Genomic DNA, 56,079 nt, shown 5'->3' on the forward strand with positions numbered 1-56,079 from the left:
ATCAATGGAAAAAACTAATCGATATCAATCTGGTGAGTGTTTTCGAAGTAACACGGCAGATTTTACCATTTATGATTAGCCAAAATTACGGTCGCATTGTAAACATGGCATCTTTGGCTGGCAAAGAAGGCACGCCCAATCTCTCCGCATATTCAGCCGCAAAAGCCGGGGTAATTGCTCTGACTAAGTCACTCGGGAAAGAACTCGCGCTGACCGGCATCCGCGTTAACTGCATCGCACCGGGTCCAATCGAGACCGAGCTTTTGAAACAATTGGATAGCAAGGACCTCGAAGCGATGCTTGCCAAGTCACCGATGAAAAGGGCCGGGACTGTCGAGGAACTTGTGCGCATCGTTCTTTTTCTCGCAGCGGATGACAATACCCTCAACACCGGTGCGGTCTTCGATGCATCTGGGGGACGAGCGGTCTATTAGGTGGAATTTAACGGATCGCATGGAACTTGAATTGCGGCTTTGTCCGCAAAGCAGTCGTCCACGCCGAGTGCAGCGAACGGCTGCTCTGAGCCCTTAGCGACCAATGCTGCACGTTGCATCAAGAACGCCAAAAAGCAGAAGCTGATCATTGGGGGCCGATGGGTCGGCCCTTCGCGGATCTTGAAAACGGTGCTTGATTGCTGCTGTCGCAGCCCGCATTGCAGACATTCCCTGAGCCTACTCAATTCTGTAGGCGGAATACACTTTGATGTGTGTCGCAATAGGGCATCCTGCTGGAATCCCACCAAAACGGGTGCCCCTGAATCCCACTTAGTTCCCTGACACCTCGGCCATCCCTTCGATTGACCGGCGGCGATTGGGAGAAATAGCGAGCGCTGCTTGGTAAGATGCTTTCGCAGCATCAGCTTCATTGAGCATGCGCTGCATGTCACCAAGTTGCTCGCGAACTGGCAGAACATGGCTTGGCGTGACAGGGGCTTTTCCTACGGAATCTTCAACATCAGCAGCGACCTCCATCATTGCGAGCGCATTCGCGTCGCCAGCCTCATAGGCCCGCCATGCTTCAATGGCGCCCTTCTGTGCGTCTGCAAGAGTGACCCAGTACTGCATTCCACGTTCCTTCATGATTTCAGTCAGGTCGGTTAGGCGTGCCAGTGCAGCCTCGACACCCTCGGCATCCTCTATCCGCGCGGCACCGACACCCTGCGCAAAAGCGACAATGGCCAGCGCATGCGGGTAGCGCCCCCATTCAAGACCTTCATAGGGAATATCGGGCAAGGCGGCTGCAGTGCTCCAGTCTTCCTGTTCCAAAGCTAGTCGGGCCGGGGCTGCGGCAACAGCATAGGCCGTACCAAACACATCCTGCATGCCAATGGTGACAAGAAGAGTTGTGACGGTCTCTGTTGCTTCTCCAACCTGATCCATTTGCAACAGGGCATAGGTCAGATAATCAAGCGCGTGTGGATAGTGGTTCGATATGGTCCCGTCGATCCTAGGCTGTGCCAGTACGGCAGCGGCAGACCGGCGGTTGAGGTCCGCAGCCTCTTCCCACCGACCAAGCCGCGTCATGATGTGCGACGGCATATGCAGGGCATGCGGGTTTTCTGGCGCAAGCTCAAGGTAAGCCTCCACGAACGGCAAGGCCGCCTCCGCCAGCGGCGGATGGTCATAGGCATGGATCACATAATGCAAAGCTCCAGGGTGCTGAGGCGCTCTTTCGTGCAAACTCTCCAAAAGCGCGCCAGCCTCCCGCTGTTGTGCAAGGGATCTGTCGCCTGGCGATGCAATCGCCAGCATGGCCAAAGCTGCGAAGGCCGCGGCATCATCGTTGTCAGGATAGTCTGCGTAAATCTGGCGTTGGGCTTCAGCCCAGGCGGCCTTTCTTTCCGGCCAGGTGGTTAGGTTTGGGTCATAAAAGGCCGCCGCTGCAGCGAAGAATGCACCCTCAAGAGCTGTACCTGCCTTAAGCCCAACGGCCCGCTCTATTGCTGCAAGCCCTTTCTCACGCTCGGGAGGCGATTGAATGCCGGGCCAAAGCGGATGAAAGTTACTCATTGCAATGCCCCAGTTTGCCATTACACAACTCGGATCGGCTTCGGCGACCGCCTCAAACTGGGCGCTGGCCATTTGATACATCATGTGGTGCAGCAGCAGCAGACCTTTGTCGAAACCTTCCTGACTTACTGGTGTGCATGACGTTTCAAATTCCACTTCACCCAAGGATGAAGTTTCCATTTCATGAATTGCTTGAGAAACTGCTGCCTGGGGAAACATGAGCTGGCATGCAAATAGCGCGATCGCTTGCGTCTTTTTTCGGACCATTGCGGGCTCCCTGTACGGAAATGTTCGCCATCAATTTCCTGATGGCTGTAGGTGTGATAATCTCTACATGAGGGGGGCGAGCGATGCGTTTTCTCAAGCCAAATGTTTTGAAATCTTTTGAAATTCAAGTGGGCGCAATGCGGTTCGATCCCCGTTTGGAACGCCTCTACGATCAACAGGGACAAGAGATAAACCTCAGATACTTGTCGCGCAGGGTGCTTGGTCATCTGCTACGTCATCGCGGTGAAGTGGTGAGCCGTGAGTCTTTGGTACGATCCGTTTGGCAATGCGATGTGGTTTCCGATGCCACGATTGCGCAGTGTATATCGGACATTCGAAAAGCGATTGGCGACCGTAAAAAGCGGATCGTCGAGACCATTCCACGCAAGGGCTATCGGCTGGCGCCGGATCCCGTCAGCCCCGGGCCGACGCGGCCGCGTATGTCAGTGGATCTTTCTACTGAGGGCGAGCGGAAAACGACCATCGCGGTCTTGCCGTTCGAAGACTTCCAGATCACCGATATCAATTCCGAGACGTTGCGTGCCGCGATTGCCGAAGCGATCACAACCGATCTAGCGCTTCAGCCAGAGCTGACTGTTATCTCGCGGGCGTCCAGTTTTCAGTTGTCGCCGAACGCACCTCTCACCTCGGTCTTCGCCAGACTGCAGGCGAACTTTGTCGTGACGGGCTCTTTGCGTTCCGACGGCAACAATGCAACGGCGACGATCAATCTCATTGAGGCAAAAGACGAGAGCTGCGTCTGGGTTGGCACCATTGATTTCCACATTCGGGAAGTGCTCTCTATGACCCGTGCGATAAGTCGCCGCGTCGCCAACTTGGTTGGTGCAAAGGCTATTGATCTGGCCCAAAACCGGATCGACCTCGGAGAGGTTAGCGCCGTTCTGATCGAAAATGCCGCCCGAAGTCGGATGATGCGTTTTCAATCCAAGGACGCATGGCTGGTAAACCTCTATGAGCAGGATATCGCCCTGGAGCGCTATAGCGACTCTGCTTGGGGACATTTCGGTCAGGCTCTGGCCCTGCGGGTTGGGCTCGACGAGGGCTGGATTTTGGAAGGCCGTGCCGCTGTGGCGGCGAAAGCCGAGCAGTTCGTCGCGACGGCGCTTAAGTTGGCCCCCGACAACTACCTGACCCAGTACGCCCTTGCTCGAACGCTTGCCGGCAAGGGGGAAATGATCGCTGCGAAGGAGGTTTTTGAAAAAGCTGCACGGCTAAACCCCGCTTCAACGCTGGTTCTGTCGGGCCTGATCGGCCAACACCTTTACCTTGGCGAAACCGGTATGGCCCTGAAGATAATTGAGGATTCCGAGCGCATTAATCCATTGCACAACTATGATCTCAGTCACAAGAAAGCTTGGGCCTACTGGCTTTCGGGGGACGTCGACGCTGCCCGCGACGTCCTGATGACATGTCCGGCCTTGAATGAAGGGCAATCCAAACTCCATGCAGTAGTGCTTATGGATCTCGGCGAAAAGGACAAAGCCAGACAGGTCCTAAAACCGTTTCTTGAAGAAAACCCCGACTGGACCACGGGCATGGAAGAACAACTTCAGTCTGAGTTGTGGGCACCGGAAGAGGCGAGGCCAAGATGGCTATCCAGACTGTCTGGAGCGGGCATGCCCAGTTGACCAAGTCGTACCGCAGATACGGTGCAGCATCTGCGTGCAAGGAATTGCTTGAATACTGAAACCGGCCCAAGGACGATACCGCTCGCGCGGTACTGGCGCTTAATGCTAGCGTTCTTCCACCCACCAGATTTGGGCTCATTTTGGGAAGTGAGCATCCCCCCTGACGATTTAGGTTTCTGAATCGAACAGGGGGCTTCCATGACACGACCGAAGATGAGCCCGCTGCGCGGGCGGATGATGGCGGAAACGAGAACGCGCAATGCAGCGTTTCAAGCGGATGCAAAGTTTGCAGAAGTTCGCCGCTGTCCATTCCTCTGTCTACAACCACTTCAACCAGAAAAGATCGCTCACCAGCCGAGACACATTCAAGCTGACACGCACCGCTGCTCTCGCCGAGTGGCGCGAACTCGGTGCGGCATAAAAGGCAGCAATACAGGCCTAGCTGAGACTGGTTCGAATTCGTCTGACAGTACCTAAACCCTACTTGTGAAGGCCGACGGAGAAAGGCCTTCCCACCTTGAGAATGCCTCTGAAAAACTCTGCCGATGCTCGAAGCCAAGTATTTCGGCAGTTTCAACTATGTCTTTTCCAGCCACTAGGAGGCGCTTTGATGCAAGGTGCCGCTCAGTCTGAACGATTTCACGAAAAGAAGTTCCTTCAGACTTCAAACGAAGTTGAAGCGTCCGCTCGTGTAATTGCAGTGCTCCACAGGTGTTGACTAGAGACCATGGCGCAACTCCGAATGAAGCACGAACTAGGCCTGCGACAATGTCCTTCGTCAGTGGTTTTTCGCAAGCCTTTATGGATTCATCGGCCAAATAGCGCGAAAACACTTCGGCTCTCAGTGCATCCATTTTGGACATCTGCGACTTGAGTGCTTCTTCGTCGAACGAAATGTACCCTTGGGTGGAAGCCCTAACGCGACTGATAGCGGAGTTGAACAGAACGTGCGTCGAACAGCCATTAGGGTAGGAAACATCAATGTCCGGATCGGTGCGATTGTTTGCAAGGCAGACAACGTTGGCCAATAGAGTTATTGTGTATTGAACATCTTTGGCGCCTTCAAAAGCTTCAAAAGGATTGAAATACCAGATATGGCAACGCTTTTTGTAGGTTCTGATTACTAACTCTGAATCGCTCTGATAGTACAACAGCGCAGACTTGGCGATCTGCAAAGCGTCCCACAAGGTATCAGCGGAAACGATTGCGCGACCAAATACGCCCAAATCTTCCACTTTCTGAACATAGCCTGCTCGGGCAAAGAAATCATCATCGCCAGCGAACCGAGTTATTTCCTTCATGCCCTCTAGGTAGTTGGAAACGTCAACAATCTCCTCTGGCTCCGTTGGCAGGTTGAAAGAATGCAGCGTTTTTTGAAACATCCGAGCGTTGTCAGTAAGCAAGGAGATTGGACCATGGAATGAGCCCGCTCTAATCGTGAATTCGTTGACCTTTTCACTCATACACTGTGCTCGGACAGTGATTCATTATGTGCTTCGGCGTGTTTAGCGAATCTCTTCATATAACTTCTTATATATGAATGCTTCCCGTCGTTGACAGGCTAACACACGTTTTTCGTGAATATGAATGTTGCTTTTGCAGCCTTGATTCGTATTTGCCGACAGATTGTAGGGCAAACACGGCTAACCAATGGGGTCATCGTGGGAATGAACTTTGATCGCGATGTCACCAGTCTGTCGATTGATGCGTTGGTTTCGAATTTTTCAGGAGAGCACATGAAACATAATTTGGGCATAACAAAGTCAGCGATATTGGGTGCATTGTCGGTCGCTGTCCTCGTGGTTGGCACACCAGTTTCTGCACAAGACAAACCAAACATTCTAGTGATTTGGGGAGACGATATTGGGCAATCCAACATATCCGCTTACACTAGGGGATTAATGGGCTACGAAACGCCCAATATCGACCGGGTTGCTGATGAAGGCATGATGTTCACCGACTACTATGGTGAGCAGTCCTGTACAGCTGGTCGGGCTTCTTACATTATGGGACAGTCTGTCTATAGAACCGGCTTGTCCAAGGTAGGCCTCCCGGGCGCAGACTTGGGTATGAAGGAAGAAGATCCCACGATTGCTGGCCTTCTGAAGCCTTTAGGATACATGACCGGTCAGTTTGGGAAAAATCACCTTGGTGATCAGGACAGCATGCTTCCCACAAACCACGGTTTTGATGAGTTTTTCGGAAACCTGTACCATTTGAATGCGGAAGAAGAGCCAGAAAATCGCGACTATCCCGGCGACGCGGTTTTGGCGGACGGCCAGACCTTCCGTGAGGCATTTGGCCCTCGTGGCGTTATCAAGTCTTCGGCTGATGGGCATGTTGAAGACACGGGACCGTTGACCAAAAAACGGATGGAGACAGTCGACGATGAAACCGTTGCAGCTGCCGTCGACTTTATCAAAAATGCGCACGAACAAGGCAAACCTTTCTACGTTTGGTGGAACGGCACACGGATGCACTTCCGTACACATGTGAAAGACGAATTGTTCGGGATCTCGGGGCAAGATGAGTATGGCGATGGCATGGTGGAACATGACATGCATGTCGGTCAGCTATTGGATGTGCTTGACGAACTGGGCATTGCTGACAACACCATTGTTCATTATTCGACTGATAATGGCCCCCACAAGAATACATGGCCAGATGCTGGCACCAACCCGTTCTACAGTGAAAAGAACACCAACTGGGAAGGTGGATGGCGCGTGCCCTCGCTCGTGCGTTGGCCTGGGAAAATAGAACCTGACTCTGTCTCAAACGAAATCATGCACCACATGGATTGGTTGCCGACGTTGTTGGCAGCAGCGGGCAATGAGACCATCAAGGAAGATTTGAAAGCAGGTGGCGTTCAAGCCATTGGTCGCGAATATAAAGTGCATCTGGATGGCTACAACTTCTTGCCCGTTCTTACTGGTGAAACAAAAGACGGCCCGCGACATGAGATTTTCTATTTCGCGGATACCGGAGAATTAACAGCCTTGCGCTATGACGATTGGAAACTGATTTTCCTTGAGCAAAAAGCTGTTTCGACATTGCGTGCCTGGATCGAACCTTGGACCCCACTTCGCGTCCCTTTGATCACCAACCTTCGGCGTGATCCATTCGAACAGGCGCATCTAACATCCAATACTTACTACGACTGGATGATTGATCGGATCTATTTCCTGGTGCCCGCACAAAAGTATGTAGGCCAGTTCCTGGCTACATTCCAGGAGTTCCCACCGCGTCAGAAGCCAGCCAGCTTTTCAATCGATCAGGTCATGGAGCTGATGACGGCAAACAACGGAAGTAAGTAGTTTCGAGCTCGGTAAACTTAATTCATGCGCGGTGTTGAGAGAGAACCGCGCATGGAGTTCAAAAATGAAACATCGTCAGGGTATCGCGTCAGGACGTACATTCTTTTGTGTGTCATTGCGCTGCAAAAAACAATTTTCAACTAGGGAGAGATACGATGAGTGATTTGGTCATTATTGTCTTCGAGGGCCGTCATACAGCAGACGAAGCACTTTTGCGTCTGCAAAAAATGAGCCTGGATTGGGAAGTCGATCTCGACGAGGTCGTGGTAATGACCCGCGATAAGAACGGCGTAGTGCGGACCCGGAATTCCGATACTCTTACAGCAACGGGTTTCGTCGGAGGCACTTCTCTTGGAGCACTGACCGGCACGTTGATCGGTGCCATGGTCGGTAACCCTGCTGCCGGGTTTATTGCAGGTTCGGCTGTTGGTGCTGGCTCTGGGACACTCGCAGGAATGCTGGATCAAGCAGACGAAGAGGACGCATTGGCAGCTCGCGTCGGCTCAAAGATGGGCCCTGACTCATCGGCTCTGGCCGTTATCGGGTGGTCAAACCGACCTACGAAGTTGTTGGGCGAATTGGAGGGCATGAAGGGCGAGGTTATCGAGACATCATTGTCTGTCAGTGATGAAAAAGAGCTTCGTGCCGCTTTGTCCGGAAACTGACCAGTTTGTTTTGGGGGCGGGCTGCTTGATCACCCGGCGACCTGAATTCAATTTTCACATTGTCGAGACGGGATCAGTAATATGAAAAAAGTTCTGAGAACAACGGCTCTCTTGTGTGCTTTGGCAATTGGAGACCCAATGTATGCGCTCGCACAGTCCACACCTCATGTGGCTGGCGGTGTTGTTGTCGAGTACAACAATCTTGATGTCGCCTTAGTCGCTTCCGGTTGGAGCGTAGTCGAGCTTTTACGCGGTGATGTTTACAATGCTGGTGGCGACTTTGTGGGATATGTCCATGATGCGCTCGTCTTGCCGGATGGTGATACGACCTTTGTGATCGTCAACGTCGCCGGCTTCCTGAACATCGGTGAAAAGTTGATCGCGCTGCCAGCGGTCGCCTTCGAGATCAACGCGGATGGCGATCTGGTTTTGCCCAATGCGACCAAGGAAAATCTGAAAAGCCTGCCGCGCTTTCACTACGCTCGAAACTAAACGGAAGGTCGCACTCGACAGGCTTTGACCTGCTTGAGGGCGCCTAAACGCAAAAGCAGTCGCCAGTGTTTGAAAATGCAATCGACCAAGGGAAAGATACAATGAGCATGGGAAACTCAGACAACGATCTGCAAAAATACTGGGGCTGGTTTCTTGGACTCGGGATTGTGTTGGCTATCGGGGGTGTATTCGCATTTTTTGCACCTTTTTTGGTATCATTGGCCATTGAATTTGCTGTGGGATTTGTTTTCGCAGTAGGTGGCTTCGTGGTGCTAGTGCAGGTTTTCACAACCAAAGATGGCTGGAATGCAAGGCTCATCTATTCCATCTTGGGGGGCTTCAATCTGATTGCCGGGTTGTTGCTGATATTTCGCCCTCTTGAAGGGCTCATGGCGCTTACATTGGTCTTGATTGTTGCAATTTTTGTGAATGGCTTGATGCGGATTGCAGTGGGCGTGATGGCGCGACCGGATCAAGGTTCTGGCTGGGTCATTTCCGTTGGTTGTGTGTCCGTGCTGGCATCGGGATATCTGTTAGCGAAGTACCCCGAGGTGAGCGTGATGCTGTTGGGGATCGTTGCAGGCGTATCGCTGATCGGTGAGGGCGCAGGATATATCCGCTTTGCCAATGGCCTAAGGAACGACGTGTCGGTCGCGGTCTGAAAAAACGACCCAAAACTGCGGCAAACGTTGGGTAAACACAAATTCTACTGTTATAAAAAGGACGAAATACGTGATCGAGCCGAAAACTTTTCCCCTGCTAATCAAATGGTTGGTTGTTGGAGGCAGCTTGGTCGTTCCGTCTGTCTCAAGCGCTCAAGGCAAGCCTCGACTGGTTCTTCAAATAACTGTTGATCAGTTGCGTGGAGACCTAATCGACAGATTCAGTATCCACATAGGAGAGGGCGGCTTTCGCTATTTGTTGGATCATGGCGTCAATTTTACAAATGCTCATCACCGCCATGCCAACACTGAAACAATTGTCGGGCACACGACGCTCGCGACCGGCACGGACCCTGCTATCCATGGTATGGTAGCCAACCTGTGGTTTGATCGAAAAACTGGCAAGCCTTTCTATAACGTGCAGGATCCGGACTTTCCTTTGGTCGGGGCTACCGGAGTCGATGCGGAGAACGAAATCGATCCGACCCAACGAGCAGCCACAACTGACGGTCGGTCTCCCCGCAATATCATCAGTTCAACTATCTCCGATGAAATTGGCCTGCACTTTGGGCCGACTTCAAAAGTGTTTGGTGTGTCCGTCAAGGATCGCGGTGCAATTGCAATGGCAGGTCACGCTGGTGACGCCTACTGGTTCTCAAAGTCAGAAGGCCGGTTTGTTACAAGCACGTTCTATCGCGACGCCTATCCCGGTTGGATTGAGGATTGGAACTCAAAAGGCCTTGTCGCATCATATGCCAATCGATCTTGGACTCTTCTGGGAGACGTTGGGAAGTATGCCTTTGCAGACCGCGACGACCAACCGTGGGAAGCCGATATACTTGGGTTTGGCCGAACATTTCCGCATAACTGGGGGGCGGCAGACGGGAAATACTTCACAACGCTTTTAACCCTCAGCCCGGCTGGGGATGAAATAGCTGTAGATTTTGCCAAGGCCCTGTTGGACGCAGAACAACTAGGGCAAGATGACGTTACTGATTATCTGTCAGTCAGCTTGTCATCTACAGATTATGTCGGCCATATATTCGGCCCTTCAAGCTTAGAAGCCGAAGACAATTTCGCGCATCTCGACAGGCAAATCGCTGACCTTTTCACACATTTGGATGCCGTAGTTGGTCTGGAAAATACATTGATCGTTTTGTCGGCAGATCACGGCGCACCGGAACACCCGGAGTTTCTGGCGACCCTAGGCATTGAAGCTGGTTTGTTCAGCTTTGAACGCGTCGATACAGAACCAGGATTTGTGCGTCTTCAAATGGATTTTGGTGAATCCGCTGATCTGGTTCAGAACTTTTCCAACCCCTACGTCTATTTGAACCAAGATCTTATTTCCAAACGTTCTTTAGATCCTTTGGTCGTCGAGCGAGCTGTTGCTGAGGAACTTCAAAAGCTCCCCGGCATTGCCTATGCGGTTGGGAGTTCAGATTTGCGACGCGGGTCGTTTGCAAAAAGCAAGATTAGCGATGCCGTCTTGGCTAACTTTAATCCAGATAGGTCGGGAGATATCTATGTGGTGTTCGAACCGCATTGGTTTGTGGCTGATTTTGACGGGTTGCACGTTGCGTCTGCTCATGGCTCTCCCTGGACATACGACACACACGTTCCCCTGATTTTTACAGGTTCAAATATTGTTCCACAAACCGTCGCACGACGCGTCGAAACTGTGGATGTCGCGCCTACGATTGCGTCTCTTCTGGGCACTAAGCCCCCTTCCGGAGCGGTGGGTGTACCTTTGCCAGAAGCGATGCCCGAGACAAAGGCAGCCCCATGAAATCCTTCTTTAAGCGCTTAGCCCAACTTTCCATTCTGTGCGTCGCCAGCACTCCGGCCTATGCGCAATCTGATGCAGCGCAAGCCAACAATCCTCTGGCTGATATCACAGCGTTCAATATCCAAAACTACTATATCGGTGACTTTACAGGACCAGCTAATGCGACCGGAAATCAATTTGTTCTGCGCTATGCAAAGCCGGTCACTTTAGGCAGCTCAAATTGGCTGATCCGAGCCTCGTTGCCATTCAACTCGTTACCGGTGGGAACAGATGGCCAAACTTTGAGTGGCGTCGGAGATTTTGATGTTTTTGCGGCCTATCAGTTTAATACGGGTAACCCCGGAATTAGTTTTGCGCTTGGTCCGCAAGTGGTCGTGCCAACAGCCTCCGACGACCGCTTGGGAGCCGATCAATGGCAGCTTGGGTTAGCCAACGTTTATTTCAATGCAACTTCGCCCGTCTTTCAGTATGGATATCTTCTGACATGGCGTGGAGGCGTTGGGGATACAAATGGGCGCCCACGTGCCAATTTGGGTGCCTTTCAACCCTTTGTTTTTTACCAACTGGGCAGTGGGTACTACACGGGCGGCGCCCCGATCTGGACCTACAATTTTGTTAATGACAGCTATTCTGTCCCATTGGGCATTCGCCTAGGCAAGGTCACCAAACGCGGCAATACCGTTTACAACTTTTTTGTCGAACCGCAGTACTCGGTTTTCGACAAAGGAATCGGCCTGCCCAAATGGCAAATTTACGCGGCACTTAACATGCAGTTTCAATGAGCATTTAGTGTTTAGAAAAGTTCCTGTCCACTAAGAAATTCCCGCCTAAAATCAACCATCAGGAGTACCAACATGGAAAAATTTATTGCCGTCGTTTTCGAGGATGATGCTGCTGCATTCAAGGGTGAAACCGCACTGCGCGCGCTACATTCCCAAGGAGATCTCGCGGTGTATGCCGCTGCAGTCATCGGGAAAGATCTCGAAGGCAAAGTTGAAGTTAAGAAGGTGGAAGATGAAGGGCCGTTGGGAACGGCACTGGGCCTCGTTCTCGGCGGAATGGTTGGTGTTTTGGCCGGCCCGGTGGCAGTCGCATCCGGAGCTGCAGTCGCCGGATCTGCGGCTGCAGCATCAGTGGCCGCCTCAGGAATAGCTGTCGGATCGATGACAGGTGGATTGTTTGGTGTCTACAGAGATCTTTGGGTTGCGGGAATAGATTCTACGATGCTTGACGAAATCAGCATCGAACTTATTCCTGGTAAATCTTGCTTGGTGGCCTCAGTTGACGAAGTTTGGACATCGCCATTGGATGTCAAAATGAGCGAGGCTGGAGGAGTGGTTTTCCGCAAGCCACGCGCCGATGCAATCGATGAACAATACGCTGCTGAAATGGCGGAACTTAATCGGGAAATTGCAGAGCTAAAAGACGAGTGGAAGCAATCTAACGAAGAAACCAAACAAGCAATCCACGACAAAATCGACGTAACCAAGGCAAAGGCAAGTATAGCCAAAGAAAAAATCTCGCAACGTATCACCGAACTGAACAGCCAAACAGCTGCAAGGCTCGAGGCGATTGACGAGCAAATTGCGGTGGCCAAAGAAAATACAAGGAACAAGTTTGAAAAGCGTAAAGCTGAAATTCAGGCAGACTACAAAAAACGAAAGGCCAAGCTAGATGCGTCAATGTCACTGGCCAAAGAAGCGTTGACCTAATTCTTTTTAGTAAGATGTTTAAACATCCAACCAGCACCGTTTAAAATTGGCGTTGCAGGTAAACCCGAGAGCCGTCTCTCGGCAATTACGTGATACAAAGGGTGAAAGAAATGCCAGATCTGAAGGCCATGATGGCCGAGCTACAACAAAAGAGAGATGAAATTAAACTTCAGTTGAACCTTGGAACAATGGAGGCGGAAGACGAGTGGGATTCACTTGTTTCGGAGTGGGATAGGTTCCTGTCTACATCACAATTTAATCAGTCGGCGGATGAAGTCGGCGAAGCTGCGCGGGAACTTGGTTTGAAAATGAAAGCAGTTTATGACAAGGTTCGGAAATCCGTAGGGTAATAGACAGGAAGTAGCCCAGCCGGTGCCAGATCAACAGCAAACACACGTTTTTAGTCTGGCGTTTTGGCACCGGGTTGTCGTGATCGCCTTTTTTACTATCGCAGGACTGGTCCTGGCGGCTGATGTTCTAGTTCCATTGTCGATTGCTTCCTTGGTTTTCATTCTTCTGACTTCCGCAGTCGACAGGTTATGTCAGATTGAAATTCTCGGGACACGGATCCCTAGATGGTTGGCCCATGTCATTAGCGCTGCTCTTTTAGTGTTGGGATTGCTCGGATTACTGTCAATTCTGACCAGTCAAGCGGGCGCGGTTGCCGATGCGTTGCCTAGATATGAAGCAAGGTTCTCTGAAATCTTGGCCCGAGTGGTCACTCTTGTTGGAGACAAGAACTATCAGGCAGCGCAACAAGCGATCTTAGAGATGGACTTCACCGGCTTCGCTGGCGGAGCAATCGGTTCGGCCGGAAGCTTTTTGAGCGCCTTCTTTCTGATCCTTCTTTATATTCCTTTCATGATGCTGGAACAGGGGCCCATGAGGTTGAAAGTCGCACTGGCAGCGCCAGATGCGGAATCCGCACAAAACTTACACCGCGTGCTGACACGCATTTCAGAAAGCGTGCAGCGATATGTAGGAATCAAAACACTCGTTAGTTTCCTAACGGGTGTCGGTAGCTACGCGATCATGAAGCCCGTGGGATTGGATTTTGCCGAAACCTGGGCCATCCTGGCATTCGTACTGAACTTCATTCCAACGATTGGTTCAATCATCGGGGTAGCGTTGCCCTCGCTCGTTGCTCTTGTGCAGTTTGATACTAACACGCCTTTTCTAATTATTTTGGTGGGCTGTGGGGCGGTTCAGTTCATCATCGGGAATATTCTGGAACCCTCGCTAACCGGAAAATCACTAAACTTGTCGCCTTTGATGGTCATCCTCGCACTGACGTTCTGGACCGCAATCTGGGGTATCCCCGGGGCTCTACTAAGCGTGCCGATTACCGTCTGTACTATGATCGTGTTAGCCAACATCCCATCGACGAAGTCACTCGCAATATTGATGTCGGGCGATGGTAACTTGTTCGACGGTAGTCAAAAAGACAATCCAGTAAGGGAAGTAGCACAGGGCGAAGCCTCTGAAGCTGCACGTCGAAAATCTAAGCTGACGGTATCCAAATCCGAACTAGATACCGAAACAGAAGCAATCCGTCAGGAATTTGAGCAAAACTTAGATAACCGGAGCTAGACGCTTGGGAAATACTGATCGGTATCATCAGGAGGTCACGGAATTGCTGACCCGCGCAGATTGATCGATTGTGTTGGATAGGCCAGTTCTGTTCCTGCCGCGCGCACCGTCTCAAGGATTTTGAGCGAAAGACTTTCATTCACACGGAGGAAATTGTCGTATTCAGGGGTAGTCGTCCACGCGTAAAAAATGATGGTTACGGCGCTTTCTGACAACCCTTCGACATAGACATGTTTCGGTGCCTCCTCAGACAATTCGAAATCTCCACAGGCCGACAAATGTTCCCGTAACGTATCACGCACCTGAAGGACCTGAGCCTCGGTACTGTCTAGAAGCAACGGTATGCTAAGCATGACCCTTCGATGTCGGCGGTGTGAATAGTTTAGGACAACTGCGTTGGATAACTCGGAGTTCGGAACATGCCGTGGGATCTGATCGAACCCACGGATTAGGGTGGAACGCAGGTCAATGGATTCGACTGTCCCGACAAACGAACCGTCGATTTGGATCGAGTCCCCAATAGCGAAACGCTTTTCACTCATGTTATTCATGCCTGCCACAAGATTGCGGATCAGGTCCTGCGTCGCGATAGCCAATCCTGCGCCCAGTACTCCAACACCGGTCAGCGCACCGCTGATGTCGACCCTCCAAACTTCTAGCAGTGACGTAATGGCAAACAGCAAGATGCCAAAACGGGCAACGCGCTCCATCCATCCGGCCTCCATCCTGACTTCTCCAAACCGGTCGCTCTGAAGAAGGGATACAAAAGACCCGCTCAGGTTGTACCACCCTGAGAATACTGCGATCACAGCGATTGAGGCCATAACGCGCCTAAAAATGTCACCAGGCATGTTTGGAACATTCAATGTTTCCAGAACCACAAAAACAGCAAAGGTCACAATCAAAACAGATGTGGTCCGCATCAGTTCGTCAGCTACCTTTTCCGAAAGTTCAATGGACAAGCGTCTGAGAAGTGCCCGAAACATTGCCATAAGCCATCGTGCAAGTGGCCGCCTGCCGATGACAACGGCCAAGAGAAAGATCAAAGAGAGAATTACGCTGCTTTGATTTAGTTCGGCCTGCCAGTGGCTGAAACGTTCCTGCATTTCGACAACTGCGCTCATCGACGGAGATTGAGTTTCTTCCAATTGCTGAACTGGCCTCTCTTTTGGATCATGTAGGTCGTAAACTTCTCAAACGACACCCGAAGTTTGCAGGAGGACAGCATCGGAAACTCTGGGAGAATCTTCCAGCTTTTTCTGAAGTATCGGGATAAATTGCTCCTAATTTGTCAAAGCGGCATACGAATGAGAATTCTCTATCGAATTGCAACCCGAGCTCAACAAGAACTGCGTTTCTACGCGCTTGCCCTAGGCGATCCTTTCCTGCGAGTATCGGTTAATCTGGTGGATCTCCACCTGGTGTTGGAACGCCCTTTCAGCAACCGTGAACCAAAGAGGCCCACATGGTGTCCACAATTCTGGTCTTGCTCCTGATCGCCCTCGAAGCCACTGCCATTTGGTTTGCATGGAGAGCGATCTCATCGGCGCGAACCTCTCAGGGTGCAGTGGGTTGGGTCGTTTTTCTGATTACTGCCCCGTATCTTGGCGTTCCGCTTTACCTTTTTTTGGGGCATCACAAGTTCGACCGATACTTAACTGCGCGCCGCGATAGCGAGGAGGTAATTGACGGAATCAAGACGTTTCGCGAGGTCAATGCGCCCGACGTGCCTACGGAGTTTCCGTCCGAAGCGTTGGAAAGGATATCTGAACTCCCCGTGGTCCGGGGCAACAACATGCGAATCCTATTAAACGGGCAGGAAACGTTCGATGCAATCTTTGCCGCTATTGACGCAGCCCAAGATTACATTCTGGTGCAGTTTTATATTGTTCATGATGATGATCTGGGTCGGAAACTGCGGGACCATCTGATCACCGCAGCAAAACGTGCAGTTGCAGTTCGGTTCATGTGCGATCCAGTTGGGAGCGTTAAACTTCCAAACTCCTATCTTAATGATCTCCGTTCAGCCGGTGTACAAGTAGTTGAACCCGCGCAGATGCGCGGAGCTAAAAACCGATTTCAACTCAATTTACGCAATCACCGCAAGACGGTGATCGTCGACGGTACGGTCGGCTTTACCGGCGGATTGAATGTTGGAGACGAATATATGGGGCGCGATCCAAAATTCGGTGATTGGCGCGACACACATGTCGAAATCCGTGGCCCGATCGCCTCGCAATTGCAACTGGTGTTTGTAGAGGATTGGCATTGGGCAACTGAAGAAATCCTGATTTCGGAGATGAACTGGGAGGCTGGTCACATGGAAGAGAACATGTCCGGATTAATCGTCCCAACCGGTCCCGGGGACGAAATGGAAACCGGTGCCTTGTTCTTTTTCACGGCAATCGCGAATGCCAAACGTCGGATTTGGATCGCTTCGCCGTACTTCGTACCCGATACCGATGTGCTCACAGCCTTAAAACACGCTGCGTTGCAAGGGGTGGATGTCCGCATCCTGGTTCCGGACGTCATTGACCATAAGATTCCTTGGCTTGCCGCTTTTGCCTTTTTTGATGAAATCCGCGAAGCCGGAGTACAGGTCTTGAGATATAGTTCCGGTTTCATGCATCAAAAAGTATTGGTTGTTGATGATACTTTGGCCGCGATAGGGACAACGAACATGGATAACCGCTCATTCCGGCTAAATTTTGAAGCAATGGCCGTTTTCTTCGATGCACGCGCCGCCGGGGCTACGGCCGCGATGCTGGAAAAGGATTTCGAACGGTCGTTTAGGCTAGACAAATTGCTTGCTGAACAGCCCCCGCATATCCGGATTGGCGCCCCGATTGCCCGCCTGTTCGCTCCAATTCTTTAGAGATCAAGACCCAGTTGAAGGTAGCGCAAAGCTTAATCTACCCGGTAGAACCGAAATTTCGAACCTCGTGTCCACCATCGGTTCACCGTCAAGGTTTAAGTGGAACGGTGTTTCTGTTTCCAACACCGCATGTTTGAAACGGCTACGTTTTACGAGCCCGGCAATCGGGTCACTCAGGTCGGGGAAATGCCCAAAAGACAGGTTTGCAGGTGGCCACTCGTCCGTGGTCAAAACACCCAGATCGAGCAACCCGTCGAACATGTCAGCCTCTGGAGTTACTTCGAACCCACCACCGGCGAAGCGATTGTTGCCAATTACCAGCGCAGAAACCGACGCCCAGTTATGCTCTGACCCATCCAAAGCAATCATGGCCTGCGTTGGTTTCAGCTCAGAAACTCGCGCCAATCCGGTAAGGGTGTAGGCTAACCCTCCTAGCCGCCTCTTAACTTCTTTGGGAGTTGTCGCGGTAATCATGGCCCCAAAACCGCCACTGGCGACATTCACGAATGGGCGACCGTTGATGGAACCAATATCTATCGACCGGGCTCTTCCGGTTGCGGCCTGCACCAATGATGCAGAAAGATCCGATCCGTCATCACCATAAGACCTGGCAAAGTCGTTAGCAGTGCCCAAAGGCATAAGCCCCAAAACAATGGTTGGTCCCGCATCGCATCGCAATAGGGCGCTGGTAACTGCGTTGAGTGTCCCGTCACCACCTCCTGCAACAAAGCGCGTCACCCCCTTGGCCAAGTGCTTGTGTATCGTTTTTCGCAACTGTTTACCTGACCATGGGATAGCAATCTCCAGACCAAGCTCCTTTTCCAGAGGTCTGACAGCCGAACGTACGTCAGGTCGGGCCGCAGATTTTCGATTGAGGATGAGGAGTGTTTTACAATCCATGTAGCCGGCCTTTTCCTCTCATTTATTCAGGTTCTTGATCACTGCCTTGGCAACCGTTGTGGCCAACCCAGGGTCAAACGCACCTAAAGGATCACGCGCCATTTTCTTTAGTGCGTCCGTGGCAGCTCTGGCTTATGCTGCTGCCATACAAAATTCGGCTTTGGTTGCCATTGTTTTTAGCCCTCCAAATCTGACCAAACATGTGATCGACGGTATGTTTTGCCATCCCACTAGGCCAATATTACTCAAGTAATTCACATTGGCCCTGAGCGGTGTCTACGCGGTGCTTCCTGAGAGCAAAAAAACTCAATGCCAAATTATGCCCCGAATTCAATAAGATTGCTACTCCCGTAGCGCCGCGCAAATAAAACCAGTGGATTTCACTCCACAGAAACCGTGTTGGGTCTTGTCAGAAGAACTTGGGTTGAGGCAGAGCAGGGTGCTCTCGTAGCCTTCGCGCATGATCAAACAGTCGCCATTCAAGTACTTCAAGACCAGTCCAGAGGTCATTCGTCTGGCAGTCATGCTTTACGTTGGGTTCCCATTGTCGCTTCGAAACGTGGAAGACCTATTGCACGAACGGGGAATTGAGGTGAGCCACGAAACCGTCCGATATTGGTGGGGTCTTGTCAGAAGAACTTTGCTTGAGAGGGGTAGGGCGGTTGCGTAGCTTTTGTTCATTACCAGACCTGCCTCATTCAAATACTTCAAAACCAGCCCTGAGATTATCCGCCTTGCGGTGATGCTGTATATTCGGTTTGCACTCTCGCTTCGGAATGTCGAAGATTTACTGCACGAGCGAGGCATCGACGTGAGCCACGAATCTGTCCGATACTGGTGGAATAGGTTCGGCCCGATGTTTGCTGCTGAGATCAGGCGGAAGCGGGTGCAGCAGCTGTGCGCGTTCTCGAAATGGAAGTGGCACGTGGACGAAGTCTTTGTGAAGGTGAATGGCAAGCGACACTATCTGTGGCGGGCAGTTGATCACGAGGGCGAGGTGCTGGAAGCCGTTGTCACCAAACGCCGAAACAAAGCTGCAGCACTGAAATTCCTCAGGAAATTGATGAGGCGGCACGGCAATGCTGAAAAGATCGTCACCGACCGCTTCGCTTCCTACAAGGCTGCTCTAAGAGAATTGGGTGCTCTCGAAAAACAAAGGACGGGCAGGTGGCTCAACAACCGCGTTGAGAATTCGCACCTGCCGTTCCGACGAAGAGAACGCGCCATGCAGCGTTTCAGGCGTATGCGAAGTTTGCAGAAATTCGCCTCCGTCCATTCTTCCGTCTACAACCACTTCAATCAGGAAAGATCGCTAGCCAGCCGAGACACTTTCAAGCTGACGCGCACCGCCGCTCTTGCCGAGTGGCGCGAACTTGGTGCGGCATAAAGGGCAGCTATGCTGGCCTAGCTGAGACTGGTTCGAATTAGTCTGACAGCACCTTTACACCTTCACTACCACCTAAATCACTACGGTTTATGGTGTGTAGAAGGTCCCGCCGATTTTCCAGCCCGTATCCTGCCTTTCAAACTGCACACCTCCAAGGGAGTCTGTGTAGGTGGTGTAGCCAGCCTGAACCCCTTCAGGAGCAACAACGCTGCACGCGGCGTTGCCCGGATTCATTTCGGAAACCGCTGCTACTATGGCTTCAAGTGACACGTTCGAAGAGAGCGCAGAGGCCAACTGGCCTGCCTTCCGAAACGATACCTGCTCGTTCTCAGCAAATTCGATGTCCGGGTCGTTCGACACTTGTTCCCAGCGGACAAATGGATAAGAGAACTCCGCAGCTATGGCCGCGTGATCGTTTTGTGCAATAGATGACTGCAATGCCGTTAACCAAGGTGCAAAACCGTCCTCCGGACCGCAAAGCGCCTTTGGATCGGTCACGCCTAACCAAAGAAACAATTGATAGTCCGCGCCGCAGCATGGCTCGGCCATGCCTATCGTCAAACGACGTTTCCCGTCATCAGAATCCCAGCTGTAGCGCGGCAACCACTTATTCGACAAATCTTCTGCCGGGGTGCCCCGAAGCCGCATTGCGCTGGCCAGAACCTCGTCGAGGGACTGGGAGGAGTCGTCATAGAAAACGATATTGGTAACTGCCCCGTTCGCAGATGTGATGGCTTCTGCATAGCCTTGCATTCCATCGATTGTTGCCTCGGCAAAGGTATCGTTCTCCGAAAGGATTTCGCCAATCCGAAATGGTCCCAAACTCTCGGGAAAAGCATTGTCCGGATGCTGGCCCAACTTGGCTTCTGCAAGAGCCCGGTAAATCGGGCAGTCGGCGTAATATTCGGCAAAAGCACGCAGAACTTTCGCTGACTTCGTGGATTTGACATCGCTCCAGGTTTCACGGGCGGATTGGCAATGTCCCTTTTTCTCACCGACAGTCTCTTCGATTTTTCCGGCATCAGGATCAAGCGCCTGCGCCAAAATCGCATCGCAGGTCTCGGGCGCATTTGTCAGTTTGGCCATTGCGCCGAGAAACCGGTCATCCGCAATATCTGAACGATCTGACCCAAGTAGGCGTTCCACGCAAGTCACGCCCTCGGCCAGCACGGGGGCGGCAGCGAGCAGAAAACTGCAGGCAATCAAAACATTTCTTAACACCAAGACACTCCAGATTTGCGGGCTCTTTCCGGATAAGCGTGCCATGACGCTTTCTTCGGAAGAAACTTGTTGATGCACCGTAACGCGCTGACTAATTTTGGGTAAATCAGGTTTTGAGGCAAGAAGAATGAGCAGAAATCGAACCCGTCTCTTTATTGCCCCGTTGATGGCGATCTTTTGCGCGGCGGGCACGAATGGCGCAAAATCGCAAGAATATGACTTCTCCCTCCACGGATACTTCAACCCGTCTTGCGGTGGTGGCTTTTTTGAAAGTCCCGAGAAGGAAGGGATGCCGTTTCAATTCGATGTGGACCTGTCCATTGATTTGCTTTTGGGAGAACCGGTTGTGCGATCCTCTGCCAACTGGAAGCCTTACGGGTTTGGCGTTTCCTGTATCGAACCTTACAACCAAGACGGATTGGTCCGACTGACAAACCTGCGCCAATACGATCCAGATGGAAAATCCCACCCCTACAACATGACTTTGGTGGGCGAGATTTCCGGCCCCGACGTGCAAGACCAGACATTCCTGGGCTTCAACCCCGGTGCCCTCAGCGCAAAGGCGGGTGAAACCGGATACAACACCTCTGGATCGCCCAATTGGGACCGCTTGTTTTTCAGAATGCCCAATGGAAGCTATGATTTCTGGAACGAAGATTTGTATCATTATCTCGATGCGGAGGCCGCGCAGGAAATCTTCAAGAGCGGGTTTGCCGTCACCGACCTGACCGTCGCAGAAGTTGATTTTGATCTGTCCGAGGCAAAGTCAAACTTTGGTGCACGCGGGACACAAGCCAACACCCTCAAAGCTGTGGCCAACAGATTGGCCAGTTGGGGACAGGACAGGTTTACACCCTATCCCAAAGAGGTTGCGCAACGCATTGAGAATGCTGCCGCGCTTCCCATTCCCAAAAACGTGGCTGCTTTGCGCGGAACCATTGACGATATCAAAGCTCTGCATCGCCATTTGGTGCGCGGGTCGGGTCAGGAAAATGTGCAAGTCGCCATGAAAGCCGTGCACGCAGATCTGGATACGATCTTGGATGCCGTGGATGACCCCGCCTTGAAAGAAGAGTTCTGGCAGGTTCTCCTTGATCCCGTCACGCAGGCAGCCAATGCCGAGCGTGCTGCCATTGCCGCCGCGATCCAAGTCAGAGCACAGGAGACCACAGAAAAGTCGGAAACAACAACGGTTGTAGAAAACACACCGACCCCGTCGATAGAAACCGAGATCGACTATAAGTATGAAGCTGAGAGCCTGGCCACGGCTCTGGAAACCGTTGCGAAAGACGGAATTTTTGAAACCAGTTGCGGCAAGGCCGGGTACAAAGTTCACGAGTCTGCGGTCGATGGGACGACGGGTGAAAACATGTTTTCCGTTGGCCATACCGCTCCTGTGTGCGAAAGCGGTCAGTATACCGAACGGATGTCGAAGTTTAGCTTCCTTGTTTCGGATATCACGGCCTACGACATTTCGGGTTATGAGCTGAAGATCGAATTCGCCGGATCAGGTGTCACCGAGCAATACTATGCCACTGATTACCGTAAAACCCGAGCAGTGCAGCGCTCTGATTTTGTCGTGCTCCTGAATCTGAAACACAAGCGCGGCATGGAGCGTTTGGTTAAAACACTGGACGAATTGATTGCCTATCGGGCGGAATAGACAATCAAGCGCAGCATTACGTTCTCACCCCGATTATTTTCGAGAGGGTGACGTGTAAATTGTCGTAAGATTGCCCGCCGTCAATCGCCCAGAATCTTCGCGAGCAGTTTTTCGGCGACTTCATCCCCTTTGCTCGCTGCGCGCTGATACCAGTGTATCGCCTGCGCGGGATCGCCACCTTCGTGCAACAAGCGCCCGTATTTGCGCATTGATTTTACATGCCCTTGCTCGGCAGCCAAGCTGAAATAATGGGTGGCTCTGTCAGTGTCGGGGTAAGTGCCTTTCCCGTGGAGATACATCGAGGCCACATTGTGTTGCGCCCATTTGTCTCCTGCGTCTGCCGCGCGCTCGTAGAGCTCCAGCGCTCGTTCATAGTCAGCCGGATAGTCGCCGTAGTCCCCCGAGAGTATCAGGGCAGACCAATACATCGCGTCGGTGTTCTGACTGTATTCGATGGCTTGCCCATACCAGAACAGTGCGGCGGCCAAATCCTGTGGAGCAATTTTCCCCTCACGATAGATATCGCCCAACGCGTCCTGAGAAGACCCATAGCCTGCTTCCGCACTGTGTGTGAAAAGTTCCACAGCACGTTCGGGATCGTCGTCGATAATCGTATAGGCAAGGTTCAACTGCGCCATCGGAAATCCGGTATCGGCTGCTTTTTCCAACCAAAGGAGAGACAAGTCCTGGTCCTTTTTGACACCCTGACCATTTTCGTAAGCTGCAGACAAAGTGGTAGCCCCGAGGGCGCTGCCGTTTTCGGCGGCCATTCGGGCATGTTTGGCGGCAGCCTCATAGTTCTTGGCTTTCCGAAGAACGCGGGCGTATGCCGCTCGGACCTCTGGATTTGGCCGCCCAACAGATTGCACGGCCCGACCGCATACTTCCAAGGCGGGCTCGACCATGATGTCGCCAAAGCGCACGCCCAGAAAATCCTCATGCTGTAGTGGCACGCTCGCCATGGTCAGGCATGTTTCATCATCCAGCGTCAGCTCACCTTGCGCAGTTTCCTCCGAGCCTGCTTCAGGGTTGGACCCGCCTGGGGCAAGCCGGTTGATTTTTTCCTGAGCAAGCCCCGCATAGATCGGACACCCCGAAAAGATCTTTGCAAAACTTCTGAGCGCGTCGACCGAACCGCTGTCCTTTATGTCAGGCCAAATAGAGCGTGCTTCTGAGCAATCGTCCTGTGCCACCGCTGTGCTCGAAAGAAAGGTACAAGACAAAACCAGAATCAAATGAAATCGCAAAGCAGGCCTACCCCTATCGTCAAAGCTCGGTTGCTCCATTTTTGAAACTGTACGCAAGTTTCGACAGGCTTCAAAAAGGAACTGAGATTTTTCTTGCACATTATGTCCGACGCGCTTCAGTCGCAAGTTTTTGCACTGAACCGGAAATCTTGCGCATTCAATCGCAATATCTCAACTTCACCAAACTCGTCGTGTTTGTGTGACGGTCTTGTCAGAAGCCGTCTCCGAGCCAATGCGAACCAAAGGCTGCATTGTCCGCACAGCGGTCTTTCAGGCCGAGCGCGGCGAAAGACAGCTCAGAGCCCAATGCAGTCTTTGTTTAGTGTTGGCCAATTCTATAATTGCGCAGGGTTCCACATTTCACTGTTGAATTAGGTCCATCCGACTGCGACAGTTTCTTATGCAACGCCGACTTACCACCATCGTAGCCGCCGATTTGGCGGAATACTCTCGTTTGATGGCTATCGATGAAGAAGGCGTCATCCAGCGATTGCGCGCAACACGGAGTGACGTGATTGACCCGGCGGTGGCCGAAGCCAATGGGCGGATCATCAAGACTATGGGTGATGGCATCTTGGTCGAATATCCCTCGCCGGTCGAAGCGGTCCGCTCGGTGATTTCAGTCCAAGAACAGATGGTGGAGCGTGAAACCGGCTCCGCTGACCAGCGCCTGCGCTTTCGCGTAGGCATAAATGTCGGTGACGTTGTCGAAGACGGTGATGACATCCTCGGTGACGGCGTCAACGTGGCGGCACGGTTAGAAAGCCTCGCTCCGCCGGGCGGTATTTGCATCTCGCGCAGCGTCCATGACCAACTTCGTGGCAAGATTGATGTCCCGATGACAGAGCTTGGCCAGCAAATGGTCAAGAACATCCCCGAACCGGTCGAGGTTTGGCGGGTCGAAATCAATGGCGTCAATGCGCCGGTGCAGGAAGAAAAAACCGAACGCCCCTCGATCGCCGTTCTGCCATTCGACAACATGTCTTCGGATCCCGAACAGGAGTTTTTTGCCGACGGGATCGTCGAGGACGTGATTACCGAACTCAGCCGGTTCCGAAACCTATTTGTTATCGCCCGCAACTCGACCTTTGTTTACAAGGGCACCGCGACCGATATCAGGCAGGTCGCGCGCGAATTGGGCGTGCGCTATGTCGTCGAAGGCTCCGTACGGCGTGGCGGCGACCGGGTGCGCCTGACCGCCCAGTTGATCGAGGCGGAAACTGGATCCCATGTCTGGGCCGATAAATGGGACCGCACTCTGGACGATCTGTTTTCTGTCCAGGACGAGCTGACAGCTGCCATCGTCACAGCTGTCGAACCCGAACTGGGTGCCCATGAACGCACTTTGGCGCGCAAGAAACCCTCTGAGAGCCTAACAGCATGGGAGTTATGCCAAAGAGGGATTTCCGAACAGATGAAATTCACCCCCGAGGCGATAGACATTGCGGATACCTTTTTCCGGAAAGCAATTGAGATCGACAGTACCTTTGCCGATCCGCATGTGATGTTAGCGCGCAACGGGTGGGTGCGCCTTGGATCCGGGTGGAGCAAGAATCCCGCGTCGGAACTCAAAAACGCGATGGGCAGTGTGAAACGCGGATTGGAGTTGGACGACCGACAGGAAATGGCGCATCTGGTTCTGGGTGTCTTGCTGGCAATCGCCGGAGAGCCGCGCGATGGATCGGTATCAGTGAACCATGCCCTTGCGCTTAATCCAAACAACGTTCAGTGCCACTATGCGATGTGCATGGTAAACCTATTCGATAACGCCATAGATGGGAACCTCATGCACAGCAGCGGCCAGGAATGCCTCAAGCTGAACCCCAAGGATCCGCGCGCCACAATGTACCATTTCTTTTCCGCCTTAGGACGCTGGGTCAAAAACGGGCTGGTCCCTGATGACGCCTATATTGCAGAGATGGAGGCGGCGTGCAGGTACACAAATGCGCCTTGGTTCGTATTTATGATCTGCGCCGTGGGATGTGTGCGAATGGGGTTTACAGACCGGGCAACGAAACACCTATCAGCTGCGCTTCAGCGACGGCCGGAACTGACGAAAGAAAATTACAGACACGCATTTCTACAGCCAAGCTGGCCGGATTTTTACGAGAACGACCTCGATGCGCTTGAGACACTTGTCGAACTAGGATTGCCTCGCGACTGAACGGTGGCTTAGTCCGCGTCCTTCCTGTCTGACCGAACGGCAGTGAAAGTGCAGTTCTGGGTTAGGCATAATTACGTCGACCAATGGCCGCTTCGACGAAACTGGCTGCAACGCGGCGAGCCGTCTGCAGCACCTGCGAACGAGTGCTGCGTCAGCGAAGGCTGAAAACCCAACGACGGCAAAGTCCGCACAGCGGTTGTTGATGCGCTGCGTAGCGAACGACCGCTCCGAGCCCAAAGTGACCTTAAGAAATACGTCGACTTTGAGAGCACGTGACTGAGAAGAAAAGGACCGGCGCAAACGCGCCGGTCAGTCCAACAGGGAGGTTGCAGAGTTGACCTCTACATCGTGAAGTCATCACAGGGATTTGGCGTCAGTTGGACCTCATTTTGGATTATTGTGCGGTTGTGGCTTCTTTGCCGACACGTCAATCTAGTGAACTTCAAATGAATGGCAGCTCTTGGAGGCGCGAGAGCGATCAGCCTGCCGCTGTCTGAGGTTGTTTATTCGAAAAAAATCGAAAAAATTTTCGGAAGGAGTGACGGGCTGTGGGTAGGCCCAGCTCCACTGGCCCCGGTCTTTTTATCGGGATGGGGGGGTATATTCGGGATTTTCCCTGGCCCGACAAAACCCAGCCCCGAGGCCTACACTCTACGAACGACGAAGCCTCACTTCATGCTGGTGCCAGGTCGATCTCTTTGTGTATCCTGATCGCCGTTGGCTTCGGGTTTCGCGGGTTGGATGAGGCAGGCCACGTCGCGTGTATTCTCATTACGCCAGCGGCGCAGTAGCACTTTACGCCATCTCGCTGGATACACTCGTGGTAGTCTGCCCCGACATATGTCCGGTCACGGCGCTTGCCTTCTCGAATGCGGATCAGGAGAACAGGTTGCAGGTCGTAGTGCCAGCGGGTGTCACAGGCCGCACAGGCATGGATGTCCTTGCCGAGGCTACCGAACACCCGTCTGGCGACCTCCACGGCGTCGGGATCACCGTCCAGAAATTCGAATATGAGGCGCGTCGCCTCAATGGTGACGACACCGGGCTTGCGGGCCTGTGCGGCTCGCTTCCTGCGCTCGTGCCGGTTCATGTCAAAAGACTGGAGAGGAAGGAAAGTGAGGAAGGAATGGATATTTTTTATATTTATGACGTGCGCGGTGCGTCAGTATGTATATAAACCCCCTGTCATACAGGGGTATGAAGTGCGCTCTCGCGTATTACAAAAATATATATATTCATTCCTTCTTTTCCCTCCGCTCAAAACTCGTCAGGAACGCCCAAAAATGCATTTAACTTTTTGATTTGTTTTGGTAGTTCCGAAAAGATGCTCTTTTGGTCGCTGTTCGAACCTTCCGGCTCTCCAAAGTCTGCTATCTCTGCCAAGGCGTTCCAGAACGCCTTGAAGCCGTGGTCCGAGTACCGCTCACCGGCGTGGCTCAGGGTCCACTTCTGGTAGGCGTCTCGGACCTTTTTCCGAGAAATTCGGATTGGTTCCTTCCGCCAATCGGGGACCTTACCGCCAAATCCGCCCTCAAAGCCGTACCCTTCTAAGGGGAATTCTCCGCTGTGGACGACTTCCATCCACCATCTGTGGACGCCTTTGAGAGACCGTTCTTTTTGGCTGATGGTTTCCGCTGTCAGGGGGCGGTCGCGTTCCGGGTTCCAGTCCGAAACGTCACGGTTCAGCATCTTTTGCAGGAAGTGTGCCGCGCCGTCGCCTTCAATATGATCTGAGAGGTGTTCAAAGTAGTCATAATCGCGCTTGCGGCCATCGCTAGTCCGACCAACCACAACGCGACGGTCATCATGCTCCACGTGGACGGCGTGACTTTCGTTCGTGGCGGCGATGATGCCCAGATATGAGGGTGTGGTCTCACCGTCGAGGCCCTTGGCCTCAAGCAGCATCGTCTTTGCCGTGATGCGCCGTTTCATTTTCTGGTTGGCCTTCTTGTCGCCTACAAAGAAGCACTCATCGGCGAACACGTAGCAGGCGCTCATAAGGTGCTTGTTGAACTTCCCAAGCAGGTGACCGCTTTCTTCGATCACCACGGCGTGTTGGTTAAAAATGCGCTGTGCCAGGAGGTCGTCAAAAATGATGCCTTTACCCGTGCCCTGACCGCCGAGGAAGGCAGGCATAACGCCATCACGCGCGCCGGGTCTTGGATTTTGGCGGCGATAAAATTCAGGGTGTATTCGTACAGTGCGTCGTCGCCGTTGCAGATCACGTCGCGGATGTGATTGAGGATTGGGTCGCACGGCCCCTCTTTCGGCTCGACTCCCCAACCCATCCACAGGTTCAGAAAATCGTCAGGAACCTCGCCCCTGGGCATCATGACTGTGCCCTTGTACTGGCGTCGGTCGGGTGATGCCATCCAAAGTGGACCGGCAGGCACCAAACCCTCGGCGGTCGCAACGGTGATGTTTTCGACCAGAGCCAAGAAATCCGTCTTGGTGAGCAACGAAAGAACCTTGCGCATTTTCATGTCGCCGGTCGCGTTCTTCTTAAGCCTTATCGGCTGCTCAACCCAATGGCCGACGCGGAACTTGCTACCGATGATCAAAACGAAGAATTCTTCGTTGAGAAGGTCTGTGGCCTGTTGCGCGGCGTCCTGTCGTTCGCCTGCGTCGCGCTGCTTAATCATTCGCTTGAGCGACTTTTCGAGGTTTTTCTTAGTCATTCGAACATCCGCGTTTGCGCAGTCGTCCAACAGCGCAGTAAGCGCGTCGTCATGTTCCAGCCAGTCCATCTCTGCGATTTCCGCGAGACGCCTTTTGATGTCGTCTCTGTTCATTTCAGTCTGGTCTCCATCATGCGGGCGATTCTCGCCTCCCGGGTGTCTTGATCGCGTCTCGGGAGCTTTCTGAGCGCGTCGAACCGGCGGGCGAACACGTCCCGGTATTCCGCGTCAGTGCCAAGGATGTACTTGCGCACCTTCCCGTGCGCGTGGGACGTGAGGCGTCGGCCATAAGCAAAGATCATGCCGGTGATGGCACCGCCCCGGTAATCGGGTTCCAGCGGGTCGTGGGTCTTGGCTTTGTCGTAGGCGCTGGGGTGTATCAGGACATCACCCACGGTCACGAGTTGCCCGTCGGACAGGTGCAGCACGAAATCCGACCCAAGGACCGTGTGTTCCGTCTCAATCATGTCCAGCAGATCCTTGCGCCGCCCGCGCTGCGTGGCGTCGGTCACATGCGCGGCGACGGCCCGTGGCGTAGCCGCGACGCCCAGCGCCGTGTGCGCCTCCACCTCAAGCCGTTCGTTTGCCCAGACTTCGCGCTGGGCGTGTGCCCCGTCGCGGGTCCGCGCTATCTCGCGCGCGACGCGCTCCGCGTACTCACGCTCCTCATCGGATGTCAGGTCTGGAAAGACACGTCGCGTATCGGCCAGGGCCAGCCCCTCGCTAATCAGGAAGGCGTCAGGACGGCGTTGCTCCAAGCCCTCGCCACATACGGCCCCACTGGCGTAGTCCAGCCGTGAGGGCTGGTACATGCAAGGATCAAGCGTGGCACGGATCAGTTGCGCGCCACTGGCTGAGATGAGGATGTAGCCGAACCCGTTCAGCCAGAGGCGCTTGAGCAGTACATCTGCGGCGCGAGGTATGTCCGTGCCGTCCTCAACACCCATGTACAGGCGTTGACCTTTAAGCCCGACCACCTCGCAATCGAAACCGGTATCGAAAATGTAGGAGGACGATGAGCAGCCCCACAGCACGTCGTGCTCGGCATATCCCGGCACGGCGGTCACGACCTGTCGCCACAACTCGTCACGGCTCAGGGCCGTGCGGTCAGTTCGTGGGTCGTAGTCCGCGGCAAGGATGGCTGGACCCTCGGGCCATGTGAAATGGTCCTCGCTGCGAGCGATGGTGCCGGGTGTTACCCGTTCCTTAGTGACCAGCGGCACACCATCGTCGGGCGTGTCGATTGTCGGGATGCCGTAGGTCAGCACATCACGCCCAGCGCGTAGCTCAGTGTTCAGTACCGTGGCAAAATCCGTCATGTCGGTGGCCTCGTCCACGAACGCCCGCCCCGCGCTGAGCCAGCCAACGGTTTCCTTAAGCAGTTCGTCGTCAGCTCCCAAGCGGTAGTGTTTGCCACCCGCCATTGGGTTGGTCAGTTCAATCCGCGTGTAGCGGAGCGGCGGGGTGTTCGGATCACAAGCCATTTCGTCGCTTTCCTTCATCTTGCACCCACAGAAGTTTGTGTTGCGGGCAATTCATCGTTTTCCTGCGTGTTTCGGCGGCTCGGGCAGAGGCGGTCACTGTTCGCGTCACTGATGCCCCTCCGAAACAGCACTTATTTCCCTCACGCTCGCTGGTTCGGGAGCGCCAGAGCCTCGCCCAGCGCCTTGTCAGCCGCGCGCACCAAGTCACGCGCCTCAGCGAGCTGTGGTGCCCGCTCCATCGCCTCCAACCCATCTCGGATGTCGTGCCTTGCATTGCGGATGTGTCGGGTTCCCTTGCTTGCGGCATCCGCCACCGCTGAGAACGTGCGTGGCCGTGCGGTGGCCTGTGTCTGCGTCCTGACTTTCATGTGAAAATTTCCTTTAGGGTCCGTTCGAGGGCTATGAGTTGCTGCTCGGGTTTTCTGGGTGATCGGGAGGCGACATCGGCACGGTCGCCTTTTTCGAAACGCCAACCCTTGGTCCCGTTGGTTAGGTCGCACTCGAATAGGTCAGCCAGCGCCCGCAGCGCGCGTCTGTAGCGGTGGTTACTCATGGCTGAGCCCTCCGACGCCGACGACGCCGAGGGGGTTCGGTGGGTGCCTGCTCGCGGATGTGCCGCCCACGGGCGACACGCTCGGCGATGCGCTCACTGGCCTTGGATAGGGCCTTCTCAATTCGGGTCAGTTCACCCTCGGGGTCGCCGGGGTCATGCTTGACCGTGAGCGTCAGGTCGCCGCGCTTGATCTTGTATCGACCGGGCGAGTGAACAAGGGTCGCGCGGTGCTGATGAACCAGAGCCCGCAGGCGTATCAGGAATTTGTGTTTGCGATGGGTTTCTGTGGACCGCATTACAGCCTCCGCTTGGTCGTTGGCCGGGGATGCGCTAAGCTTTGACCGTCAATTCTAATGAAAGGGATTGGCGGTACGTCGAGAAGCGTTGCCCCCGATTGGGGCGGCGCTTTTTCTCTGTCAGTTGGCACCATCGGCTTGCCTCCCCTTCACATCGGTGAGCGGTCGGAGGGTGATCGGAGGCATGGTCAGGCCGTTCCGGCGGGCCACGTCGCGCAACCCCTGCACCTCACTCTCGCTGTGGACGACAAGCGCACATTTGAGCATGTTGGCGGCACGGATACGGTCGGCTAGGTCCAGCTCACGCGGCATCGTCTCGCTCCTTTGGCTGGATGCGGTTCCGTTCCTTGAAGGCGTCGATGCTGGCGCGGTCGATGCGCGTGACGCGCCCGTTCGAGTAGCCGGTCAACTCGCCGCTACTGAGCCAGCGCCAGACGGTCGAGGACGACACCTGCAACTCGCGACAGGTTTCCTTGACGGACAGGTCCGAGGATTGATTTGGGGTAGGGACCGGGGCGCTCATGCTGCGTCTCCTGCCACCTTAGCCAGAAGGGCAGGGTCGGGCACGTAGGCGTTGTTCGCCTTGTACTCATCTAGTGAGGTTCGTGTGATGCGCTCTTGCTTGCCTACGAAGTAAGTAGACAGTTGCCCGGACGCTATCAGCTTGCCGACCGCATTACGCGAGACGTTCATCTCAGTGCATGCCTCGGCGATAGTCAGGTCAGGCTCTCTAGCCATGTGTCACCCCATTAATTAGGTCGTGACACTTGGCTAACAGGGGGTGTTCCAGATGGACGAATTCGTAACTCAGTTACGCGCAAACTATCTTTTTAGCGGTCCATTTTTCTTGAATTCCGCCCGTATCCAGCGGGCTATGCTGCCCTCGGAAGGTAGTTTCGCCACCTCATCCGCAGTCCGTTCTAACGACATCTCATCATAAACCCGTTCCGCGAGGTGTTTCGCCGAACCTGCCATGTTTGGGCTGCGTTCAACTATCGCCATCGCTCGCCTAATCACCTCGTCATGGTGAGGACGACGACCGGGGCGGGCGTTCTTACCGCGCGCGCTGTTGCGCTCTCTCAGGACGCTTTGCACTGCCGTGTAAGCCGATTCTGCCTCTATGTGATCCTCTCGGGGGTCAGGCCCGTCTAGGTTCAGCAGGCGCAATTTGATGAAGTCCAGCGCACTCACTTTACCCGGTGGCAGCGCCGCCACCCGCTCGGCTTCTTCGCGGCTCACTTTCAGGCGGCGCATGATCGTGGCCGTGGTATCGACGCGCTGGGCGTCGGCGAACGGGTTGGGTTTCGGCTTGGTCATGCCCGTCCCTCCGACAACTGCACCACGTTCTCAGCGGAGAGCCCGTCGAGGAAGTCCGCCCATTTCTGCCACCATTCGGCGGCGGGCTGGTTCAACTCGGATAGCTGATAATGCGCGTCCGCCTCGCTGGTGTCAGGGCTATGTGCGGACAGGCGGTCGCGGATGTCCTTGCCGCCACCGTTTTCGGCAACCCAACTAAGCAGCGCCTTACGGTTGGCGTGGCTGGTGTAGTCGGTGGGCAGGCTCAACTCGTCGCGCTGCCGCGCCCAATTCAACGAGACTGTCTTGCGGCCACGACGACCGAACACACGACCCTCTCGCGTGGGTTGGCTGCGCAGCAACTCGACCGCCTGTGCCGAGAGCATGACCAGATGTTCTTTCTTGGCTTTCATGCGCTGGGCGGGAATGGTCCAGCGCCCATGTTCAAGGTCAATCTCCGACCACTCAGCGCCCAGCGCCTCGCTGATGCGGGTGCCCGTCAGCAGTTGCAGGCGCATGATGTCCCGGTCGATGTCTTGCAGTTCGTCAAGGCCCCGGACCATCGTGCGCAGTTCGGACATGGACGGGCGGTAGTCCTTGATCTGTGATTTCGGGGTCTTATCCAACTGCGGGACCGGTACGCCTGCGGGTATCATTTTCTTCTCGCTGGCCCACTTGAACATGCTTGCCATCGCCATGCGGATGTTGTGCGCCGCACCGGGCTTGTCATCTATCAGGTGGGTAAACGTCGCGTTCAGGGCCTCCACGTCCAGCGCGCCGAGGCGCATGCCGCCATGGTTGGGCAGGACGTTCTTGGTGAGGATGTTCTCCGACCGCCGCCACGACTTTGTGCCGCGCGTCTGCATGGCTGTGATGTAAGCCTCGGTCAGTTCGTCCAGCGTCGTTTCAGACCGCTTGTCGGCGACCTTGGTGACGGGCTGCGCCCACGCCTCTCGTGCCTCGGCAAGGCTCATGGCGGGGTAGTGCCCGAGGGTGATTTGTCGCTGCCGCTTGCCTTTCTGGGTGCGGTAAATCCAACGCTTGCCCCGTGTGGTGGCTACAAGCGTAAGGCCCGCGTATTGCGGGTCCGAGAGACGCCGACCGGGTTTCAGGCGGCGGCAGGCCAGATCAGTCAATTCCTTGGCAGCGGTTCCGTTCGCCTGTTCGAGGGCAAACGCAACACTGGCGCGCAGTTCCTTGCGGATGCCCGTGTCGAGTGCAGCCTGCATCAGGTCAGCAACAACCTCGCGGGGGTCGCGATCGTCCTGATCCACGAGACTTGCAACTGAGGTCAGAAAGTCAGATGTGTTCTTTGTCATGGTCGTGTCCTTATGCAGTTCGGTCGTGTCAGTCGGGCGGGTGTTGGCGCACCCCCCCGACACCTTGGATTTAGCAACGCCATCGCACCGCTACCAGCCCCTCGTCACTGATGCGTCACTGTTGTGGCATGATATCCACGCGGGTTGAGTGGGTCTGACAGGGGCAGTGAAACGGTTTGGCGATACAAGCAAACGCCTGTTTTTTAAGTATTTTTCCATGAATTTTCAGGGAGTTCGCTGGCGCGGGGTATGAGAACGCCCGGTTGCGGGTTATGTGTGTTCGATCCATTTGGCAGTTGCAGCATGACCTGTCAAGCACCCAACCGCGTTGGGGCTGACGCGGCGGGAGGTTCGAATTCGGGAATTGCAGCCACCGGGCAGCCGTGCATGATGAACCCCAAAAGGAAAGAGGGCGACATGGCAGCGACGGATTTTCTGGAAACGGCACAAGGGCGGCGGCTGGCTTATCACAAAAGCGATGGGGCAGGGCCGACGGTTGTATTTTTGGGCGGGCTGAAGTCTGACATGGAGGGCACCAAGGCGGTGCATCTTGAGGCTTGGGCCAAGGCGCGCGGTCAGGCATTCCTGCGGTTCGATTACTCGGGCCATGGCGAGAGCTCGGGCAAATTTGAGGACGGATGCATCGGCGACTGGCACGAGGATGCTTTGGCCGCGGTAGCTGCCCTGACCGATGGGCCACTGATCGTGGTCGGGTCGTCGATGGGCGGCTGGCAAGCGCTTTTGCTGGCGAAGGCAATGCCGGATCGGATTGCAGGTATGGTGACCATCGCCGCCGCGCCTGATTTCACTGAAGACGGGTACTGGGCATCGTTTTCTGACACGCAAAAACAGGTGTTGGAAACCGAAGGGTATGTTGAATTACCCTCTGACTATATGGAGCCTTATATCATCACGAAACGCATGATTGAGGACGGAAGACAGCAGTTGGTTCTGCGGGATGCAATTAATCTTCAGTTTCCGGTACGTTTTCTGCAAGGGACTGCAGATACTGCTGTTTCCACTGCAACCGCTGTGCGTCTGGTGGAACATGCCACCGGTTCAGATATGCGCCTGCTCTTGGTCAAGGATGCAGACCACAGGTTCTCGGACGGGCCATGCCTGGAAGTCATCGAAAACGCCGTGCTTGAAGTGATGGGCGCGCAATGATCCGGGGGGTGGGCAAAGCCATCGGGCGTGTTCTTCTGGTGCTGGTCGCGGCTGGTGCCCTGATCTATTGGTTCGGTCCGCGCGAAGAAGTGAACCTGAACCCGACATTTGAACCGCGCAAGTTTGGCGAGGGGGTGCAGGTCTATTTCGAAAGCGTTGAATCCGCTTTCAATGACATCACTCCGGGTGTTGAGAAACGGGTAATCTGGCGGGACGGGTTCAAAGAACAGCGCACCCCGGTTTCCATCCTGTATGTGCACGGGTTTTCCGCCTCGTCCGAAGAAATTCGTCCGGTCCCCGATATGGTCGCAGAGGCGTTGGGGGCCAATCTGGTCTACACCCGCTTGCAGGGTCATGGACGCGGCGGGGAGGCGATGGCCGAAGGCACCGCCTCGGGCTGGATGCAGGATATGGCCGAAGGGTTGGCCGCCGCCCGTTCAGTGGGCGATCAGGTCGTCGTGATTTCAACCTCGACCGGCGGAACGCTGGCTGCGGCGGCAGCATTGGACGACGCGCTTATAGAGAATGTAGCCGGTTTGGTCTTTGTCTCTCCGAACTTTGGTGTGAACACGCCCGGTGCCTGGATACCCGGCCTTCCATGGGCGCGCAGCTGGCTGCCATTGATCATGGGGGAAGAACGGGACGTCTCTGGCCCGGATCCGGAAGAGAACAAGTACTGGTCGTCGGTTTATCCGTGGGAGGCAGTTGTGCCCATGACCGCCTTGGTTGAGAATGCTTATGCCATGGACTTCTCGCAGGCGCGTGTCCCGGCGTTGTTCTGGTTCTCGGACGATGATCAGGTTGTGCGCCCGGACTTGACTCACAAGGTGGCCGAAGCTTGGGGCGGACCTGCTAGTGTTCATACGGTTACGATGGGGCCGGGCGATGACCCATCGTCCCATGTCATTGCCGGACGTTTGATGTCTCCGGGACAGACCGATGCTGCCGTCACTGGAATTTTGGCATGGTTGAAAGAGCAGGGGATTGAATGATGGAACAGCGCGTCAGCCTAATCACTGTCGGGGTGGAAGACCCTGAAACCGCCGCTGCATTCTATGAAAGGATCGGCTGGAAACGTGTCGACAGCCCGGACGGTGTGATTGCCTTTGATCTGATCGGGCAGACGCTGGGGCTGTATCCTCTGCCGGCACTTGCCGATGAGATTGGTGTTGACGTGGGCACCTTGGGCCGTGGGGCGCTGACGCTTAGCTATAACTGCTGGTCAAAGGAAGATGTCGCGCTGGTTTTAAGCAAGGTTCAAGCCGCTGGTGCCGAGGTTCTTAAACCGGCCTCGGATGTGTTCTGGGGCGGGCATCACGGTTATTTCCGCGCACCCGAAGGCACGATCTGGGAGGTCGCTTTCAACCCGTTCTCACCTCTGGCCCCTGATGGGGCGTTTCGTTGGAACGGGTACGGGTGATGCGTAAGCCGGGTAGCATGTGGAGCCTTGAAACTCTTGGCCGCGTGCGCCTGTCCCGGCATTTTTTCATGCGTGACTTCTTGTATTCCGAGATTGGAAATTTCCATGAAAAACAAAATCTTCCCGACAATCCTGATCTTGCCATCGAAACCGGCCGAGCCTTTTGCCGGACGTTGCTGGACCCTTTAGAGGAAACGTTCGGACGTCTTGCCGTGCGCTCGGGATACCGGTCGCCGTCTCTAAACCAATTTGGCAATGAAAACCGGCTGAACTGCGCCCGAAACGATAATCCACTGGAGTGCCATATCTGGGATTGGGGCACCGGCGATGATCGGATTGCCGGGGCGTCGATTGTCATTCCGTGGTTCGCGGATCGTTACGCGGAAGGCCGGGATTGGCGCGATCTGGCGTGGTGGATGCACGATCATTTGGAATATTCCGAGATTTGGTTTTTCCCAAAACTCTGTGCTTTCAATCTGGTGTGGCGGCCAATTCCCCTCAGGCGTATCGACAGCTACATCGTCCCGCGCGGGTGCCTGTTGCGTGCGGGCGAAAATCCGGGCGAAGACCTGAAAACTCGCAAGAAGCGCTATGCGGACTTTCCCACGTTTCGCGGCATTGCCTATCCGTGAAGTTTAACTTGCCGACGCCGATAAAACCTCTCATCCTGCTAAAAACGAAGCCGCCGAAGAAGCTGAGACGAAGGAGGCCGCGATTGATCGAGCCGCTGGTTCTATTGCCCGGATTGATGTGCGATTCTAGGGTATTCGCCCCTCAGATCGCGCACTTTTCCCGTCAGCGTGCGGTCACGGTTGCGCCGGTTTCGCTAGGCGAACGGATTGAAGAGATCGCCTCGGGCCTTTTGGATCAACTACCACACCGCTTTGCGCTTTCGGGGTTTAGTATGGGTGGTGTGGTGGCTCTTGAACTCGTTCGTCGCGCGCCCGACCGGATTTCGCGCCTGTGCCTTATGGCCACCGATGCGCAGTCCGACACGCCGCAGATCGCGGCGACACGAGAAGAGTATATGGTTGGTGCCAAGGCCGGGCGGCTTGAAGAGGTTATGCGAAAGATCCTTGGGTCAGATACGTTGGCCCCTGGGCCAAGGCGCGTTCCCATTCTGAGTGACGTGACTGCCATGGCATTGGATCAGGGGGCAGATGTGTTCGAACGCCAGATGCGCGCTTTGCAGCGGCGTCCGGATCAGCAAGGTGCGCTGCGAATGATCAAGGTTCCCACGCTGGTCTTGTGTGGGGCGCATGACCTGCTGACACCAGTAAGAAAGCACGCATTTATGGCAGATCTGATCCCAAATGCGGAACTAAATGTGGTTGAGGACGCGGGGCATTTGCCAACGCTCGAAGCGCCTCAGGTTGTCAATGAAGCACTTGAGAACTGGTTAAACATGCCTGCGCGAACCACTTATGGGTAAAGGGCTGCACGCTCGGATTTGCTGAGGATCACAGGCTCGACAACCGGGTCGAAGGTACCTGGGTCGAAGAAGGGTGTGTTCTTCCAACTGCCTGACATCCGCGATTTCGCGACGCGGGTCGCCAGCCCGCATACGGCCGACCCAATCTTTTCATGGGCCTGTTTGCCGCGGCCTGTGGGGATAAACCCGCGCGTGGTGATCGGCCCCAACCCACTTGGGTCGGGGATACGTTTGACGATAAAACCCGCGAATGGGAACTTCGGCGTTGTTGGTGTGGTCGCCAGTGGCGCATTGCAGCAACTGGCATACCAGCGCATCATCCCTTTGGGGCTCAGTTGCATCAGCGCGAGATGCTCGGCACCGCCGTCAAAAATGATCTCTTCCGGAAGCATCTGCAGGATTTCAACAGGACCGGGGGCAGGATCGGGTTGCCCAAAATACAACTGAGCCGCGCGGCAATCGTGACAGTAGCACACGACATGTGTGCCGTGTTTCACGCCTGCGGCGCTGATCCGTCCATGTAGGGAACCGCAAGAGCAGGAAAATGGGGTGTCTTTCGCCACTTTCCTGCTCATGATTTTTAAGCCACTTGGTTTTTGTTTGCGGCGCGACGCTTTGGTTTGCGCGTATTTGCATTCATGAAGTCAATCACAAGCGGCCGGATGTTATCCCGCCAGCTGCGGCCTGCAAAAATGCCATAGTGACCCGCGCCGGGTTCGACGTGGCTTGCCTTTTTTGCATCCGGCAAACCGGTGCAGAGTTCAAGCGCGGCAATACACTGGCCGGGCGCCGAGATATCATCATTTGCGCCTTCAACCGTTTTGACCGCAACATCGGTGATTTTGCCGATATCGACCTTGTGACCTGCGACAACGAACTCATTGCGGGCGATCTCGCGGTCTTTGAACACGCGCTCGACCGTGGAAAGGTAAAACTCGGCGGGCATGTCCATGACCGCCAGGTATTCATCGTAAAAGCGGTTATGCGCATCGTGATCGGACGCTTCGCCTCGCATCACGCGCTGGATCTGATCGGTGAACGCTTTGGAGTGGCGATCCCCGTTCATCGACATGAAAGACGCCAATTGCAGCAAGCCTGGATATACCATGCGACCGACGCCTTTGTATTTGAAGCCGACGCGCTGGATCATGGTTTCTTCCAGCTGTCCCATGGTCACACGACGGCCGAAATCGGTTACGTCGGTCGGGGTTGCATCAGGGTCAACCGGACCACCGATCAGGGTCAATGTGTTGGGCTGGGCCTTGGGCTCGACCTCGGCCAGATAAGCGGTTGCGGCAAGCGTCAGAGGGGCGGGCTGGCAAACTGCAACAACATGAGTGTCCGGGCCCAGCTCTTTCATAAAATCGACAAGATACAGCGTGTAATCCTCGACATCGAACTTGCCTTCGGAAACAGGGATATCACGCGCGTTATGCCAGTCGGTTACGTAAATCTCACAATTGACCAGCAGACTTTTGACCGTGGAACGCAACAAAGTCGCGTAGTGGCCAGACATTGGCGCCACCAGCAGCACCTTGCGGGGTTGTTCTTCGCGTCCATTGACGCGAATATGGATCAGGTCGCCAAATGGGCGCTCCATTACGGGAACAATATCAACAAGGTGGTCTTTGCCATCCTCACACGTGAACGTTCGAATACCCCAGTCCGGCTTTGCGATCATGCGCTGAAACGTGCGCTCGGTCACTTCGCCCCATGCGGCCATCATGCTGAAAGCCGGGTTGGGGATCATGGAGAACAGTGGGTAGGACGCCATAGCACTGGCCGTTGCCCCCATCCATTGGTTCGTGTTGCGCATGGTTTCCATAAGGTCGTAGGTCATCATGTAGCGCATTTAGGGGGCCTCCTGGCTGCCGGTGTGAGTGTCGGACCATTCGTCGCTTTGCTCCCCAAGCCCACGACGATTATTCTGCGTAGCAGCGAGGTTAAGGGGGAATTGTTAAAATGACAACAAGTGAACACCGGACGCCGGAGCTATCCCCGGAACACCTTGAGAGGCTTAAAGAAAATATGGACAAGGTGGAGGAGCTTTCGAAGCGACTTGTTGATGCGATGTCGGGAAAGAAGGGACACAACCCTGCTTTGGACGGTCCGAATCAAGAGCTTTATGCAAAGGCAGCATCGGCGTATTGGGCTGAAGCGATGCAAAATCCCGCGCGGCTTATGGAGCAGCAGATCGAGTTCTGGGGTCAGTCTGTTATGAACTTTGCCGAGGCGCAGCAGGCGCTGGTGGGCAGCGAGGCAGAAGAGGCCGCATCCGGACCCCGGGACAAGCGGTTTTCCAACCCCTTGTGGGATACCAATCCGTATTTCAAATTCATCCGTCAGCAGTATCAGACAAATGCCGATGCCATCGCGCAAGCGGTGGCTTCGGTCGAGGATCTGGATGTGCAGGATAAGCAGCGGCTGGCGTTCTTCTCGCAGCAGATCATCGACATGATGTCTCCGACGAACTTTCTGGCGACCAACCCGGATGCGCTGGAAAAGGCGGTTGAGACGGAAGGTCAGTCACTGATCCAGGGTCTGGAAAACCTGGTGGCCGATCTCGAGGCCAATGATGGCGAGATGGTGGTGAAGCTGGCCGATGACAGCGCCTTTGAGGTCGGCGGCAATATCGCGACGACGCCCGGCGATGTGGTCTATCGCAACCGGTTGATGGAGCTGATCCAGTACAAGCCTGCGACCGAGACGGTGCACGAAACGCCGCTGGTGTTGTTCCCGCCGTGGATCAACAAGTTCTACATTCTGGATCTTAAGGCGCAGAACAGCCTGATCAAATGGGTGACCGAGCAGGGTTATACCCTGTTTGTGGTTAGCTGGGTGAACGCCGATGAATCCCATGCCGATATCGGCATGGAGGATTATATCCAGGACGGATTCCTGACCGCGATCGAAGAGGTCAAATCGATCTGCAAGGTCAAACAGGTCAACGCTGTCGGTTACTGCATCGCGGGCACCACGCTGAGCCTGACATTGTCGCTGCTCAAGCAGCGCGGCGACAAGTCGATCAAATCGGCCACGTTCTTCACGGCCCTAACCGATTTTGGCGATCAGGGTGAGTTCACGCCTTTCCTGCAGAACGACTTTGTGGACGGGATTGAGGATCAGATCTCGGAGGACGGTGTTCTAAAAGCGTGGATCATCGGTCGCACGATGTCGTTTCTGCGATCAAAGGATCTGATCTATGGGCCTGCGATCCGCAGCTATATGATGGGCGAGACACCGCCCGCGTTCGATTTGCTGTTCTGGAACGGGGATGGGGCCAATCTGCCCGGCCGCATGGCGGTCCAGTACCTGCGCGGCTTGTGCCAGCGCAATGACTTTGTCACCGACGGGTTCGAACTGCTGGGGCATAAGCTGCATGTGCGCGACGTGGACGTGCCCCTGATGGCGATCACCTGCGAGACGGATCACATCGCGGCGTGGAAGGCGTGTCATCGCGGGGTGCAGCAGATGGGGTCGCGGTCGAAGACCTTCATCGTCTCGGAGTCGGGGCATATTGCGGGCATCGTGAACCCGCCCAGCAAAAAGAAATACGGTCACTACACAAACACCGACCTGAAGGCAGATCCGGAGACCTGGTTGAAAGAGGCCACGTATCACGAAGGCTCCTGGTGGCCCCGGTGGGAGGCCTGGCTGAAGAAGCGGTCGGGTAAACAGGTGCCCGCGCGTGCGACCGGCGATTCGGCCCATCCTGCCCTGGCTCCGGCGCCTGGGACCTATGTGCGGGTCAAGGCAAGTATTTGATTTCAATGCGCCTTGCAGAAATATGCCGCAGCGCAGCAAGAAAAATCTTGCAATGCTGCGCTGCGGCAACCATATTGTCCTCAAGCTGATGAAAACCGGGGTGGGCTCGGTTCGGCAAAAGGATTTTAGACATGGCAAAGACGCAAGACTTCACCGCGACCCTGAAAGACGTTATGGGCGCGTTCCCTGTTGACACCACCGCTCTGGAAGGTGCTTTCAAATCGACCGCGACGCTGAACGAAAAGCTGTCGGGTGTTGCGCTGGAAGCGGCTGAAAAGTCGGCTGAGATCTCGAATAAATGGACCAAGGACACCCTGGCCAAGCTGAGCGAGATGTCGAAAGCCAAGGCAGAGCCTGCAGATTACGCCAAAGCGGCCACCGATTTCGCCAGCGCATCGGCTGAAGTTGCAGCTGAAAACATGGCAGCCTTCGCAGAGATCGCGAAAAAAGTGCAGTCCGAAACCGTTGAGCTGCTGATGGCAGCTGGCAAAGACGTCGCCGAAGACACAACCGCGGCTGTCAAAAAGGCCACCAACGACGTGACCGCAGCTGCCAAGAAAGCAACTGCTGCCAAGTAAGCAAACGCCGCGAGGCGCACCCACTCCTCCCAATCGGTGCTATCGCGCAGGGCAGGTCGAAAGACCTGCCCTTTCTTTTTGTGCTGCGCTCGCATAGTCTTTGCTGCAATGCATCATCCTTGGGGAGGGTAAACGGTGTCGGAACAAGAAAAACCACTGTTGATCAAACGTTACGCCAGCCGTCGGCTGTATAACACCGAGACCAGTGACTACGTCACGCTTGAAGACATTGCGTCGTTTATTCGCGACGGGCGCGAAGTACAGATCATAGACCTGAAGTCAGGTGATGATCTGACGCGGCAATATCTGCTGCAAATTATTGCTGAACACGAAAGCCGCGGCGAAAACGTGCTGCCGGTCAATGTGCTGAACGATCTGGTGCGCAGCTACATGCTGCCGGGTGGCGGTGTGATGCCGCAATTCCTGCAAAGCTCATTCGAGATGCTGCGGGAAAACCAGAGCAAGATGATGGAAAACATGAGCGCGATGAATCCGATGTCTCAGATGCCGGGATTCGATGCAATGCAGGCGCAGCAGCAAGCGTTCCTGAAAGCCATGACAGGTGGACTGTCCGGCGGATGGTCCGGTCCGGACAAAGACGATGACGCCAAATCCGAGCCCAAGGAAGATTTGGACGACATCAAAAAACAGTTGGCGGAACTGCAGCAAAAGCTGTCCAAGCTTAACTGACGCGGCCAAAGATGCGCTGGTTGACCCTGAGTATCACGATACTTTGGACGCAACCCGCGCTGGCGCAGGGCAATTTCTCAGGCCAGTGGTCCCAAATTTGTACATTGGGGACACGGGCCGAAGCCGGATGTGATGCGATTCGTGCACGCGAAATTCTTGCGGCCGATCAGCCACCGTGGCGCGCGATTGGACGTGTTAATTTTGCCAGTCGGGATCAGAAGTCCCATTGCACCGGGGTTCTTGTTTCGGACAATCTTGTCCTGACTGCGGCGCATTGCCTGTACAACACACCGCGTCAGCGGTGGATTCCACCCTCAAGCATCCGTTTTGCCGCCGGTTATCAGCGCGGAGAAGCCGCTGTGGTTTCAGGAGTGAAAGCGTATCGGGTTCATCCTGAACAGGGCGTTGAAGGCCGGTTTGATGACAGATCAAACTTGGATTGGGCGGTTCTGGAACTCAGTGCACCGATTGGGCAGCAAGTCGGCTATCTGCCGCTGGGGGATGATGGCGCCACTAGCACGTTTGTTGCGGGGTATCCCGGTATCCGGCCCCACGTGCTGAGCAAAACAAAGACCTGCCAGCCGCGCCGCCATTCAAGCGGGGTTTTGCTGGCGACATGTCCTGTCATGATGGGGGATTCTGGTGCGCCTTTGTTGGTCGAGATGGACACTGGATTGCAGGTTGTCGGAATCCTATCCCGCGTGGCCGCAACCCCCAAGGGGATCACAGCGCTGTTTTTGCCGGTCGATCTGTTTGACCTTGGACCCTAGTCGCCGTCAGGTTCCGTACACCGGAACCGGGCCTGTAACCTCGCCCACAGACGCCAGCAGGATATCCGAAATCACATCCAGCTCTTCGCGCGTCAGGCGCACAGGCAACCTGACATCGCAGGCCTTCATAAGCATTGCGCGGGTTTGCGGTAGCTCGAACTTTTCCGGCAGGAATTGCCAATTCCAGAATGCGCGGGCGTTGTCCTGACTCAGACCAAAGACCTGAACTTTGACGCCACGCGCCTCAGTCGCCGCAGCGAAGGCGCGGATATCGTTGTCGTCCATGTCTACCAGGTTGAACTGTATGGAATCCGGTGCCCGGCGTTCGGGCTCCAGAGGGGCAGGGACGTCGATATGGGGCGATGTATTCAGCCGGTCTGCAACATAGTCGTGGTTGGACAGGCCATCACGCACACGACGCGCAAGTTCCGGGATTTGTGGCCGGATTACTGCAGCGCTGAGATTGCTCATCCGCAAGTTATAGAGCGGCAATTGGTTCTGCCAGCGGGCAAATGCCTGCTCCAACTCGGGCGAGTTGTCGCCTTGCGGTCCCTTATGCTTCTTCCAGTTATGTTCATACGCGCCCGACATGATCACGGCTTGCGCCACCAGATCGGCGTCGTCGGTGATCAGAATACCGCCTTCGCCCGCGTTAATCATCTTGTAGGACTGGAACGAGAAACAGCCGATCTTGCCGATCGTGCCAATATTGCGCCCGTGCCAAGTTGTGCCTAGCGAGTGCGCCGCGTCCTCGATCACAGGGATGTCGCGTGCGTCACACAGCGCCATGATGGCATCCATGTCCGAGGTGTGGCCGCGCATATGGCTGATGATCACGGCCTGAACGCCGTCCAGCTTGGCCTCGAAATCGGCCATGTCGAGGCGATAGTTTTCACCCACTTCGCACAGCACCGGAATGCAGTCCGCATGCACGACCGAAGACGGAACGGCGGCGAAGGTGAAGCCGGGGATCAATACCCGCGCATCCCGCGGCAGGCCGAACGCTTTGAGGGACAGGAACAGAGCGGCCGAGCAGGAGGATACCGCCAGGGCATATTTACTGCCCAGCAATTTGGCAAATTCGGCCTCAAGCAATGCAACCGGCGCGTCCTGCGGCGCGGTATAGCGAAACAGATCGCCTGACTGCATCAGGGCGTCGATGGCTTCTTTTGCTGCTGGGGGGATGGGTTCGGCGGCATGAACGTTTGGCGGAAGCGTCATATTTGATTTTCCCAAATTCTATCTTTGGGAAAGATAAAGCTATTTTTTCAGCAATCCAACCCTTCAATCGCCCATGGGGCGAAATTTCACCGATCTGTCAAATTCGGATGCTCTGAGGGATTACGGGGCTTCGACCGGCCAGCTTTTGGTCTTGCAGCCGACGCGAAAGTAAGGTGCGATTGGTTCAACTCTGCTTTTGTTATTCACGGGTTGGACCACAGAATTGAAATTCAGACCTTTGACATGGCTGTTGGCGATATCCTCGTTCGCAACAGTCGCACACGCCCAATATGTTCTCTCGGATGGAACCGAAGTCGCGCCGCTCGAGATGTTTCAGGAATGCGATGTTTGCCCTGAGATGATCGTGCTGCCTTTGGGCGAGTTTCTGATGGGTGGGCCTCCGGGAGAGTCAAAGTAGAACGTCAAGTTTGATGAAGCTGGCAACTGGATACCCGTCACGCCCGACAACCCCTATATCGCGTTTCATGAGGGGCCGGTCCATAATGTCACGATTGACATGCCAGTCGCAATGGGCCGCAACGAGATCACCTATGATCAGTGGATGGCCTGCGTGCAGGATGACGGCTGCGGCGGGTACGAGCCGCAGGACTTTATTCGGCTACCTAACTCGAAGCGCGCAAAGGTCAGAGGCAATCACCCTGTCATCACGGTCTCTTATCTGGATGCGGTTTCTTACACCGATTGGCTGAACAGCAAGGTTGGGATGGACGTCTACCGCCTGCCAACCGAGGCAGAGTGGGAATACGCCGCCCGCGCCGGAACGCAGACACCCTTTGCGCAGGGCGAAGAAGTCACCACGGATCAGGTGAACTTTCTGGGCCGCGCGACCGAGATCATGCTGGGCGAAGAGCGGCCTGACCTTGTTTCGCGTGGCACGCCTGTGCCTGTAGATCAACTGGATGCCGCAAATGCGTGGGGACTGCGCCACATGTCGGGCAATGTAATCGAACTTACGATGTCCTGCTGGACCGACAAGTATGCGGGGTGGGAAACATCCAGCCGCTATCTGGAAATGGCTCTCGAAACGCCCTGCGCGAAAATAGTGAGTCGGGGTGGAGCGTATCCCTTTGCTATGGACGCTTCTCGTCTTGCCAATCGCGGCCGAGGATTGAGGGATGCCCGATCAGCTTTGGTGGGGTTCCGCGTTTTGAGAGATCTCAAACAAGCGCCATAGCTTCACACTCCCAACCTATCCCGCAGCGCGAACCATGTCATCGCCAACACCAGCAGCGGGCTGCGCAGGGCAGGGCCTCCGGGAAAGGGCAGGGCGGGGACGCGGGCCATTGTGTTAAACCCTTCGGCTTGCCCCTGGATGGCCAGCGCCATCAGTTGACCCGCATGCGTAGCCGTGCCGACCCCATGCCCGGAATAGCCCGAGGCAGACAGGATATTGGGCGCAACCCGTGCCAGATACGGCATCCGGCGCATGGTGATAGCCAGAGTGCCGCCCCAAGCGTAGTCGATCTTTACATCGCTTAAGTGCGGGAAAATCTCGGTCATCGGTTTGCGCACTGTCGCCGCAATATCGCTTGGAAAACGGTAACCATAGCTTTCGCCGCCGCCAAACAGAAGGCGACTATCGGCGCTGAGGCGGAAGTAATTCACCACGAATTTGGTGTCGGCCACGGCGACGTCTTTTGTCAGGACGCGGGCGGTATCCGCGCCCAAAGGCTCGGTCGCGGCGATGAAATTGTTGATGGGCATGACCTTGGTGGCCACCTTGCGGTTCAGATCGCCGAGATATCCGTTGCAGGCCAGAATGACGTGGTCTGCCGTCACATTACCCTGCGCGGATTTCACAACGGCTGGGGTGGTTTCTTCGACGCCCAGAACCTCGGTGCTTTCATAGATGCGTACGCCTGCTTTTGCCGCTGCCTGAGCCAGCCCCAACGCAAAATTCAGCGGATGCAGATGCGCCGCGCCCATATCCAGATAGCCGCCCCGATAAGAGGGCGAAGGACACAATGCCTGACCTGCGCCTTCGTCCAGAACCTCCATCTGGTCATAACCATAGCGGTCGGACAGATGCGCTGCGTGATCATGAAGCTCTTGCTGCTCACTTTGGCTGAGGCCCAGAACGGCCACGCCGGGTTTCAGGTCACAGTCGATCTGGTGCTTCGCGATCAGGGATTTGACCAGATCTTTTGCGTCTTCGGCCAGGTCCCACAGCTTGGCGGCGTCATCATCGCCGACCAGCCGCTCGAGGTCTTCCTGATCCATCCGCTGTGCGCTGCCCAGTTGCCCGCCATTGCGGCCTGATGCCCCAAAGCCAACGCGGTGCGCCTCGAGCAGGACAACGTCGAACCCTGCTTCGGCCAGATGTAACGCGGCGGACAGGCCGGTATACCCGCCGCCCACGATGCAAACATCAGCCTTCACATCGCCGGATAGCGCGGGGAAGCGGTCCACCGGATTGGCCGTCGCAGCGTACCAGCTGGCCGGGTATTCGGCCTTGCGGTCATTGGAATAAAGCAGGTTCATCGGGTGCCTCAGACATTCATCAGCAGATGCTCGCGCTCCCACGGAGAGATGACCTGCAGGAATTCCTCGTATTCTGCCCGTTTGACGATGCCATAGACGCGGGCGAACTCAGGGCCCAGAACTTCGTGCAAGGCAGTAGCCTCATCAAACAGGTCCAATGCGTTGCCCATCACTTGCGGGATGTCACCTTCGCCCTCATAGGCATCACCATAGAATTGGCGGCGCGGGCGTTCTTGCCGGGTCAGGCCCAGATAACCACAGGCCAGGGACAGCGCGATGCCCAGATAGGGGTTGCAGTCCATCCCTGCGATCCGGTTTTCCACGCGGCGTGCCTCGGGGCCGGACAGGGGCACGCGAATGCCGGTGGTGCGATTATCACGCGCCCATTCCAGGTTGATCGGTGCGGCGTGGTCTTTCACATAACGGCGGTAGGAGTTCACGTATGGGGCCATCACGGCCAGACCAGCTGGCAGGTGGTTCTGCAACCCGGCAATGAAGTTGTAGAACGCGTCCGTTTCACCGCCCTGAGGACCCGAAAAGATGTTCTGGCCTGTTTCCATGTCGATAATCGAGTGGTGGATGTGCATCGCCGAGCCTGGCTCATCCTCGATCGGTTTTGCCATGAACGTGGCAAAGCAGTTGTGGCGCAGCGCTGCCTCGCGGATCAGACGTTTGAAGTAGAACACTTCGTCGGCCAGTTTGACCGGGTCGCCATGGCGCAGGTTGATTTCCAGCTGACCCGCGCCGCCTTCCTGCGTGATGCCGTCAATTTCGAACCCTTGATGCTCGGCGAAATCATAGATGTCGTCGATCACAGGTCCGAACTCGTCCACTGCGGTCATCGAATAGGCCTGCCGCGCGGCCGCGGGGCGGCCCGAACGGCCCATCATGGGTTTGATCCCATGCGCCGGGTCGACATTGGGGGCGACCAGAAAGAACTCCATTTCGGGCGCGACGATCGGGTCCCAGCCTTTGTCGTGATACAGCTGCACAACACGCTTCAACACGTTACGCGGGCTGAAGGGGATCGGCTCACCATCCCGGTCGTAGGCGTCGTGAATAACCTGCAATGTCCAGTCACCCGTCCACGGCGCGGCAGATACGGTCGAGAAATCAGGTTTCAGGATCATGTCCCGCTCGATAAAGCCGTCTTCACCCGCTGCTTCGCCCCAATCGCCGGTGATGGTTTGATAAAAGATGCTGTCGGGCAGGTGGAAATAAGTCTGCCGCGCGAACTTGCTGGCAGGTACGGCCTTGCCGCGCGCAATTCCCGGGAGGTCCGAGATGATGCATTCGACCTCATCCAGCCGGTGGCCGGAGATATAGGTTTTTGCTGCTTCCGGCAGCTGGTCTGTCCAGTCGGCCATCAGGCCCTCTCTTTCTTCAGAAATTCTGCCATGTGCCGTCCGATGGTCGCGTTGTCGTCGGGGCCGGGCAGCCGGTTAGCGGCAGCTTCCATCAACGGGTCGGGAACCACACCCTTGCCGCGCGTTTCCATCAAGCCCTGGATAAAGGCATCGCCGTATTCCGGGTGGGCCTGCACGGTCCAGATGTTGTCGCCATAACTTACCATCGCATTACGGCAAAAGTCGTTGGCGCCGATCACACGCGCGCCTTCGGGCAATTCAACAACCTGATCCTGATGCCAGGCATTCAGGGTGACGGATTGGCCATCCAAGTCATATTCGGTGCGCCCCACGGCCCAGCCACCGGTAAACTTTTCTACTTTGCCGCCAAGCGCCTGCGCGATGATCTGGTGGCCAAAGCACACACCGATCAGCGGGCGACCGCTGTGTTGAATGGCGCGGATTAGATCTTCGAGCGGTGGTATCCACGCATGATCCTCATACGCACCATGGCGCGAGCCGGTGATGATCCAACCATCAGCCTGAAACGCGTCCTTGGGGAATTGGCCGTCTACAACGGCGAAGGTTTCGTAGGTAAAGCCGTTGCCTTCCAGCAGCGCGGCAAACATCGCGTCATATTCGCTGAATTTGTCCTGCAGTTCATCAGGTGGATGGCCGGTCAGTAGGATGCCGATTTTCATGGGTCACCAAATTTGATCAAATTTATTCTAGCCCAGCGGATGCGGGCGGGCAAGAGGGCTCATACGGCTTCGACATAACTCAGCCAATGGTTTTCGGATGGGCGTTCGGCGAACCGCCTGATTTCCTGTCGCTTGGTCATGGCGAAATAGCGGATCAGGTCGGCCGGAAAGATGCGCGCGACATTGGGGTTTGTTTCGAATGCTGCAATGGCTTGGGTCCAGTCGGCAGCCAATTGCGGCAGCCCGTCGACTTCATAGGCATTGCCCGTAATAGGGGCAGGCGGTTCCGACTGATCTTCGATGCCGTTCATGGCGCCCCCCAGAACAGCGGCCAACATCAGATAGGGGTTGATGTCCCCACCGGCGACGCGGTGTTCGATCCGTCGCGCGACCGGCGCGCCACCGGGAATACGCACAGCCGCAGTGCGGTTCTCATAGGCCCAACACGCACCGGTTGGGGCGTGCGCGCCCGGGACCAGACGCGTGTATGAATTCCCGTGCGGTGCAAAGACAAGCGTACATCCGGGCATCGCCGTTAGGCATCCCGCCACCGCCCAGCGAAGAAAATCGGTGCCTTCGGGTCCACCGTTGTCAAACACGTTGCGGCCCTGTTGATCCACGACCGAGAAATGGACATGCATCCCGTTGCCAGCGTCATCGGCGTAGGGTTTCGCCATGAAGGTTGCGGTGAACCCGTGTTTACGGGCAAGGCCACGCGCCAAGGCCTTGAAAAGCCATGTATCATCGGCACAGCGCATGGCGTTTTGGTGATTCAGGTTGATTTCGAACTGGCCAATACCGCTTTCCGAGATGGCGGTTTGCGCGGGAACTCCCATCGCAGCGCACCCGTCATAAAGGTCGGTGAAGAACGCATCGAAGGCATCCATTTCTGCCATCGACAGGACTGCTTCATCCTCCAGCCGTCGCCGGGTCACAGGATTGACCGGCGGTTGCGGATGCGCTCCCGAGGCGTCGAGCAAGGTGAACTCCAGCTCTGTCGCCGCAATGACCGACCAACCGCGTTGTGCATAGCGATCAAGAACAGACGCAAGTGCATGCCTTGGGTCGCCAGCAAACGGGTTTCCTTCGTCGTCATGCAGGCACATGGGGACAAGTGCGGTTTCTGTTGCCAGCCAAGGCACAGGCACCGGGCCGCGATCCGTCGGAAGCAGGACGCCATCTGCGTCGCCGGATTCGAATACCAGCGGGCTGCCGTCGATATCCGCGCCCCACAGGTCGACATTCAACGCTGAAAACGGCATGCGCAGCGTGCCTTTGTCCAGCTTGTCGGCGTAAGAGGGCGGCACACGCTTGCCTCGCATCTGACCATTTAGGTCACATGCGGCAACGCGAAAACTGTGCAAGGCGCTCAGATCCATCACTGACTCCATTACTCTGGCTACCCGAGGTGTAATAGAGGAGTGACCTGTTGTCACGAAATTTGATCAAATTTTCTTTGGCTGAGAAAAACCCCGCGCACGTCCAGTGGGACAGGCGCGGGGTTGACCGTCAGACGAAGCTGACGCCGTTTTCCACCATCGGCAGAGTGGTGACTTTCACGCCGGAAAGCGCCCGGATCGCATTGGCCAGCGCGGGGGCCGAAGGCGGTGTGCCGGGTTCTCCAACACCAGTGGGGGCTTCGGCGGAAGGCACGATATGAACGTCAATCTCGGCAATATCGCCGATGCGCAGCGGTTCATAATCAGGGAAGTTGTACTGGTCCACCGCGCCTTGGGTCAGCGTGATCTGATCACGCATGACGTGGCCGATACCATATCCGATACCACCCTCCATCTGCGCGCGCACCACGTCGGGGTTCACGGCAATCCCGCAATCCACGGCGCATGTGACCTTCTCGATCTTGATGCCGTTTTCCGGATCACCGGACACCTCAACAACCTGTGCGGCATAAGACCCAAAGGACTTATGCACCGCGATACCTTGTGCGCGACCCGCAGTAGCATTACCCCAACCGGCCTTCTCAACAGCCAGTTTCAGAACTTCTGCCTTGCGTTGCTGATCCGCATTATTGGTGTCCGCCAGATGGGACAGACGGAATTCTACCGAGTCACGACCCGCAGCCTCGGCCACGGTATCCATCATTGTCTCCATGACATACCCGGTGTGCGTGTGCCCCACCGAGCGCCACCAAAGAACCGTTGTTGCCTTGGGGGTGTCGGTTAAACCCAAGGCCATTCCGGGGATGTCATACGGGCTGTCGGCAATGCCCTCGACAGAGCTGTGGTCGACGCCGTCATGTACCGCGACGGCCTCAAACGGTGTGCCCTTGATGACCGACTGACCGGCGACCTGATGCTGCCAGCCGACGATTTTGCCATCGGCATCCAGACCAACGCGCACCTTGTGGCCAAAGGCGGGGCGGTAGTAACCGCTGCGGATATCATCTTCGCGTGTCCACACCAGTTTGACCGGGCGCGAACGGTCGGTGACCACAAAGGCCAGCGCAGCCTCAACCTGATAATCCGCATCTGGCGTCGCCCGCCGTCCAAAGGATCCGCCGGCCAGCATTGTTTTGATGTGAATCTTTTCTGGCGGCAGTTGGAAGATCTGCTGATAGGCCATATGCGGGCCGGTCGGCATCTGGGCACCATCGTGCAGGACAATGTCACCTTCGGCAGTTTGCTCGATGGTGCAGTTCAACGGTTCCATCGGGGCATGTGCCAAAAGCGGGAAATAGAAGGTCTTTTCAACGACCGTGTCCGCGCCATCAATGGCCGCCGACACCGCTGCGACATCCGCCTTATTCACGTTATACGTGGCTTCGGCGTTCAGAGCGGCCATGATTTCGGCCTTGATCTGGTCCGAGTCGCGGGTCTCAGATCCGGACATGTCCCAGTCTACCTCAAGCGCGTCGCGCGCCTGAATGGCGGCCCAGGTGTTTTCGGCATAGACAGCGACACCAGCCTGATTGGGCAGGATGGCGGCACTGATATAGCCTTTGACCTCTTTTGACGCGCTGTCGTCAAAGCCGCTTGCGATGCCACCCTTCGATTCGGGCCGTTTGATCATGGCGACCATCTGGTTCGGCAGATGGACGTCCATCGCGTACATCGCCTGGCCATTGCCTTTGATTGCCGAATCCTTGCGGCGCACCGTCTCGTTGCCGATCAGACGGAACTCTGACGGGTCTTTCAGGCGCGGCTCGGCCGGGGCCTCCAGTTGAGAGGCCGCGGCCACGAATTCTGCGATTGGGGCTGATTTGTCGCCTGCCTTGACGATACCTTCCTCAATGGTGATGCCGGATGCGTCCACGCCCCAGCTTTGCGCGGCGGCATTGATCAGCATCTCACGCGCCGCCGCACCTGCCTGACGGTATTGCATCCACGAATTCGCCATTGCGGTTGATCCGCCAGTGCCCTGGAAGGGACCGAACAACAGGTTGTTATAGACCTGCGGGTTGGACGGGGCGAATTCGTATTCGATCTGGTCCATGGTCAGGCCGATTTCCTCTGCGATCAGCGTCGGCAGGCCGGTAGCTGGACCTTGGCCCTTTTCAAAGTGTTTTACGATGGCTGTTACAGTGCCATCTGCATCGATCTTCACGAACGGGTTGAATTGAGCGGTCTCTGACGAAGCAGCCGCCAGCGCCCCATCAGGGCGTGAGCCAACCAGCAGGACGGCACCGGCAGCAGCGGCACCTTTCAGAAATCCACGGCGGGAGGTGTTGATGGTCATGGATCAGGCCTCCAAAATTTCAGATGCGCGCTGGATGCCGGCGCGAATGCGTTGATAGGTGGCGCAACGGCAGGCGTTGCCATGCATGTAATCGTCAATCTCTTCGACGCTGGGTTTGGGGTTTTCGGACAATAGTCCAACCGCCGACATCACCTGACCCGACTGGCAATAGCCGCACTGGACCACGTCCAGTTCGATCCAAGCTTGTTGAATGGCCGCACCGATTTTGTCGTCTCCAACCGCCTCGATTGTGGTGATCTCAGCATCTTCGACATCTTCGATGTAAGTCTGGCACGAGCGCACAGGCTCGCCGTTCAGATGCACGGTGCACGCGCCACAGGATGCGACGCCGCAGCCGAATTTTGTTCCAGTCAGCTTAAGTTCATCCCGGATCACCCAGAGCAGGGGCGTGCCGGGTTCGGCGTCGACCGTGTGGGTCTCGCCGTTCAGTTTCAAAGTCAATGCCATGAGGGGGCTCTCCGTGTTGGGCTGGTTACCTGAGTCGGTAAACTGGCGGGTTTACACTAGGCCAGAAACCCGCGCGTGTAAACTGGTGAGTTTACGTAGTGTTTGACCTTGATCTGTCAATGGGTCTATAGCTTTAAAATATGAACGAATGCACAGCGCCGAATGCGTCCAAACATGCCCAGATCATCGAAGCGGCCGTAGCGGAATTCCAAGAAAAGGGGTTCGCCGCCGCCAGCATGGACCGTATTTCAGCGCAGGCCGAGGTGTCCAAGCGCACGCTGTACAAGTACTTTGAAAGCAAGGAAAACCTGTTTAGATCCATCGTGTTGGAACTATCCAACCGGTTCGCGGCCGTTCGGGATATCCGCTATGAAAAAGGGCGCGACATTCGTAAGCAGCTAACCGATCTGGCCTGGGCCGAGGGGCGCATTCTGATGCTGCCCGAAGTGATGGCGATGGCTCGGATGGTGATCAGCGAAACTCTGCGCAACCCTGATCTTGCTGCCGCTGCGCAAGGCAAACTGGACAAAACAGCGATCTTTATCGAGATGCTGAGGGATGCAGCCGAAGACGGGCAGTTGCGGATCGAAAACCCCGAACAGGCGGGACAGGAATTCATCGGCCTGATCAAGTCCAGAGCTTTCTGGCCGATGGTTTTCTCTGGCAATGTTCTGACCGAAGTCGAAATGACCGCGACTATAGACAGCAGCGTCGAGATGATACTGAGTCGTTACGGCGTCTAGTTTCGGTGCGTGATTAGGGCAGGCGGAAATACTGCTCGCCCTAAGTGTGCCCTTTACGCGGTTAAGGCCTGTCGCATGGCCTGCGGCAGGATGAACGGAACCTGAGCATTGGGCAGGGTGCTGATAGGCAGGTCTATACCATAGACCTGCAGCATCGTCTGGTCGTTCAGGATCGCAGTTGGTGTGCCCGATCCCCAAACAGATCCTTCCGACATGACATACACATAATCGGCAAACAGCGCCGTCAGGTTCAAGTCGTGCATCACCACAACAACGCCGCCGCCTTGTGTGGCGAAGTTTCTTGCAACACCCAACACAGTGAACTGATGTGCGATGTCCAGGCTTGCAACGGGTTCGTCCAGCAACAGCCATCTGGGCTGATCGTGGTATGTCGCGTCCCAGACTTGGGTCAGAACGCGGGCAAGCTGCACTCGTTGTTGCTCACCACCCGAAAGGTTCTGGTAAGACCGGTGCTCAAACCCAGCGAGGTCGACATGAGCCAGCGCGCGGGAAGGCAGGCTGTCATCCGCTGCAGCTAGCCCGTTTGCAAGGCCCAGTCGGACGATCTCGAGCACAGTGAAGGGAAAGGCAACGGTTGACGATTGCGGTAGAACCCCGCGCATTGCAGCCAGTTGCCAAGGCTTCAGCTCGGAAATGCTGTGCCCGTTCAGAGAAATCTCTCCACAAGATTCAAGTTCGCCTGATAAGGCTTTGAGTAACGTAGATTTTCCCGAGCCATTCGGGCCGATGATGGCTGTGACTTTTCCGGGTTCTGCGTCAAAGTCCACGCCGTGCAGAATCTCTTTACGGCCGAGTTTGACGTGTATGTTTTCGCCCTTCATCACTTACATTCCCATTGTTCCGTGACGCCGCAGCAGAATCCACAGGAAGACCGGTGCGCCTAAGATTGCAGTTACGATGCCAATCGGCAGTTCGGCCGGTGCCACGATCAGGCGACTGATCATGTCGGCACACAGCAGTAAGCTAGCCCCTAACAGGGCCGAGTTCATCAACAGGCGGTGGTGGTCCGGTCCGGTCGCCAACCGCAGCAGATGCGGCACAACGATACCGATGAAACCAATGCCGCCGGATACGGCAACGGCGGCTCCGGTCGCGCCGGCCACGGCCAGAATGGCGATGTTCTTGCTGCGCTGAACGGGGATTCCCATGTGGTGCGCCACGGCTTCGCCCATCGCCATGCCGTTCAGCGCACCGGCAAGGAACTGGGCCGTGAACACGGAAATCAAGATGATCGGAGCGGCCGTGGCTGCTTTGGTCCATGTTGCGCCGGCCAGCGAGCCCATGCCCCAGAACGTCAGGTCGCGCAGCTGTTGGTCATCGGCCATGTAGACCAGAACCCCGGACACAGCGCCCGACAGCGCACCCAACGCGATCCCTGCCAACAGCATGGTTGCAACCGATGTCTGCCCGCCTCGTGTTGAAACGCGATAGAGCAGCAAGACGGACGTCCACCCGCCCAGAAATGCCGCCACGGCGACCAAGCTATTACCGACCCAGGCCAGAATGGAGGCGGGCAGGTACGCACCGAGGATGATCGCGGAAATCGCGCCCAGACCGGCACCTGCGCTGACGCCCACAATTCCGGGGTCAGCCAAAGGGTTGCGAAAAAGGCCCTGCATCACCACGCCGGAAACCGCCAAAGCGGCGCCGACAAGAACTCCCATCGCCAGCCGGGGCAGTCGGATATCCCACAGGACGATCCGGTCGAGGTCCGAAATGTCCCGCCCTGCAATCAGGTCTGCGAATGCTGCACGAACGGATGCGTCCGACGCGCCGACCGAGATGCTGCAGATGCTGGTGAAAACCAACAGCGCCATAAGGGCCAGAGTGACCCGGCGCGCCGTCACTCGTCGGTCGTGGGCAGCCACGTTGAGCCCATCGTGATCCATTGCAAGGGTCATGAGCCGTTGATTCTCTGCAATTCCGCCGACAGATCAGCAATCGCCTCGGCCGTTCGGGGGCCAAAGCCCAGCAGATAGGCACCCTGCATGCGGATCAGACGTTTTTTCTGTCCAGCGGGCGTCAGCTTGATGGCTGGCATGGCAAACAGGTCTTCATTGGCGGTGATGTGGTTGCCTTGTCGATCCATCATCAGAATCACGTCCGGCGCGGTTGTGGCGATCGCTTCGGGTGTCATGGGTTTAAAACCCGATACGTTGCCAGCCGCGTTCACGCCGCCAGCCAGACGAATGATACTGTGTGCCTGTGTGTCCGCGCCGCCAACCATGATGCGATTATCCTGAGCCGACAGGACAAACAGAACCCGGGGTGTGCCGCCCACCGATGCATCAACTGCATTCGAATGGGCCCCGTCAATCTTGGCACCG

56 protein-coding genes and 2 pseudogenes (2 of these 58 only partly in view) are annotated in these 56,079 nt (G+C 55.6%); 30 read left to right on the top strand and 28 right to left on the bottom strand.

The genetic code is table 11. The features are described 5' to 3' along the window. Positions 1–434 carry the 3' portion of an SDR family NAD(P)-dependent oxidoreductase gene (locus AC2FD9_RS09720; RefSeq protein WP_282169254.1) on the top strand. It extends 292 nt beyond the left edge of the window, so the window shows 434 of its 726 coding nt (coding positions 293–726); its start codon lies beyond the left edge, outside the window; its stop codon occupies positions 432–434. A 330-nt stretch (positions 435–764) separates the two neighbouring features. On the opposite strand, the gene AC2FD9_RS09725 is transcribed toward AC2FD9_RS09720, so the two are convergent. Then, a complete protein-coding gene (locus AC2FD9_RS09725) occupies positions 765–2,189 on the bottom strand; it encodes a hypothetical protein (RefSeq protein ID WP_282169255.1) in 1,425 nt (474 codons plus the stop codon). 224 nt (positions 2,190–2,413) lie between these two features. On the opposite strand from AC2FD9_RS09725, the gene AC2FD9_RS09730 reads away from it, so the two are divergent. Then, entirely contained in the window at positions 2,414–3,925 is a 1,512-nt protein-coding gene (locus tag AC2FD9_RS09730) for a winged helix-turn-helix domain-containing protein (protein WP_496836592.1), read from the top strand. A gap of 238 nt (positions 3,926–4,163) precedes the next feature. Beyond that, a pseudogene (locus AC2FD9_RS09735) lies at positions 4,164–4,346 on the top strand (IS6 family transposase); the annotation flags it as partial. 52 nt (positions 4,347–4,398) lie between these two features. Here the strand turns inward: AC2FD9_RS09735 and AC2FD9_RS09740 are convergent. Next, a complete protein-coding gene (locus tag AC2FD9_RS09740) occupies positions 4,399–5,388 on the bottom strand; it encodes an AraC family transcriptional regulator (RefSeq protein WP_282119862.1) in 990 nt (329 codons plus the stop codon). A 273-nt stretch (positions 5,389–5,661) separates the two neighbouring features. Between AC2FD9_RS09740 and AC2FD9_RS09745 the strand changes: the two genes are divergently transcribed. The 9 genes from AC2FD9_RS09745 to AC2FD9_RS09785 all read left to right on the top strand — a co-directional run bounded on the left by AC2FD9_RS09745 (position 5,662) and on the right by AC2FD9_RS09785 (position 14,149). Beyond that, positions 5,662–7,239, top strand: coding sequence for an arylsulfatase (locus AC2FD9_RS09745; RefSeq protein WP_432653450.1), 1,578 nt, complete (start codon positions 5,662–5,664; stop codon positions 7,237–7,239). A 155-nt stretch (positions 7,240–7,394) separates the two neighbouring features. Next, positions 7,395–7,904, top strand: coding sequence for a DUF1269 domain-containing protein (locus AC2FD9_RS09750; protein ID WP_271946075.1), 510 nt, complete (start codon positions 7,395–7,397; stop codon positions 7,902–7,904). Between the two features lie 138 nt (positions 7,905–8,042). Further along, positions 8,043–8,396 carry a PRC-barrel domain-containing protein gene (locus AC2FD9_RS09755; protein ID WP_271946077.1) on the top strand — a complete coding sequence of 118 codons (354 nt, stop codon included), beginning with the start codon at positions 8,043–8,045 and terminating at the stop codon, positions 8,394–8,396. 65 nt (positions 8,397–8,461) lie between these two features. Beyond that, on the top strand, positions 8,462–9,058 hold the full coding sequence (locus AC2FD9_RS09760) for an HdeD family acid-resistance protein (protein ID WP_282119860.1): 597 nt from the start codon (positions 8,462–8,464) through the stop codon (positions 9,056–9,058). Between the two features lie 70 nt (positions 9,059–9,128). Further along, a complete protein-coding gene (locus AC2FD9_RS09765; RefSeq protein ID WP_282119859.1) occupies positions 9,129–10,847 on the top strand; it encodes an alkaline phosphatase family protein in 1,719 nt (572 codons plus the stop codon). Continuing rightward, positions 10,844–11,629 carry a transporter family protein gene (locus AC2FD9_RS09770; protein ID WP_282119858.1) on the top strand — a complete coding sequence of 262 codons (786 nt, stop codon included), beginning with the start codon at positions 10,844–10,846 and terminating at the stop codon, positions 11,627–11,629. Before AC2FD9_RS09765 ends, AC2FD9_RS09770 begins: the two co-directional genes overlap by 4 nt. A gap of 72 nt (positions 11,630–11,701) precedes the next feature. After that, positions 11,702–12,559: a hypothetical protein gene (locus tag AC2FD9_RS09775; protein ID WP_282119857.1), complete on the top strand. Its 858-nt coding sequence runs from the start codon at positions 11,702–11,704 to the stop codon at positions 12,557–12,559. A 110-nt stretch (positions 12,560–12,669) separates the two neighbouring features. Continuing rightward, positions 12,670–12,909, top strand: a complete 240-nt coding sequence (locus AC2FD9_RS09780) for a hypothetical protein (protein WP_271946087.1) — start codon at positions 12,670–12,672, stop codon at positions 12,907–12,909. 22 nt (positions 12,910–12,931) lie between these two features. Continuing rightward, positions 12,932–14,149: an AI-2E family transporter gene (locus tag AC2FD9_RS09785; RefSeq protein ID WP_282119856.1), complete on the top strand. Its 1,218-nt coding sequence runs from the start codon at positions 12,932–12,934 to the stop codon at positions 14,147–14,149. Positions 14,150–14,184: 35 nt separating this feature from the next. On the opposite strand, the gene AC2FD9_RS09790 is transcribed toward AC2FD9_RS09785, so the two are convergent. Next, complete coding sequence (locus AC2FD9_RS09790) at positions 14,185–15,273, bottom strand: mechanosensitive ion channel family protein (protein WP_496758564.1); 1,089 nt, start codon at positions 15,271–15,273, stop codon at positions 14,185–14,187. Between the two features lie 341 nt (positions 15,274–15,614). On the opposite strand from AC2FD9_RS09790, the gene cls reads away from it, so the two are divergent. After that, on the top strand, positions 15,615–17,024 hold the full coding sequence (cls, locus tag AC2FD9_RS09795) for a cardiolipin synthase (protein WP_282119854.1): 1,410 nt from the start codon (positions 15,615–15,617) through the stop codon (positions 17,022–17,024). 3 nt (positions 17,025–17,027) lie between these two features. Here the strand turns inward: cls and AC2FD9_RS09800 are convergent, their stop codons facing one another. Next, entirely contained in the window at positions 17,028–17,924 is an 897-nt protein-coding gene (locus AC2FD9_RS09800) for a YegS/Rv2252/BmrU family lipid kinase (protein ID WP_282169259.1), read from the bottom strand. A gap of 460 nt (positions 17,925–18,384) precedes the next feature. Here AC2FD9_RS09800 and AC2FD9_RS09805 point away from each other — a divergent pair. Both AC2FD9_RS09805 and AC2FD9_RS09810 read left to right on the top strand, forming a co-directional pair. Continuing rightward, positions 18,385–18,543: pseudogene (locus AC2FD9_RS09805) on the top strand (IS6 family transposase); the annotation flags it as partial. 60 nt (positions 18,544–18,603) lie between these two features. Beyond that, entirely contained in the window at positions 18,604–19,311 is a 708-nt protein-coding gene (locus tag AC2FD9_RS09810) for an IS6 family transposase (protein WP_496836847.1), read from the top strand. 87 nt (positions 19,312–19,398) lie between these two features. Here AC2FD9_RS09810 and AC2FD9_RS09815 read toward each other — a convergent pair whose 3' ends face one another. Next, positions 19,399–20,724 (bottom strand): hypothetical protein, encoded by a 1,326-nt coding sequence (locus AC2FD9_RS09815; protein ID WP_282169260.1) that lies wholly within the window; start codon positions 20,722–20,724, stop codon positions 19,399–19,401. 97 nt (positions 20,725–20,821) lie between these two features. On the opposite strand from AC2FD9_RS09815, the gene AC2FD9_RS09820 reads away from it, so the two are divergent. Continuing rightward, complete coding sequence (locus AC2FD9_RS09820) at positions 20,822–22,195, top strand: hypothetical protein (protein WP_496836597.1); 1,374 nt, start codon at positions 20,822–20,824, stop codon at positions 22,193–22,195. Positions 22,196–22,275: 80 nt separating this feature from the next. Here AC2FD9_RS09820 and AC2FD9_RS09825 read toward each other — a convergent pair whose 3' ends face one another. After that, entirely contained in the window at positions 22,276–23,388 is a 1,113-nt protein-coding gene (locus AC2FD9_RS09825) for a tetratricopeptide repeat protein (RefSeq protein ID WP_282169262.1), read from the bottom strand. A gap of 454 nt (positions 23,389–23,842) precedes the next feature. Between AC2FD9_RS09825 and AC2FD9_RS09830 the strand changes: the two genes are divergently transcribed. Beyond that, a complete protein-coding gene (locus AC2FD9_RS09830; RefSeq protein WP_282169263.1) occupies positions 23,843–25,606 on the top strand; it encodes an adenylate/guanylate cyclase domain-containing protein in 1,764 nt (587 codons plus the stop codon). A 673-nt stretch (positions 25,607–26,279) separates the two neighbouring features. Here the strand turns inward: AC2FD9_RS09830 and AC2FD9_RS09835 are convergent. The 6 genes from AC2FD9_RS09835 to AC2FD9_RS09860 form a co-directional block, all read right to left on the bottom strand. After that, entirely contained in the window at positions 26,280–26,696 is a 417-nt protein-coding gene (locus tag AC2FD9_RS09835) for a hypothetical protein (protein WP_282169264.1), read from the bottom strand. Between the two features lie 167 nt (positions 26,697–26,863). Continuing rightward, entirely contained in the window at positions 26,864–27,742 is an 879-nt protein-coding gene (locus tag AC2FD9_RS09840) for a primase-helicase family protein (protein WP_496836600.1), read from the bottom strand. Further along, positions 27,649–28,353: a hypothetical protein gene (locus AC2FD9_RS09845; RefSeq protein WP_496836602.1), complete on the bottom strand. Its 705-nt coding sequence runs from the start codon at positions 28,351–28,353 to the stop codon at positions 27,649–27,651. Before AC2FD9_RS09845 ends, AC2FD9_RS09840 begins: the two co-directional genes overlap by 94 nt. 41 nt (positions 28,354–28,394) lie before the next feature. Then, positions 28,395–29,786, bottom strand: coding sequence for a hypothetical protein (locus tag AC2FD9_RS09850; RefSeq protein WP_282119846.1), 1,392 nt, complete (start codon positions 29,784–29,786; stop codon positions 28,395–28,397). Between the two features lie 122 nt (positions 29,787–29,908). Continuing rightward, a complete protein-coding gene (locus tag AC2FD9_RS09855) occupies positions 29,909–30,136 on the bottom strand; it encodes a hypothetical protein (protein WP_282119845.1) in 228 nt (75 codons plus the stop codon). 181 nt (positions 30,137–30,317) lie between these two features. Continuing rightward, positions 30,318–30,617: a hypothetical protein gene (locus AC2FD9_RS09860; protein ID WP_282119843.1), complete on the bottom strand. Its 300-nt coding sequence runs from the start codon at positions 30,615–30,617 to the stop codon at positions 30,318–30,320. A gap of 57 nt (positions 30,618–30,674) precedes the next feature. On the opposite strand from AC2FD9_RS09860, the gene AC2FD9_RS09865 reads away from it, so the two are divergent. Further along, the gene (locus AC2FD9_RS09865; protein WP_496836604.1) at positions 30,675–30,911 is read left to right on the top strand and encodes a hypothetical protein; all 237 of its coding nucleotides are present in this window, start codon (positions 30,675–30,677) and stop codon (positions 30,909–30,911) included. A 7-nt stretch (positions 30,912–30,918) separates the two neighbouring features. Here AC2FD9_RS09865 and AC2FD9_RS09870 read toward each other — a convergent pair whose 3' ends face one another. The 4 genes from AC2FD9_RS09870 to AC2FD9_RS09885 form a co-directional block, all read right to left on the bottom strand. After that, positions 30,919–31,140: a helix-turn-helix domain-containing protein gene (locus tag AC2FD9_RS09870; protein ID WP_171177354.1), complete on the bottom strand. Its 222-nt coding sequence runs from the start codon at positions 31,138–31,140 to the stop codon at positions 30,919–30,921. Further along, entirely contained in the window at positions 31,137–31,355 is a 219-nt protein-coding gene (locus tag AC2FD9_RS09875; protein ID WP_170602299.1) for a helix-turn-helix domain-containing protein, read from the bottom strand. The genes AC2FD9_RS09870 and AC2FD9_RS09875 overlap by 4 nt, the downstream gene beginning before the upstream one ends. Before the next feature lie 84 nt (positions 31,356–31,439). After that, entirely contained in the window at positions 31,440–31,934 is a 495-nt protein-coding gene (locus tag AC2FD9_RS09880) for a hypothetical protein (RefSeq protein ID WP_496836607.1), read from the bottom strand. Continuing rightward, complete coding sequence (locus AC2FD9_RS09885; RefSeq protein ID WP_496836609.1) at positions 31,931–33,232, bottom strand: tyrosine-type recombinase/integrase; 1,302 nt, start codon at positions 33,230–33,232, stop codon at positions 31,931–31,933. The genes AC2FD9_RS09880 and AC2FD9_RS09885 overlap by 4 nt, the downstream gene beginning before the upstream one ends. Positions 33,233–33,649: 417 nt before the next feature. Here AC2FD9_RS09885 and AC2FD9_RS09890 point away from each other — a divergent pair, with 417 nt between their 5' ends. The 5 genes from AC2FD9_RS09890 (at position 33,650) to AC2FD9_RS09910 (ending at position 37,251) form a co-directional block, all read left to right on the top strand. Continuing rightward, positions 33,650–34,399: an alpha/beta fold hydrolase gene (locus tag AC2FD9_RS09890; protein ID WP_496836849.1), complete on the top strand. Its 750-nt coding sequence runs from the start codon at positions 33,650–33,652 to the stop codon at positions 34,397–34,399. Beyond that, the gene (locus AC2FD9_RS09895) at positions 34,396–35,391 is read left to right on the top strand and encodes an alpha/beta hydrolase (RefSeq protein WP_496836611.1); all 996 of its coding nucleotides are present in this window, start codon (positions 34,396–34,398) and stop codon (positions 35,389–35,391) included. Before AC2FD9_RS09890 ends, AC2FD9_RS09895 begins: the two co-directional genes overlap by 4 nt. Then, positions 35,391–35,819 (top strand): VOC family protein, encoded by a 429-nt coding sequence (locus tag AC2FD9_RS09900; protein WP_496836851.1) that lies wholly within the window; start codon positions 35,391–35,393, stop codon positions 35,817–35,819. The genes AC2FD9_RS09895 and AC2FD9_RS09900 overlap by 1 nt, the downstream gene beginning before the upstream one ends. 17 nt (positions 35,820–35,836) lie before the next feature. Continuing rightward, entirely contained in the window at positions 35,837–36,451 is a 615-nt protein-coding gene (locus tag AC2FD9_RS09905; protein ID WP_496836853.1) for a hypothetical protein, read from the top strand. 83 nt (positions 36,452–36,534) lie between these two features. Next, the gene (locus tag AC2FD9_RS09910) at positions 36,535–37,251 is read left to right on the top strand and encodes an alpha/beta fold hydrolase (RefSeq protein WP_496836613.1); all 717 of its coding nucleotides are present in this window, start codon (positions 36,535–36,537) and stop codon (positions 37,249–37,251) included. On the opposite strand, the gene AC2FD9_RS09915 is transcribed toward AC2FD9_RS09910, so the two are convergent. Both AC2FD9_RS09915 and phaZ read right to left on the bottom strand, forming a co-directional pair. Beyond that, positions 37,242–37,814: a DUF6151 family protein gene (locus tag AC2FD9_RS09915; RefSeq protein ID WP_496836615.1), complete on the bottom strand. Its 573-nt coding sequence runs from the start codon at positions 37,812–37,814 to the stop codon at positions 37,242–37,244. The genes AC2FD9_RS09910 and AC2FD9_RS09915 overlap by 10 nt on opposite strands. A 17-nt stretch (positions 37,815–37,831) precedes the next feature. After that, a complete protein-coding gene (gene phaZ, locus AC2FD9_RS09920; protein ID WP_496836616.1) occupies positions 37,832–39,103 on the bottom strand; it encodes a polyhydroxyalkanoate depolymerase in 1,272 nt (423 codons plus the stop codon). 110 nt (positions 39,104–39,213) lie between these two features. On the opposite strand from phaZ, the gene AC2FD9_RS09925 reads away from it, so the two are divergent. From AC2FD9_RS09925 to AC2FD9_RS09940, 4 genes are all read left to right on the top strand, one after another. After that, positions 39,214–41,016: a PHA/PHB synthase family protein gene (locus AC2FD9_RS09925; protein ID WP_496836618.1), complete on the top strand. Its 1,803-nt coding sequence runs from the start codon at positions 39,214–39,216 to the stop codon at positions 41,014–41,016. Between the two features lie 131 nt (positions 41,017–41,147). Further along, positions 41,148–41,594 carry a phasin family protein gene (locus AC2FD9_RS09930; protein WP_496836620.1) on the top strand — a complete coding sequence of 149 codons (447 nt, stop codon included), beginning with the start codon at positions 41,148–41,150 and terminating at the stop codon, positions 41,592–41,594. A gap of 135 nt (positions 41,595–41,729) precedes the next feature. Continuing rightward, positions 41,730–42,284, top strand: a complete 555-nt coding sequence (gene phaR, locus AC2FD9_RS09935; protein ID WP_058274099.1) for a polyhydroxyalkanoate synthesis repressor PhaR — start codon at positions 41,730–41,732, stop codon at positions 42,282–42,284. A gap of 11 nt (positions 42,285–42,295) precedes the next feature. After that, positions 42,296–43,054, top strand: a complete 759-nt coding sequence (locus AC2FD9_RS09940) for a trypsin-like serine peptidase (protein WP_496754571.1) — start codon at positions 42,296–42,298, stop codon at positions 43,052–43,054. A 6-nt stretch (positions 43,055–43,060) separates the two neighbouring features. On the opposite strand, the gene AC2FD9_RS09945 is transcribed toward AC2FD9_RS09940, so the two are convergent. Further along, the gene (locus AC2FD9_RS09945; protein WP_496754569.1) at positions 43,061–44,275 is read right to left on the bottom strand and encodes a DegT/DnrJ/EryC1/StrS family aminotransferase; all 1,215 of its coding nucleotides are present in this window, start codon (positions 44,273–44,275) and stop codon (positions 43,061–43,063) included. Between the two features lie 223 nt (positions 44,276–44,498). Between AC2FD9_RS09945 and AC2FD9_RS09950 the strand changes: the two genes are divergently transcribed. Then, positions 44,499–44,693 carry a hypothetical protein gene (locus tag AC2FD9_RS09950; RefSeq protein ID WP_496754567.1) on the top strand — a complete coding sequence of 65 codons (195 nt, stop codon included), beginning with the start codon at positions 44,499–44,501 and terminating at the stop codon, positions 44,691–44,693. Between the two features lie 57 nt (positions 44,694–44,750). After that, positions 44,751–45,470, top strand: coding sequence for a formylglycine-generating enzyme family protein (locus AC2FD9_RS09955; RefSeq protein WP_496836854.1), 720 nt, complete (start codon positions 44,751–44,753; stop codon positions 45,468–45,470). A 2-nt stretch (positions 45,471–45,472) separates the two neighbouring features. Here the strand turns inward: AC2FD9_RS09955 and AC2FD9_RS09960 are convergent, their stop codons facing one another. The 6 genes from AC2FD9_RS09960 to AC2FD9_RS09985 all read right to left on the bottom strand — a co-directional run bounded on the left by AC2FD9_RS09960 (position 45,473) and on the right by AC2FD9_RS09985 (position 52,988). Then, positions 45,473–46,777 carry an NAD(P)/FAD-dependent oxidoreductase gene (locus AC2FD9_RS09960; protein WP_496836623.1) on the bottom strand — a complete coding sequence of 435 codons (1,305 nt, stop codon included), beginning with the start codon at positions 46,775–46,777 and terminating at the stop codon, positions 45,473–45,475. A gap of 8 nt (positions 46,778–46,785) precedes the next feature. Continuing rightward, the gene (locus AC2FD9_RS09965) at positions 46,786–48,144 is read right to left on the bottom strand and encodes a glutamine synthetase family protein (protein WP_058274095.1); all 1,359 of its coding nucleotides are present in this window, start codon (positions 48,142–48,144) and stop codon (positions 46,786–46,788) included. Next, positions 48,144–48,824 (bottom strand): type 1 glutamine amidotransferase, encoded by a 681-nt coding sequence (locus AC2FD9_RS09970; protein ID WP_282121503.1) that lies wholly within the window; start codon positions 48,822–48,824, stop codon positions 48,144–48,146. The genes AC2FD9_RS09965 and AC2FD9_RS09970 overlap by 1 nt, the downstream gene beginning before the upstream one ends. A 59-nt stretch (positions 48,825–48,883) precedes the next feature. Beyond that, positions 48,884–50,203 (bottom strand): glutamine synthetase family protein, encoded by a 1,320-nt coding sequence (locus AC2FD9_RS09975; protein ID WP_496836625.1) that lies wholly within the window; start codon positions 50,201–50,203, stop codon positions 48,884–48,886. 130 nt (positions 50,204–50,333) lie between these two features. Then, positions 50,334–52,520, bottom strand: coding sequence for a xanthine dehydrogenase family protein molybdopterin-binding subunit (locus AC2FD9_RS09980; protein WP_496836627.1), 2,187 nt, complete (start codon positions 52,518–52,520; stop codon positions 50,334–50,336). 3 nt (positions 52,521–52,523) lie between these two features. Continuing rightward, positions 52,524–52,988 carry a (2Fe-2S)-binding protein gene (locus AC2FD9_RS09985; RefSeq protein WP_282154201.1) on the bottom strand — a complete coding sequence of 155 codons (465 nt, stop codon included), beginning with the start codon at positions 52,986–52,988 and terminating at the stop codon, positions 52,524–52,526. 140 nt (positions 52,989–53,128) lie between these two features. Here AC2FD9_RS09985 and AC2FD9_RS09990 point away from each other — a divergent pair, with 140 nt between their 5' ends. Then, complete coding sequence (locus AC2FD9_RS09990) at positions 53,129–53,731, top strand: TetR/AcrR family transcriptional regulator (protein ID WP_058274090.1); 603 nt, start codon at positions 53,129–53,131, stop codon at positions 53,729–53,731. A 53-nt stretch (positions 53,732–53,784) separates the two neighbouring features. Here the strand turns inward: AC2FD9_RS09990 and AC2FD9_RS09995 are convergent, their stop codons facing one another. The 3 genes in view from AC2FD9_RS09995 to AC2FD9_RS10005 are tightly spaced (at most 3 nt apart) and all read right to left on the bottom strand, a layout consistent with a single transcriptional unit that may run on beyond the window. After that, a complete protein-coding gene (locus AC2FD9_RS09995; protein WP_496836629.1) occupies positions 53,785–54,573 on the bottom strand; it encodes a heme ABC transporter ATP-binding protein in 789 nt (262 codons plus the stop codon). A gap of 3 nt (positions 54,574–54,576) precedes the next feature. Continuing rightward, entirely contained in the window at positions 54,577–55,653 is a 1,077-nt protein-coding gene (locus AC2FD9_RS10000) for a FecCD family ABC transporter permease (protein WP_496836631.1), read from the bottom strand. Further along, positions 55,650–56,079 carry the 3' portion of a heme/hemin ABC transporter substrate-binding protein gene (locus tag AC2FD9_RS10005; RefSeq protein WP_496836633.1) on the bottom strand. The gene runs 446 nt beyond the window's last position, so 430 of the gene's 876 nt are visible here — the last part of the coding sequence; its start codon lies beyond the right edge, outside the window — the gene reads right to left on this strand; it ends in the stop codon at positions 55,650–55,652. The genes AC2FD9_RS10000 and AC2FD9_RS10005 overlap by 4 nt, the downstream gene beginning before the upstream one ends.

Source organism: Ruegeria sp. YTSC230 (genome assembly GCF_059609665.1).

Excerpts from the sequence above, each read along its gene's own strand:
- AC2FD9_RS09725 (WP_282169255.1), bottom strand. The coding sequence starts at position 2,189 with ATGGAAACTTCATCCTTGGGTGAAGTGGAATTTGAAACGTCATGCACA.
- AC2FD9_RS09730 (WP_496836592.1), top strand. The coding sequence starts at position 2,414 with ATGCGGTTCGATCCCCGTTTGGAACGCCTCTACGATCAACAGGGACAA.
- AC2FD9_RS09740 (WP_282119862.1), bottom strand. The coding sequence starts at position 5,388 with ATGAGTGAAAAGGTCAACGAATTCACGATTAGAGCGGGCTCATTCCAT.
- AC2FD9_RS09745 (WP_432653450.1), top strand. The coding sequence starts at position 5,662 with ATGAAACATAATTTGGGCATAACAAAGTCAGCGATATTGGGTGCATTG.
- AC2FD9_RS09750 (WP_271946075.1), top strand. The coding sequence starts at position 7,395 with ATGAGTGATTTGGTCATTATTGTCTTCGAGGGCCGTCATACAGCAGAC.
- AC2FD9_RS09755 (WP_271946077.1), top strand. The coding sequence starts at position 8,043 with ATGTATGCGCTCGCACAGTCCACACCTCATGTGGCTGGCGGTGTTGTT.
- AC2FD9_RS09770 (WP_282119858.1), top strand. The coding sequence starts at position 10,844 with ATGAAATCCTTCTTTAAGCGCTTAGCCCAACTTTCCATTCTGTGCGTC.
- AC2FD9_RS09775 (WP_282119857.1), top strand. The coding sequence starts at position 11,702 with ATGGAAAAATTTATTGCCGTCGTTTTCGAGGATGATGCTGCTGCATTC.
- AC2FD9_RS09780 (WP_271946087.1), top strand. The coding sequence starts at position 12,670 with ATGCCAGATCTGAAGGCCATGATGGCCGAGCTACAACAAAAGAGAGAT.
- AC2FD9_RS09790 (WP_496758564.1), bottom strand. The coding sequence starts at position 15,273 with ATGAGCGCAGTTGTCGAAATGCAGGAACGTTTCAGCCACTGGCAGGCC.
- cls (WP_282119854.1), top strand. The coding sequence starts at position 15,615 with ATGGTGTCCACAATTCTGGTCTTGCTCCTGATCGCCCTCGAAGCCACT.
- AC2FD9_RS09800 (WP_282169259.1), bottom strand. The coding sequence starts at position 17,924 with ATGGATTGTAAAACACTCCTCATCCTCAATCGAAAATCTGCGGCCCGA.
- AC2FD9_RS09820 (WP_496836597.1), top strand. The coding sequence starts at position 20,822 with ATGCCGTTTCAATTCGATGTGGACCTGTCCATTGATTTGCTTTTGGGA.
- AC2FD9_RS09830 (WP_282169263.1), top strand. The coding sequence starts at position 23,843 with ATGCAACGCCGACTTACCACCATCGTAGCCGCCGATTTGGCGGAATAC.
- AC2FD9_RS09835 (WP_282169264.1), bottom strand. The coding sequence starts at position 26,696 with ATGAACCGGCACGAGCGCAGGAAGCGAGCCGCACAGGCCCGCAAGCCC.
- AC2FD9_RS09840 (WP_496836600.1), bottom strand. The coding sequence starts at position 27,742 with ATGCCTGCCTTCCTCGGCGGTCAGGGCACGGGTAAAGGCATCATTTTT.
- AC2FD9_RS09845 (WP_496836602.1), bottom strand. The coding sequence starts at position 28,353 with ATGGACTGGCTGGAACATGACGACGCGCTTACTGCGCTGTTGGACGAC.
- AC2FD9_RS09850 (WP_282119846.1), bottom strand. The coding sequence starts at position 29,786 with ATGAAGGAAAGCGACGAAATGGCTTGTGATCCGAACACCCCGCCGCTC.
- AC2FD9_RS09855 (WP_282119845.1), bottom strand. The coding sequence starts at position 30,136 with ATGAAAGTCAGGACGCAGACACAGGCCACCGCACGGCCACGCACGTTC.
- AC2FD9_RS09860 (WP_282119843.1), bottom strand. The coding sequence starts at position 30,617 with ATGCGGTCCACAGAAACCCATCGCAAACACAAATTCCTGATACGCCTG.
- AC2FD9_RS09865 (WP_496836604.1), top strand. The coding sequence starts at position 30,675 with ATGAAAGGGATTGGCGGTACGTCGAGAAGCGTTGCCCCCGATTGGGGC.
- AC2FD9_RS09870 (WP_171177354.1), bottom strand. The coding sequence starts at position 31,140 with ATGAGCGCCCCGGTCCCTACCCCAAATCAATCCTCGGACCTGTCCGTC.
- AC2FD9_RS09875 (WP_170602299.1), bottom strand. The coding sequence starts at position 31,355 with ATGGCTAGAGAGCCTGACCTGACTATCGCCGAGGCATGCACTGAGATG.
- AC2FD9_RS09880 (WP_496836607.1), bottom strand. The coding sequence starts at position 31,934 with ATGACCAAGCCGAAACCCAACCCGTTCGCCGACGCCCAGCGCGTCGAT.
- AC2FD9_RS09885 (WP_496836609.1), bottom strand. The coding sequence starts at position 33,232 with ATGACAAAGAACACATCTGACTTTCTGACCTCAGTTGCAAGTCTCGTG.
- AC2FD9_RS09890 (WP_496836849.1), top strand. The coding sequence starts at position 33,650 with ATGGCAGCGACGGATTTTCTGGAAACGGCACAAGGGCGGCGGCTGGCT.
- AC2FD9_RS09895 (WP_496836611.1), top strand. The coding sequence starts at position 34,396 with ATGATCCGGGGGGTGGGCAAAGCCATCGGGCGTGTTCTTCTGGTGCTG.
- AC2FD9_RS09900 (WP_496836851.1), top strand. The coding sequence starts at position 35,391 with ATGGAACAGCGCGTCAGCCTAATCACTGTCGGGGTGGAAGACCCTGAA.
- AC2FD9_RS09905 (WP_496836853.1), top strand. The coding sequence starts at position 35,837 with ATGTGGAGCCTTGAAACTCTTGGCCGCGTGCGCCTGTCCCGGCATTTT.
- phaZ (WP_496836616.1), bottom strand. The coding sequence starts at position 39,103 with ATGCGCTACATGATGACCTACGACCTTATGGAAACCATGCGCAACACG.
- AC2FD9_RS09925 (WP_496836618.1), top strand. The coding sequence starts at position 39,214 with ATGACAACAAGTGAACACCGGACGCCGGAGCTATCCCCGGAACACCTT.
- AC2FD9_RS09930 (WP_496836620.1), top strand. The coding sequence starts at position 41,148 with ATGGCAAAGACGCAAGACTTCACCGCGACCCTGAAAGACGTTATGGGC.
- AC2FD9_RS09940 (WP_496754571.1), top strand. The coding sequence starts at position 42,296 with ATGCGCTGGTTGACCCTGAGTATCACGATACTTTGGACGCAACCCGCG.
- AC2FD9_RS09945 (WP_496754569.1), bottom strand. The coding sequence starts at position 44,275 with ATGACGCTTCCGCCAAACGTTCATGCCGCCGAACCCATCCCCCCAGCA.
- AC2FD9_RS09960 (WP_496836623.1), bottom strand. The coding sequence starts at position 46,777 with ATGAACCTGCTTTATTCCAATGACCGCAAGGCCGAATACCCGGCCAGC.
- AC2FD9_RS09965 (WP_058274095.1), bottom strand. The coding sequence starts at position 48,144 with ATGGCCGACTGGACAGACCAGCTGCCGGAAGCAGCAAAAACCTATATC.
- AC2FD9_RS09970 (WP_282121503.1), bottom strand. The coding sequence starts at position 48,824 with ATGAAAATCGGCATCCTACTGACCGGCCATCCACCTGATGAACTGCAG.
- AC2FD9_RS09975 (WP_496836625.1), bottom strand. The coding sequence starts at position 50,203 with ATGGATCTGAGCGCCTTGCACAGTTTTCGCGTTGCCGCATGTGACCTA.
- AC2FD9_RS09980 (WP_496836627.1), bottom strand. The coding sequence starts at position 52,520 with ATGACCATCAACACCTCCCGCCGTGGATTTCTGAAAGGTGCCGCTGCT.
- AC2FD9_RS09985 (WP_282154201.1), bottom strand. The coding sequence starts at position 52,988 with ATGGCATTGACTTTGAAACTGAACGGCGAGACCCACACGGTCGACGCC.
- AC2FD9_RS09990 (WP_058274090.1), top strand. The coding sequence starts at position 53,129 with ATGAACGAATGCACAGCGCCGAATGCGTCCAAACATGCCCAGATCATC.
- AC2FD9_RS09995 (WP_496836629.1), bottom strand. The coding sequence starts at position 54,573 with ATGAAGGGCGAAAACATACACGTCAAACTCGGCCGTAAAGAGATTCTG.
- AC2FD9_RS10000 (WP_496836631.1), bottom strand. The coding sequence starts at position 55,653 with ATGACCCTTGCAATGGATCACGATGGGCTCAACGTGGCTGCCCACGAC.